This is a genomic window from Candidatus Poribacteria bacterium (assembly GCA_028820845.1).
Classification (GTDB): Bacteria; Poribacteria; WGA-4E; order WGA-4E; family WGA-3G; genus WGA-3G.
The window spans coordinates 1-42,646 of the sequence record JAPPII010000066.1; the positions used below are offsets into that span (position 1 = coordinate 1).

Genomic DNA, 42,646 nt, shown 5'->3' on the forward strand with positions numbered 1-42,646 from the left:
GTTCACCGCACTCTTTCAACCAATTTTTCAAATCCCAAAACTACTTATTGCGAAATTGAATGCCTTCTGATGTCTCGCCATTTTCAGAATATGTTTAAACGAAATTATATCGTCCATTAGGTCGCCAGCGATGGAAAGCGACTGTACCCAATCCCGTAGTCCACTGGTGTGATGCAAGAGATGCCGAATTGTGATTGTATTTCCAAAGTTCGGGAGGTCGGGTAGGTGTGTCCGAATGTCGTCATCTATCGACAGCTTCCCTTGATGAGATAAAGTGACGATGGCAAACGCTGCAAATTGCTTGGATACTGAAGCAATGTCGAAGATGGTCGTTGGAGTAATCGGGATGTCATATTCCAAGTTCGCCATCCCGTATCCATGTTTATAGATGACTTCACCGTCTCTGATGACCGCCACGGCAGCACCAGGGGAATCTGATCGGTTCCATTCCGCGAACAGCTGATCAATTTTTGCCGCAAGTGTCTTGTGTGTTGTCATTGCTATCTCCTTTTGGTGAAAGGTTTGGCATCATTTTCGCATCACCTATTTAGAGTCGATAAAACTCCCGCGCGTTTTCAGACAAGATTTTACGTGCCAGCGATTGCGGTAACTGTGCAGGGAAAGCCTCTTCTGGAGAATCATAGTGCCAGTGAGGATAGTCGCTTGAAAACATCAACATATCTTCCGAGTCAAGCTGCCCGACAATCTGAAGTAATTCTGCTGCTGTCGGTGGTGCATCAATCGGTTGAAGCGTCATACGGATATGTTCTCGGATATACGCCGATGGCGGTCGTTTCACCCACGGGGTCAACCCGCGCAAACCGCGCCACTCTTTATCGAATCGCCACATCAGCGACGGCATCCATGTAACCCCCGTCTCTATGAGTGCGACGCGTAAATCAGGAAACTTATCAAAAGCACCCTCCGACACAAGACTCAATACCTGTGCCTGAAACACCTGCGACATACCAACGTATTCCTCTAAATACGTTGAGGGCCACCCTACAGATGTCGGCGGTAGTCCCGGTGCCCCACCATAATGGATGCCAACAACGAGACCATAGCGCACAGCCGCTGCGTAGATAGGGTGATAGCGTCTATTGCCATAAGGTGCTTGTGATCGGGCAGGTAGCATAATCTGTACAAATCCCGGATGTTCACCTAAACGCTCAATTTCTCGGACGGCGAGTTCAGGATTCTGACTTGGAACAATCAAGGACCCACGTAAACGCGGTTCAGGGTCAAGCCAGTGCTCAATCTGCCAGTCATTGACTGCCGAAGCGAGTGCGGCTGCAAGGTCTTCGTTGTGTACGCTCTGCACCCGAAACCCACACGTCAGTATACCGTATTCAACCCCCCAGAAATCGAGGGCATGCTGGCGTAAAAGTGCTAAATCTGATCCGGGACGATCTTCTATCGGATGTGTAATCTCTGGACGCGTGGAGGTCGGAACACCGTCCGGGTAGTCATTCGCATCCGGTCCAGGAAAGCCGGATTCTTCGCAATAGTCGCACCAGTAGTCGGGTAGGTACGGGTAGAGCATTTCGAGGGACGGGAGTCGGTTGTGGAGATCGCAATCGATGATAGGTATTCCAGTCTGAACGAAACTCGGTTTGGAATTCTCTGTATCCATATATTTTTCCTTTTAGGTTGTATCGTTGGTTTTTTATCTGCCGCCATAAGTGTGCCAGAATAGGATGTGTTCGTCTTCACATTCCTGTGCTTTTATGTAGTGGACAAGTCCTGCCAACGTTTTGCCGGTGTAGGTATTCTCAAGCGTAATACCCTCTTCTTCAGCCATCAGTGCTACCGCACGCATACCTGCTTCCGTTGGGATGGCGTATCCCTTTCCGAAATCGTCGTGCCAGAGTTCAATGCGTCGTGGATTGATGTAATCGACATCCACCGCACCGATGAGCCGTAAGGTCCGCTTGACCATACGGGAGATTGCCCACGAATTCGCGACGACCCGGTCGGCGACACGAATACCGACAATTTGGGTTCGCAATCCGGTAAGTCTCACACCGACTATTAAGCCCGCAATGGTGCCACAAGTCCCCACCGGCACGAAGATAAACCGCGGCTCTGGCATAATGCCTTCCTCAATCTGTGATTTCAACTCCGAAACGGCTTTCACGTAGCCAACGGAACCGAGTGGAGAAGAACCTCCCGCTGCGATAAAATAACGTTCCTCTCCGATTCCAAGCACCGTCTTCATCTGTTCATACCCGTAACGGGCAAACATGGTATGCATGTGTTGTACCTCGTGAACCCGGTCTGCTTGCTCACAGATTGTACGGTAGTTTGTTTCAGAATACTCGGTAGGCGGTTGTTTAAAAAGCAAACATTCCACGCGGAAGCCAGATGCTTTGCCGTAAACAGTTGTCGCTCGGACGTGATTAGAGCCTGTTGGACCGATTGTAAAGAGTGTTTTCCTTTCAGTTCCCTTCGAGTGTGCTTGTGCCGCTGCGAACATATACTCCAGTTTGCGCACTTTATTGCCACCACCCAGTAGACCGCTTAGGTCATCACGTTTTATCCAGAGCGATTCGAGCCCAAGAGATCGCTCAAGATTTGAAAGACGCTGCACAGGGGTTGGAAAATTTCCAAGCGAAAGGTATGGAATTGATTCAATCATTTTTTACGTAAAGGACGAAAGTAAATAGATACAAAAACGCTTTGCCTTTGCTGGTGAAGTGTCCTAACCTCACTCCGCAATGCCGCTCTCAATTATTTGACCTGCCACGTGTCTACCGAGTGCAGCAACAGTCAGCGTTGGTGGTATTCCAATAGAGGTCGGAAAGAGACTTGCATCGGCAACAAATAAGCCTGGTACTGCATGGGATTCTCCTGAAAGTTTAACAACGGCTTTATGCCTGTCCTCTCCCATCCGAAGTGTGCCTTGCGGGTGACTTGATGCCATCATAATATCGTTTGGTGCGATGCCGCGTTGACGAACAATTTCAAGATCCTTCTCTGTTTTGATTGGGAGGTGTTCTGTGTAGGGCATAACAATCTCTCTGGCACCTGCAGCGAAGAGTAGTGTGGCAGCATTAATTGCCCCTTCCACCAATACCCGTTTATCTGAGCGCTGCAGACGATATGAGATATTTGGGGTGCCCTTGTGATTTATGGATACCCGTCCCGTTGTTCTATCGTGTAGGAGGACAAGAAGCGCAGCGATATGTTGGTAGTGTTCCATCAGTTCTTGATGGCTTCTACCGAATCCCGGCAGGCTTGCTGCAACGATCATCTGGGACCCGAAAGCAGGCATGAGCAGGTAACCGCTATCTGGTGAACGTCTCAGGTCAAGAAACTCGTCAATATAGTAACTTTGCGGGATACCAAGATGTCCATCGATCGTTTCATTGAAGACTCCACCTACAAAGATGGCAGGATGCAGATGGAGGTTTCTTCCGACCTGTCGGTTCGTATTCGGTAACCCGCTTTTTAACCAGAGTTGTGGTGAGTTGATAGCACCTGCCGCTAACACCACTGCCCTGCTTTCAACGTAAAGTGTACCTGATGGCAGCTGCGCCGAAACACCGACGGCTCTCTTATGTCTTACATGGATTTTCTCTGCTACGCAGTTACTGTACAGTCGTGCCCCCGCTGCAAGTGCCAAAGGGATATATGTAACCGCCATGCTCTGTTTGCCTGTTCTTGTCGGTTCAGTCTGAATAGATTTGGAATCAGGACATCCAAAGAGACACCTCGCGCCACACATAACGCAAGCACCGCGATTATGCCTTTGCAATCCACCGCGCCACCTCATCCGATCACACCCGCGGCGGATAACGGCATTTAAGCGATTTACATCTGTTTCTTGCATCTGTGTAACACCGAGCGTCTGCTCCACCTGATCAAAGTAGGGCCATATCTCTCGAACGCCCCATCTGTCCAGTAGGACTTGCGGGGGACGGACCGCATAGCAGAGGTTATGTACTGTTGAACCGCCGACACCTCTCCCTTGTGAAATAACAATCGCACCGTCGCGTGTAGACCGTAGACCGCTATCCCAGAAAAGACGACGGAGCATTTCCGGTTCATAAGTGCCAAAGGTGGTTGGATCATGATGTTCTCCCGCCTCTAAAATGATTACCGAGAGTCCCGCCTCGGCGAGTTCCTTCGCAACAACCGCACCACCAGCACCGGAGCCGATAACGCATACGTCGGCAACCTCTTTCTCCTCTATTTTCTTTTTACGCTGTGAAAAGCGAGCAGCGTTAAGGACACTGGAAATCCGGGATTGAGATTTATTCATAATACTGAAAACTGACGACTGACAACCGATAACTAATTAATAGACATCATTTCATATCTATGATAGCATATCTACACGCGTCTATCAACCCACTAAGTTTCAAGCGGCAAAGGAGAGTAACCATGGAATTTGTTCAGTTGACAGAGGCACACCGTCAAGAATTTGAGGAAAACGGCTATCTCATCGTGCGTTCCGCAATTGATAGCGACATGATTGATCGCTTGACAGGAACCGGGGATCGACTCATGGCGTCATTTGAATACCACGGCTATTACGCGCATCGGCGGTACGGGCTGGTGCAGGAACCCGCCTTCGCTGACCTTGCGACACAGTCAAGGGCTGTCCCATTAATCCTTCAACTGCTCGGTACAAATATCCATATTACCAACACCGCGCTTATCTACAAACATCCACAGGCACCCGAGAAACCCGACAACCGCAATTGGCATCGGGATGTTGGTGTACATTTGGACGTTGGACATCAAGGGTGCCCGCGCGTTGGATTGAAGGTCGGCTACTGCTTAACAGATTTCAGTGTGCCGAACTCAGGGGCGACATGGTTTATCCGAAAAAGCCATAAGTTGAAAGAACCCCTGCGTATCCCTGAAGGCGAAGTGGATCCGCCGGTGTATGATGAACCACTACTCCGAGCAGGCGATGCGTTTCTGTTTGAGAGTCGTATCTACCATGCCGCAGGGCTGAATTTCAGAAAGAACATCTCTAAGGTCGTCATTTACGGATACCACTATCGCTGGATTAAACCCGATTATTATCTCCGGTATTATAATGATACACTACAACCAGAAGCAAAGTTGGTGGAGAGTTTAGACGACCTCGGCAGACAGTTTCTTGGAGCATCCACAGATACGCAGGGTAGGCTTGACCCAAATGGTGTTCATTGGGCTGGCGCAGAATGGGCAAGGTCGCACAATCTGGATTTGGAACAGGCTCCACAGACTGTGGCAATCTGATACATATAACGGAGGAACGAGAATGAAAGAAGTCAAAGTAGGCATCGTTGGGTGTGGTGGCATCGCCGGAGGTAAACATCTTCCCGGTCATAAGAGTGTCGAAGGTGTTTCGATTATCGCAGCATGCGATATTGACGAAGCACGCGCAAAAGCGTTCGCCAAACAGCACGACATCCCACACGTTTTCAGTGATTACGAAGAATTGGCTGCAATGGATGAATTGGATGCGGTGAGCGTTTGCACACCGAATAACTTCCATGCCGGTCCGACGATTGCCGCCTTGAACGCTGGAAAACACGTTATCTGTGAAAAGCCGATTGCCGCCAATGCCATAGACGGGCAGGCGATGGTAGACGCACAGAAAGTTAGTGGCAAAGTGCTGCAGATTGGGTTACAATCGCGATTCCGCGCTGAAGCACGCACGTTGCGAAAACTCTACGATGAAGGGTTCTTTGGCGACATCTACTATGCCCGAGCAATGTCGGTACGACGGCGTGGAGTCCCCGCCTCACCATCGTTTCTCAGTAAAGCCATCGCAGGCGGTGGTCCGCTCATTGATATCGGCGTGCATATCCTTGATGTCTTGCTTTGGATGATTGGTTGTCCGAAACCGATTGAAGCCTTCGGCATGGCAACCAAAAAATTTGGGCATAGAAAGAATGTTATCAACCCGTGGGGTAAATGGAATCCTGAAGAATTCGAGGTCGAGGATTTTGCAATGGGCACAATCCATTTTGAAGGCGGGTTGACAATAACCTTAGAAACCGCATGGGCATCACATATTGAGAACATCGGCGGCACTTTTTTCATGGGGGATTTAGCCGGTGCGACATACGAACCGCTTCAGATTTACCGCGATAAAAAGGATGAGATGGTGAATTACAAGCCGAAACTTCTCACAGGTTTGCCGAGTGAATTTGAATCGTTCCACAAAGCAGTTCGGGAGGGCTTACCGTCTCCAGTGCCAGCAGAGGAGGTGCTGAACGTCGCAAAAATCTTCGATGCGATCTATGAATCCGCTCGGATAGGACGTTCCGTCCCTATTTTATAGCGTCGGTCTACTTAACCAGACACTTGTAGGCGCGTTTCCAGAGCGTGCCTATTCTTGTGTCGGTTTCTGATAACTTGCCCGCACAACCGTTTTGATACCACCGCGGATGTTGAAATCACCCATAACTTCCGCCTTCCGTGGATGACACGCTTCCACAAAATCTTCAAGCACCTTATTCACTACATGTTCGTGAAAAATACCGATATCCCGAAAAAAAAGAAAGTACTCTTTCAACGATTTCAATTCTACACAGTCCCGGTCCGGCACGTAAGTGATGCAGAGCGTCGCGAAATCCGGCAACCCCGTTTTAGGACATACCGCAGTAAACTCTAAATTGGTAATCTCGATTGTGTAATCTCGGACGCTGTATTGATTTTCCCATGTTTCGATTGCGGGTGTTTTCAGTTGGCGGATATGGGTTTGTAAGTCATCATAGCCGGTTGACTGGCTCATTCTTCAAATCTCCACGTTTTTAATTGCGGGTATTGCTCTACACGGGGGCATGCGCTGATGATACACTGGCGAGGGCGAGGCGATCTTTTTCCGCATAGTCTTTGAGAAGTTCGTATGTGCAATAGGCGGGTTCCGCATTGATGAGGGCGCGAACAGGGTCTGCCTGTGTGTCTCCGATCTCAAAAAGTAGCTTTCCATTCGGTGCGAGGTATTGCGGAGCTTCCGTAATTAATCGCCGAATCACAGTAAGGCCGTCGTCGCCTGCAAAGAGGGCAATCTCAGGTTCATAGTCTCGGACATCAGGACTGAGGCTACCCCGTTCTACGTTTTTAATATAGGGCGGATTGCAAACGATCCAATCGAATTGTCGCTCTTCAGGGAGGGCTATCATCTTTATCGGTTCAAACAGGTCCCCGGACATAAACGTAATCTGTGATGAGCACGCATGTGTTTCGGCGTTTTGTTGTGCGACCGCAAGGGCGGGTTCGGATATATCGGTCGCAACAATGTCCCACGCTGACGCGTGTACTGCAAGGCTCGTAGCAATAACGCCGCTACCTGTCCCGATTTCAAGCACCCGCTGCGGTGTATCCGTTTTTATTGCGAGGATTGTTTCAACGAGTTGTTCCGTCTCGGGTCTCGGAATCAAGACCCGTTCATCGACGTAAAAATCTAAAGATAGGAACTCTTTTCGATTCGTTAGATAGCTGACAGGTGTATGCTCAATTCGCCTTTGGATCAGTTTGCGAAAAGGTGTGAGGTGTTCTTGGAAGACAGGCATGTCGAAGTCAAGGTAGAGTTGTAAGCGACCTTTATTTAATAGGTGTCCGAGCAGAACTTCGGCATCTAACCTTGGCGTTGGGATACTGTGCTGTTCAAAATATCCAGCTGTCCAGTCGAGTAACTCCACCACGCGCCATATCTTATTGGGCATGATTTAAGATTCCTTGGTCGGCGTGGATTAAGTCTCTTTCAACTTCTCTGCTTGGTCAGCCGTTGTCAACCGATCAATAAATTCCTGTATGTCCCCGTCTAAGACGGAATCTAATTGATAGGTACTGAATTGGATTCGATGATCCGTGACGCGAGATTGCGGGAAGTTGTAAGTGCGAATCTTTTCGCTCCTGTCCCCGCTTCCGACCATTGACCGACGTGTCTCCGATCTTTCACTGTTGAGTTCAGCCTGTTTTTGTTCTTGGAGGCGGGCACGGAGAATCTTCATCGCTTTGGAGCGGTTTTTGTGCTGAGATTTTTCATCTTGGCACGTTACGACCAACCCCGTTGGGATGTGTGTAATCCGGATAGCCGAGTCGGTTGTGTTAACGCTCTGCCCACCGGGACCCGAGGAACGATAGGTGTCGATTCGCAATTCGGTTGCTTCATCAATTTCCAAATCGAGGGCTTCTGCTTCTGGGAGGACGGCTACAGTCACAGCGGAGGTGTGGATACGACCACTCGCTTCCGTTGCCGGAATTCGTTGGACCCGGTGAATGCCACCCTCATATTTCAATTGGCTGTATGCCTCTGCGCCTTCAATTGAGAAGATGATCTCTTTAAATCCTTTTAACCCTGTCGCATTTGAATTGAGAATCTCAAGTTTCCAGTTTTGACGCTCGGCGTATCGGGTGTACATCCGAAATAACTCAGCCGCAAAAAGGCTCGCCTCTTCCCCACCAGTCCCTGCCCGGATCTCGATGATAACGTTCTTTTCATCGTTCGGATCTTTCGGAATTAGGAGCAGCTTCAGCTCCTCTGTTAATTCTTCCTTTTGCGCAGTGAGGGTTTCCAACTCTTCCTCTGCTAACCCGACTATTTCCGTATCCGTTTCCGATTCCAGCATGAGCTGCGTCTCTTCGAGTGCCGCTTCTAACTGCTGATATTTCTGATAGGCGGACACGATAGGCGAGAGTTCCGCGTGCGTTTTGGATAACTCCATTAACCGCTGTTGATTGGAAACTTGTGCTGGGTCTCCGAGTGCTCTTTCAACTTCGGCGTATTTAGTTTCGATATCCTTAAGTTTTTCAAGCATTTTATCAAACCACTGTTGTTAGCTATTGAAAGTAGAAGATATTGCCTCTATTTTTCTAAAAACTACCCCGTGTCTGTTGTTGTAAGGACACGGAGACCTTTACTTATTCTACTCATTATCTTCAGTTAGCCCGTAGCGTCGACGGAAACTTTCAACGCGCCCGGCAGTGTCAATAAAACGAGCTTGCTGCCCGGTGTAGAATGGATGACATTTCCCACAGATATCCACTCGCATTGTCGACTGGATCGCGAGCGTTTTATGGGTCGCGCCACAGACGCATGTGATAACACATTCTACCATTTCGGGGTGAATTTCAGGTTTCATAGTATCCTTCCTTAATTTTGAGAATATCCGAATTACGGGTTGCTATTCGGCTAAAAACTTCTCAGTATTCTTATTAATGCGTTTTTTGAAGTACGCATCGGTAGGCGCGTAGCACACGCTTACCGTTTTAAACGAGCGTTGTTTCTCGCAGTAGCACTGCCATAACCTGCGTTATCGACCATCCCTTCGAGAAACTCGTCATTCGTACCAGTTTTACCAAGTTGTTCAACGAGCATTTCCAGAGATTCCGCGCTGTCCATCTGGCTTGTGAATCTCCGCAGCACCCAGACTTTATTAAGCACGTCGGGGGCTAACAAGAGTTCTTCACGGCGGGTTTTTGACCGTTCGATGTTAATCGACGGGAAAATCCGTCGATCCAGTAGGGAGCGTTCCAAGTGGATTTCCATGTTCGCTGTTCCCTTGAACTCTTCATAGATCGCTTCATCTCCGCGACTTTCAGTTCCTATGAGAACTGAGGCTATAATTGTAAGACTGCCGCCCTCTTCAAACTTTCGCGCCGCACCGCAGAATTGACGCGGCTTCACAAGTGCCATCGCATCTATGCCACCGGTCAACGTTTTGCCGCTATGCGGTGCTGTTAAATTGTAAGCACGCGCAAGGCGGGTCAGACTGTCTAAGAGGATGACGACATCTTTTCCGTACTCAGCCCATCGTTTCGCTTTCTCAACCGCCATTTCAGCGACTTGGATGTGGCGTTCCGGGTATTCATCGAAGGTCGAGCTAATTACCTCTCCTTTGACAGACCGTGCGACATCTGTGACTTCTTCTGGACGTTCATCAATCAACAGAAAGATGAGAGAGACTTCAGGATGATTCGATTCGATACCAGCGGCGATGTTCTTCAACAACGTGGTTTTACCGCTGTAAGGTGGAGCAACGATCAATCCACGCTGTCCTTTACCAACGGGTGCCATCAAATCCACCATACGGGTCGCGAATTCCGACGTATTGTGTTCCAGCTTCAATTGTTCCTGTGGATAAATAGGAGTGAGGTTATCGAAAAGAATTTTCTGCTTGACAGCTTCCGGTTTTTCGCCGTTGACTTTCTCAATCTGTAGCATGGCGAAATACCGTTCTGCTTTATTTTCCGTCTTCTTCGGCGGACGAATCACACCTTCAACGACGTGACCCGTCTGCAAATCAAATCGCCGGATTTGCGATGAGGATACGTAGATATCTTCATTGCTTTGCAGATAATTAGAGCGCGGTGAGCGGAGAAAACCGTAGTGTTGATCCCGGTCATCTAAGATTTCCAGAACACCACCCCCATAAAATTGGGTGTCTCCCTCAGATTTAGCCTCTATGATTTCGTTAATCAATTCCTCTTTCCGAGACCCGGTGTATTCAATCCCGAGTGTCAGTGCGAAGTCTTTGAGTTCCGAGAACTCCATTTCTTGGAGCTTGCCAATGTCCAAGCTCTCCATAATTTCTAATACTCCTCATTGTGCCCGGTTCCAAAATAATCATTCCACCGTAGGGTTCGTCTGACAACCTAGCGTGTTCTTTATTCCCACTTACATACGCCGTGTTTACGAAATGTCATTGTGACGTGAAGTCCGTGGCTAACGTGGGATTTGCAGAACATGTTAAAAATGGAAGCAGGGCTGATGCTATAGGATAATTAACTGTTGGTTTTTATCGCTTTCGGCACACGCTTAAAAACGCGTCTACCGGGTTTCCCTATACTTGTTTGGTAGTTCAGAGGTATAGGATTGACACAGGAAGACCAGGGTCCTCTACAGAGCAGGTAAGCTGACATGACACCTAATTTAATATATGAGAGATTGCTGCGACATACGCAGCGCAGCAAAATATCAGAATATACAGGGTATCGATGGAGTAGGTGCAGTGTTGCCCGCGGAAATGTCGCTCGTATGGCTGTTTCACAATGCATGCGAGTAGTTAGTTTTACCTGAAAATGCAACTTCTGGATTTTTCATATTGGGAAAACAGATTGAAGCCGGCATTGCACACAATGTACCACAGCCAGTAACTCGTTTTTCCTCAAAGCACGCTTTTCTCAGCAGCTTGCGCCGTTTATGAGGTAAAATTTGTGAATTGAAACGTGCTTCGCGCTTAGGAAGTTAAGAACTTTAATTATTAATTATACCGAATTGAATTAAAAAGGTCAAGTTTTTTTTCAAAGAAAAAACATTTTTCGGAATTATTCTGCTGAAGCGCGGTTGAAAAACCGCGCATTTTGCCTATTCTTCTTCGTCCCCCTTCAACCTTTTAAGGTGACGCCGGACATTCTGGTTATACTGGTTGTTCGCCAGATAGCCCTTCCAGAGGGCGACGGCATCGTCGTTATAGCCTTGTGAGACATAGTACTCACCAAGAGCAATCAGCGCAATGTCAGAAATCGGATTTTTCTCAATTGATGCTTTGAATTCGGCGACGGCAGTTTCTGTATCATCGTTAAGAAGTGCCAATTCGCCTCTGCCGTAAGGTATCAGCGCGTGATCGGGATATTCTACCGCCAGCTCATCAATCATCTTTTGGGCATCTTCTTCCCGATTCAGGTGATGCGTTGCGCGTGCAGCGAGGACCGTTGCATAGACAACTTGATTTTGAAGTTCTCGCTTTTCAGCATCATTTTCTGACTTACCGAGCAACCGTTTTGCTGTACGAGCGGCAGCTCTATACTTCGCACGGGCCTGGACGTAGTTGCCGTACTTATAAGTTAGGTCGCCGAGCGTTTTTGAACCGATATAGGAATCGCCCTTCTGATCAACGAGATCCTGAAATATCGCAGCAGTTTTCCGATCCTTCAGCCGATAGTGCAGGACTTCGGCGAGGCTTTGCATCGCGTCAATGTTCTGCGTATTCGCAGCAACTGAACGTTCAAGTACCTCGCGTTCCTTTTCAGGTTCACCTAATTTTTGGTAGACCAGCGAGATTAACCAATAGATTTCAGAATTCTTACCCCGCGCCAACCCGATGACGGAATTGTAAGTTTCCAGTGCCTGCTCGTAGGATTCGGAGGTATAGTGCGTACGTCCAGTGTTAATAACTGCTTCAATAACCCCACTATCTCGTTTTGCTGCTTGTTTCAATACCTCTTTCGCACGTTGGTGCATTCCAACTTTGCGATAGCAAATTGAGAGTCGCAGATAGGCATACGGGTCAATTTTTGCTTTTGCAGCTTCCGCCCGGGCAATCGCATCAAAGTATAACGCCCCCGCGTCCCGGTAGTTCTCGTCACCGTAGAAGAAACTCGCAATCATAAGCTCTGCGTCATAGTAACTGCCCTGTTCGTCACCGGCGATGCCCCCTTGTCCGCCGAAATTCCGCATCACTTCTGACGCACTGACACCAAATCCAGAGTCGGCGACTATAGTCTCAACGTTCCCCATCGCACGACTTCTCTCAACGCCCCCGCGCGGTCGGTCCCGTTCGCGCGTCGCTTGCTGTCGCGCGTAAGCTCTGCCTGCTTGGGTTGCGAGTGGATCATCTGGTTCTGGGATGCTGGCGTTGAGTGCGGTCAGTTCTTGCTTTGCTTTCTCAATTTCTTCTTCAGTGCCTTCGACCTTTCCATATCTTTTAACGAGTGATTGATAAGTGCGTTTCGCTTCTTCCTCGTCTTTAAGATTTTCTTTCTGGATTTGTCCTTTGCGGGCGATGGCTATTGCCGCACGTTCACTCCTCGGATTACGATTCGCAAAATTATCGTAAATCTCTACAGCCTGCTCAAAATTCTGCGCGTCCTCGTAGCTTTTGGCTAACATCAGTTGCGCATTATGGCTCAATTCCAATTGTGGGAATTTGTTAATAATTGTATCAAATTGTGCCTGAGCCGTTTCGTAGTCTTTTTGTCGGTAATAGTGCATACCGAGATTGTAGTGTGCTTCGGCTGCTTCATCGCTTTCTGGGGCTGCAGCGATGACCGCTTCGTAGGCTTTGATACCTTCTGCCGGTTGGCTCATCTGTTCAGTTAACAGTTCGCCTATGGCGAGTTGTGATTGGAGGGCTTCTGGTGTGCCTGGTTGAGTATCCACAACATTTTGATAGGCTTCAAGGGCACCGCGATAGTCTTTCTCTGCAGCGAGATTTTCTGCAGTGCGTAGGGCATTGCCCGTCACGCATCCGATTTGCACCCCGATTACTAAAATAACAGCAATAAGTAGATAAGACTTCATACTTTTAATAACAGCAAATTTCTGGAAGTTTGCGAGTTGTGCCAAGAATTTCACGGTTTTTCTCCTTTTTTCATATTCGCTTAGTTTGAAGGCACCTACCTGTATCGGCATTCTTATGCATTAGTGACACGATTTGGATGCACATTCATCAATAAATGCTAAAACCTCTTGACGGGTATAACCCTCTTTTTTAATGACCGCGTCACAATTGACTCTGTTCTTCGCGTCAGGTCCTTTGCCTGCTTCGAGGATGCAATTCGTCAACCAACTGGTACGGACTCCGTTGATGCCGGAGGTATAGTTTGTGTCGTATTCGCCTTTCACCAAACCGACGAGCTGGTCAACCTTATTCTGAGGATACCCTTCTGGACGCTGATAGGAAAGAGGTTCGGGTTCACCATCTTTGGGTATGTAGCGGATGCCGTTTTTGATTTCAATCGTACCTTCGTCTCCCTCAAGAATGAACCATTCCTCGAACCCAACGCGCGTGTTACCGAGGATAGTGATTGTGCCTTCAGCACCGTTATCCAATGTTACATCAGAGTAGGAATTAATTTCAACAAGTTTTGTGATAACATTTCCGTTGTCATCCTCGAATTTCATATCGGTTGTGCCGTAGACTTCAACCGGCAATGTCCCAGTCATCCACAAGAATATGTCTTGGATATGACTTCCAGAATCGTTAGGTTGACCACCACCAGAGAAGCGTGGATCTCCACGCCAGCCGTGTGCCCCCCATCGTTGTGCCATATAGACATCGAATTTCTGTAGATTTCCGATACGACCTTCCGAGATTGCGCGCCTCGCTGCCATATAGGTATCTTCGTAATGGCGTTGATACCCACCGACGAGGTGTAACCCACTCCCTATCGCAATTTTCGTTACAGCGATTGCATCGCCGACGACATTCGCCATCGGTTTTTCGACGATGACATGACATCCGGCACGCAGCGCATATTTTGTGTGAATATCGTGCAGGGAGTGCGGCGAGAACACACCGACAATATCTAAATCTTCATGATTCAGCATTTCGACGAATTCGTGTTCGCCGAGGTAACGTTTGAAACTATTCGCTTTATAGCCGTCAACGCGTTCTTTGAGCGCGTCTTCTAAAGCGTCTAAACTCGCTTCATGGGTGTCCACAGCAGCGACAATCTCTGCATCCGGACGTGTCGCGAAACCCAGTGTGTTACCGCGTCCAGCACCTCCGGGTCCAATCACACCGACTCTTAAAATATCGTTCTTGCTGGTTTCCATGTTTCTCACATCTCCGGATTATACATTGCACTTAAGGCTTTCCAAACAGCACACTTTAACGACTAAAAACACGAAAAAGTTTTTTTATTGGATCGTAGAACTGATCAACTACACGCTCTTTAAGCGGGATGATGGCGTTGTCCGTAATTGTGATATGCTCCGGGCATACCTTCGTGCAGCACTTTGTAATGTTACAATACCCAATACCATCTGAGTCCTTCAATTCTTCCAGTCGATTTTCGGTGTCAATCGGGTGCATCTCTAAGGAAGCAGCATAGACGAAGAACCGCGGTCCAATAAATTCGTCATGAAGATCGTGTTCCCGAAGAACATGGCACACATCTTGACAGAGGAAACACTCAATGCACTTCCGAAACTCTTGGACGTGGTCGATATCTTCCTGTTCCATTCGCCATGTACCATCTTCAGCGTCAGGCGGTCGCGGCGCAAAGGGTTTCATTTTCTCTTTAACCCTAAAGTTCCACGACACGTCTGTAACGAGATCTTTGATGAGCGGAAATGCCCGCATCGGTTCGACTGTAACGGGTTCCTCAAGGGGTAAGTCATTCAGGCGCGTCATACACATTAATTTCGGCTGCCCATTGACTTCGGCGGAGCAGGAACCGCATTTGCCTGCCTTACAATTCCATCGGACTGCCAGATCATTCGCTTGTTCAGCTTGGATGCGGTGGACAGCGTCTAAGACCACCATACCTTCGGAGACCTCAGTATCGTAATCGACAAATTGCGCACCCTCCGCATTGCCGCGCCAGATTCTAAAAGTTGCTTTCGCCATAATAGTTGTCGGTTGTCGGTTGTCGGTTATCGGTTACGTCTGCTGTGACGCGAGCATCCCCTGACAAGCATCAACTACTTCCTCCTTTTTCCGTTTAGGTTACTGTCATCAGAACCTCTTTAACCGACAACCAATAACAGATAACCAATGACCATCTACCCCATCTCGTCTATGATTTCCTTCAGGTCCGCCCGGAGTTCATCAACTGGATGTCGTCGGATCTCCATCGCTCCGTTGTCCGTTTTCTTGATGACAGTGTTGTATTTGCCGGCACCGGGTTCCTCTTTTTCAGGATAATCGTCCCGTGAATGCGCGCCTATGCTTGCCCTGCGCTCTAACGCCGCAAGGGCAATCGCTTCGGAAACCGTCAGGAGACAGTCTAGATCAAGAGCAGTATGCCATCCAGCATTATATTCACGATTGCCAATGGCGTGAACGTTCTCGGCTTTCCCACGCAAGTTTTGAATCTCTTCCAAAGCCTGTGTAAGACTCTCTTGACTTCGAGCGATGCCTACCAGATCCTGCATTTTTTCTTGCAGTTGTGCCTGGATGTCATAAGGACCCACCTTCTCTCCGCTACCATCGTCTGCAGGGTTTTCAAAAGGCTTGAGTGTATGCGCAGCGATTGTCTCAATTTCTGCTTCATCCAGTGAGACAGACGTATTTTCCATTGCAAATTGCGCTGCATATTCGCCAGCACGTTTGCCGAAAACGAGCAAGTCTGATAGTGAGTTACCACCGAGTCTATTTGCGCCGTGTAAACCGGCAGCACATTCGCCTGCAGCGAAGAGTCCGGGCACCGCTGTCATCTGTGAATTTGCATCAACACGGATACCACCCATGATGTAGTGTGTCGTTGGACCCACCTCCATCGGTTCCGACGTGATGTCAATTTCGGCGAGTTCCCTGAACTGGTGGTACATGCTCGGCAGTTTCCTACGGATGTGTTCTGGGGCGTTCGGAATTTTTTCCTTAATCCACGCTATATCCAAGAATACACCCCCGTGTGGGCTGCCTCGTCCCTCTTGCACTTCTCGAACAATACACCGGGCAACGTGATCACGTGTGAGGAGTTCCGGCGGACGACGCGCATCACGGTCACCTTGCGTATACAACCAGCCTTCTTCAGGAGTGTCTGCTGTCTGGTTTACATAGAGTTCGGGAATGTCGTCGAACATGAAGCGTTTGCCTTCGCTGTTTGTGAGAACACCGCCTTCACCACGCACTCCCTCTGTGACCAAGATACCTCGAACACTCGGGGGCCACACCATGCCCGTAGGATGAAACTGGACGAACTCCATGTCTATGAGTTCTGCGCCAGCGTGGTATGCCAGAGCGTGTCCATCCCCGGTATATTCCCAACTATTACTCGTGATTTTATATGCCTTTCCGACCCCACCGGTTGCTAAAACAACAGCTTTCGCAGAAAAAACCTTGAATCGTCCCTTTTCACGCTCGTAACCAAAGGCACCCGATACCCTGTCACCCGTTTTCAAGAGCGAAATAATGGTATTCTCCATGTGTACTTCAATGCCTTGGTGGATACCGTGGTCCTGTAAGGCACGAATCATTTCCAGTCCTGTCCGGTCACCGACGTGTGCGAGGCGTGGGTATTGATGGCCACCAAAGTTCCGCTGGAGGATGCCTCCATCTTGCGTCCGGTCGAAAAGCGCGCCCCACGCTTCAAGTTCCCGGACGCGATCGGGTGATTCCTGTGCATGGAGTTCTGCCATTCGGGCATCGGAGAGATACTGTCCACCACGCATTGTGTCAGCAAAATGAACCCGCCAACTGTCTCTTTCATCGACGTTTGCTAAAGCAGCAGCGACACCGCCTTCTGCCATCACAGTATGTGCCTTGCCGAGTAAGGATTTACATACAAGTCCAACTTTGAGATCATCCGTAGCGGCTTCAATGGCAGCGCGAAGTCCAGCACCACCGGCTCCGATTATTAGCACGTCATATTCGTGAGTTTCGTAAGATGCCAAATTAAAATTCCCTCACTTTCCCCAGCATGTAATTTATATTGTTTAAAATTGCTGTCTTTCCGCGGTAGAAGTATGCATTTTTTCTTAAATTTCGCTATGCTCTACCCAACCGAAAAACTGTTTAATTCCGAGAAATAATCCAGTGTGTTAACGCTAATTCTAGTGTCCATTCTTCTAATTTCAAGTATTGTTCTATTGAGGTGCCCCATATTTGCTTCTCAAGTCTTCCATTACTTTCATTGCAACTTCAGCACTTGCAATTCGATCACATATTTTCAGTGTCGTATTATGTCGTGCGTTAGCCTCTTGTGCTGCCTCAGAATTAGAAAGTAGAGATTCGTTCTCTTGATCAGCAGTTATTCGTATAGATAAATCGTATGGATTCGTGCCTTGCATTTTGGAGGCAACATCTAATGCGATATTAGCTCCGATTTCTTTGATTTCATTGATTAAGTTTTCATCGCGTAAAGATAGGAGTCGTGAAACCAAATTGTCTTGTTCAATTTTAGTTTTTATGTGATCCACTAAAATATCATCCAAAGTAACCATAGTTTATATCTCTCTGTAGGTTTAAAGCGTGAACGGACCCGGGGGACTACCGCTATTAACATTATGTGCGGAATTATATTTATTCAGATCCGTTGGGTTTTGTTTCGTTCTACCCAACCTACGTTTCTTAAATAGAACTTGCACAATTTAAAAAACACGAATTTTTGGATATTGATAAATAAGTTTGGATATCAGAAATAAGATTTGATGTCGCATATATCTTTTTCTCCGATTGCCGAAAATGCTCACTGAATGTTGGAACCACAGGGGTTTGAGAAGTAAATACTAAAAATCCAGAATCAGAAGTGCAGAGTATAGGGTTACGATATAAGAGTTCTTAATTTCTCGAAAAGTTTTTTCTCTTTGTCAAAGGTCAGGTTGCCCTTCTTTTTAGCATGATTTGCTAGATTAGTATCACCAACTTTTTCAGCAACGTAACTTAACACGTCAAAACTTTCAGCTCGCCAAGGGGCTGATTCAACAAGAAGATTCGCTGCAGATAAAGCTTCTTTCAAACGTCCATCTCGCTGAAGAAGTAATACCAATTCTTTACCTGAGTCCCATGAATCTTCGGAAGTTTTAATAACCTCACGGAATAGATCTTCCGCCTCGTTAATGTGTCCCATCCATTCAAGCACTCGTGCTGTCATGACAGGATACGGATATTTTTCACCGTCCTTTTCAAGAAAGTAATCAACAACCTCTCGGATGAGTATGGGTCTGCCTGACTGGTCGTCTTTTCCTATCATGTATCGTTCGGCGTAAATTTTGTATTTGATAAAGAATAGTCTTTTTTGGAGTGTCGCGTCAAAATTTGTTGAAAACTTATCCTCACTTACGGTTTTATCTATCATTTCCAGAGCAAAGTTAAAATGCTGACCTTCACTAATCTCCTCAACCTCCTCCAAAAAAGCGAGTTGTCGGTATGTGGGGTGAATTTTTTGATCGTTCATCATTGTTTGACAAGCATCGAGAATTTTATCACCACTAAGAGCAAATCGAAGGAATTGAATTTCAGAAATTCGTAAGGAAGGGAAAAGTGGGTTTAAAACCAATCCTTCCTTACGTTGTGTTTACATTTCATTACCGAACTCGTCTGAAAGTCAGTATCTATCAGTATTTGCGCTTATAGCTCGAATGAATCTCACAAAACTACGAAACCCTTGCTATGACTGGATTCAGAGCCAGAATGTAAACACTACCTAATGAGGCCATACTGTTTTTCTGCCAGACTCATTGCCTGAGGTAAATAGCGATTCCGCAGATGATCTCTCTGTATTCTTAAAACTGCAGCTGCCTCTTCAATGCTATGGACATCCCTACGGATTGCAAGGCGGCGCATTGCAACTGTCTGAGCTTCTTCAATTTCTCCACAATCCATTAACGAAATTGTATAGTTGCCCAGGAGATCTATATCATCTGGGAAATAAGTGAGTCCTTGTTCACATACCCTTTTAGCATCAAGGGATTTGTGGGCTAGGTTCAACGCTTGTGAATAATTTACGTAAAACACATCAGGCTTTTCTTGTAAAGGATTTAAGGTTGAATAGATTTCTAAGGCTTCATCGAGTCTGTCCTTTATGTTTTGTAGGCAGTAAGCGTAGTTGGCAGCAAAAGAATGACCGAAATGCCAGGTTGTTGAACCTGTTATTAAATTGGGAATGTAGCCGGGACGCAACAAAACTTCGGCTTCTGTATATCGGCCGAGCCCCATGAGGTTCTCTGCTTCCTCTAAATAGGGTTCGATGTCTTTTAGATTAAGAAGAACTACCCCTTTACCTTTGACACCTGCATTTGCGATAACTTGCTTCTGAGATGCATGACCTTTTCCAAGTGGATGTCGTTTGTAACGCTCAGAAATTACGCATCTATCCAAGGCAAATTTTTGTTTCTCAGCAACCACCAACAAATCTTGTTCAAGTTCTTCGTATGTCGTGTAGCGATCTTCTGGTTCTTTAGCTAAACACCGATTTATCACGTTCTCAAGCCCGAGTGTTGTCTGGCGAAACAAACCTCCAAGTTTAGGGGGCGAAACATGGAGATGTTGGTAGGCAATTTCCTGAAAACTGGTCCCGGTAAATGGAGGGCTGCCAGTTTCTAACTCAAACATTACACAGCCCAAAGCATAAATATCTGCTCGATGATCCACCAGTGCCGCATTTCTAATTTGTTCAGGGGCCGCATAGGTCACTGTTCCTAAGAAACTCCCTTGTTGTGTGCGATCTTTTCTATCTACGATAGATATATCTTTTCCTCTGCTTGCGACAACGAAAGCCCTTTGAAGTGGACGTGCCAATCCCCAGTCTGAAAGGTAAGCAAGCAATTCCTGGTCAAAGAGTATATTTGATGGCTTAAGGTCACGATGAATAATGCCAAGTTTCGTTTGTGCCCACTGTAGCGAACGCGTAATACGGACAATCGTTTCAAATTTCTGGGCGGGATTAAGCGTTGAAAGTGTCTTAGTGAGGTCGCCACCTTCCATCCATGTAGCCAAAATACAAGGAAACTCGTTTAGCCGGACGATGCGAATAGCCTCTACAACAGCGTCACATACGGAGGCAGATAACCACACATCTAATTCTTCGTGGAAGCGTTCAAAAGAATCTTGATCCCCAAGCAAATCGGGGCGAATACATTTAAGGGCATAAGTTTCAAGATTGGACAGACTCTTGAGTTGAAAACATATACCCATACCTCCAGGATGACTTGCAAGAATCTCAAATTCTGAACTTTGAACATTCAGGCATGCTGCAACTTCTGGCAGATTAATCCGAGAACCGGGATTCAAATAATCAAAACGGAACATGTATTCTCCATACATACTGATATGCTCATTTTCAGAATTGTAAGTAAACAGGACAGCTTAGGTCAAGAATAAGTGTTAACGGTAAATTTAACCTGCATTTTTATTGACTTTGTGACAGCAGTAACATACACTTTTTACATGAGCCAACAGAACTTATGCACATTGTCTCCATAAGCAAGATATATCATTAAAGCAGTCTATATTTTAGTTATTTAACCTCCTAAATTTCCCTTATCAGCGGACTTTAAGAGGAAATGTGTAAGTCATATTAGAATGTAATCCAGTCCTGACCTATCGCCGGTGCTATAAAACGGACGTATACATCGGAAAAACCGACCCAACAGAGACTCATCCATGCCCAGAGCATGTGTCGCTCGTTTAAACAGCTAACACAATTATACGCTCGCCGACGGATTGGTGCTTTCGAGAGTAGATCAATGACCCCACCGACCAAGTGACGCAAAGAGTGGCATCCGAAGGTGTACCCGCCTAAAAGGACGACATTCACTGCCAAGATGATGGTGCCTACGCCGATACCGAAAATTTTTCCACCGTTCCCGTCGTCAAACCAGAGGGCTTTCCATACGTCGTAAGCAAGGATCCCCACAAAGATGATTGCAATGTAAAGGAAGTATCGGTGGATGTTCTGTATAATCAATGGAAATGAATGTTCACCCCGATAGCCTTTACGCGGTTCTGACACTGTGCAAGAGGGCGGATCCGCCCAAAATGCCTTGTAATACGCACCCCGGTAGTAGTAACAGGTAAAACGAAACCCAAGCGGTGCCCACAAAATGAGGATAGCCGGTGTAATAAGACTTGGCATCCAGTCTGGCATCATGCCAAGCCAACTGTGATCAACGCTATGGGCAACTTTTTCTGTGCCGAAAAGCAGCGGTGAGTAGAAAGGCGATAGATAGGGGCCGTGAAAAAAGTGAGTCCCTTCAAAAACTCGAAAGGTTGCGTAGACGATGAATGCTCCCAATCCAACAAATACGGCTAACGGTTGCAGCCACCATGTATCTTTACGTTGGGTTTGGAAAGCGCGACTGTCCGTCAACGTGAGTTCTGGGTGTGTCATAGACGATTTTTCCTTATCTTCAATGGAAATTAAAAAACGAGTCTGGAGATTTTTATAATCAAACAGGTTTGGTTATTCTGTAATATTTTTTCTGATTTTACAAAGCACAGAAACCTTAACGCTTCAAATGGACCAGGGCGAAGGATATTCACAGCGTGAAAGTCTTTACCTGAATGATTCAGTCCTTTTTATTCGCTTCGGCTCCGAGATGGGATGGGGGCAGATATTTCCAACCAAGTGCTTTAAATTTTTTTTGTTCCGCCTTCAGATAATCGTGGAGTTCTTGCGCAGATTTAAATTGAGCAGCAAATTCTTCTTTCATGCGATAGCATTCTTCCAAGACAGGATCCATACGTATATCCGGTTTTTCCTTCATCTGAATCACCTCAATGAGTTCTATAGGTGTGCAGAGGGTTGTCGGTTGGAAGCCAGCGACGTGACAAACTTCGTTTATCAAATTCCGCTTGGTTTCATTCACAATATGCTTGTAATTCCAGGAAACCAAGTATTCAATGTTATTCACCGCGGCAAGGGCAATATGTTGTGCATCCGGGCGCGAACGTTGTGGTACAGCACCAGCGTCTATCAGGTTTTCCTCAAGTATAATAGCATCCAATGACACATCTAATACTGGTAGATCCGCCAACACTTCAAGCCTCCGCTGGGCTGCTATTACATCACCGCGACTGACCTCGTTGAGGACTATATCTGAAATCACAAATTCAAAATTCTCTGCGTATTCTGTCCACAGTTGTTGAGTTGCTTGCTGCCGGGAGGCTAACGTCGTATCATGGCTGGGACGGGCGACTAAGTAACTGACTACAGTTGTTTCGACATAGACTTTCGGTTTCGGTACACTATATTGTATCATACAATAAGACTTTTGTCAAATTAACAAGAAGATTGATAAGCACAAATAAACGGTTTATCATAATCTTCAGCGTCAAAACTCCGTCCTTTAGGTAGGAGATGTAGACGTTGTTTTCCTTGAAACAAGTGATTGAATCTGCTATAATACGCATTGTAATCGGCATAGGTTGTAGTTGATGCTATGGTAGATACGCTAAACAAGTGAGACAACTACGTAAAAGCCTTACAACTCTATACTTGTAAAAAATCTGCTTGACATACACAGTAGGGAAAGACAGGTCATGCTGAATCCCATTTGAAAATGTGTATCAAACTTTTCGTAAGGACACGTTTGTGTCGCAGTCGGGATAGCGTCTGTTGCAGTAGGCTACGTAAGTCTTTGACTGGAAGCAGTGGTCGTTGATAGCACGAATGCTTCTGTAAAACTTTTGCAGAAGCCTCGCCCTTTAGGACGGGGTCTATCACAGGACTAATGTATGCGTCAATGGTTCCCAACCCAGCAGACGTTTTGCTTTCGAGAGATTAATCTCCCTCTGTTCATGGTCGCCAGCAATGAAAAACGCATCAAAGCCTTCGTGTTCAACCGAAATAGCGGCGAGATAGGCGCGCGCCAGGTCTTCTTCATCCGTCCACCAGATATGCACTGAGGAATCTTTCGGTTGGGGGTAACGCTCAAGCCACTGCTCGCGTGTAGAGGGTCCTGTAATCCGTAGCGCAATCAGTGACATACCGTGTTCACGCGCAAAGTATTCGCAGACCTGCTCCCCAAATCCCTTCGTGAGTCCATAGACCCCCGGATTATCACGCGGCACAACATCTTCATAAGGGAAATTGTTGCGTGTCCGTTCATGGACAGTAAAGGTGCTTGTGTAGACTGCATGCCGAATGCCCATTTCTTTCGCAGCGTGTAGTACGATATGCAGCCCCTTTGCGTTCACCTCATAGTTTGCGACAATATCACTGAAATCGGCGACAGAGGACCGATCGCTCGTCGGTTGTAGCATTACCATATAGACAAACGTGTCTATCCCTTCCAGTGCCTTCTGAACAACGTCGGGGTCGGTAACAGAGCCTTGGATATATTCTACAGAGTTGTCTTTTGGCGGATTAAGGTCAAGCACTCGAAAATTGTGATCACTTTTCATGTAAGGGAGTGTCATCGTTCCAACATGTCCGGAACCGCCTATCAGTAAGACGTTCATGCTTAGTCTCCTATTTTGAACGTGCGATAAATCGCACTACTACAAGCGGATCCGTTCGTAGTAGGGCAATTCATTGCCCGTCAACTACCGAAATATTTATTGAAACCTTATAAAGATTATGCTACAGAAACTTTAGTACTACTCTTGATACGCATACGCCCGGTGCTGAATCCGCAAATCAAAATCGTCCTTTGGATCCCACGTCGGCATGTCTGATGGCACTTCGTAAGCAAACTGCTCTGTATCCGAAGGGTAGGGATTCGTACGGCGTTCGTGAAGGGCGCGTTGATAGAGTTTACAGCGTTGCGTCAGGAATTCCGATTGCCACCACTTATACGTCTCATTCCATCGCGGGGTACGCTGATCAAAATAAATAACCCGGCGGAGGGTCTCGCTTGTGTTGATTTTACTACCGTGCAAGACCTTCGTATGATGGAGCAGAATATCGCCGGGTTCGACCTCTGCTGGCACTGCATCCGCACGTTCAAAATTGACTTCACCTTTATCAATAATCTCTTGTGCCTCTTCAATCCCCCAGAGATGGCTCTTCGGGATGACCCAGACACATCCGTTATCAACAGTGGACGCATCTATGTAGATATCGATGTTGAAAATCGGATGATTCTCGCGAATTGCATTGCCATCCCTATGCCACCGCACAGAGGAGCCGTGTTTCGGCAGTTTGAAAACCAGGGATTCATAGCACGGTATAAAATCCGGTCCAACGATCCGATGGAGCAGATCCCCGATGAAAGGATGTGCTAACAATCGCAGGGAGAATTCGTTCGGATGCGAGTGCAAATAGGTTAAGTAATACGGAATACCTTCCGGTCCACGGTGGCACCATGGGTCTGCCGGTCCACCCGCCAAAATCTCGTCAATGAGCCTTTGACTTTCGTGTTGTATAACGGCAAGTTCATCGGGTTGGATGACACCTTTCAAGATAAGATAGCCGTTATCGTTGAAGAATTGAATTTCGTTATCAGTAATTTTTTCCATTTTTTATCTATGTGCCTCCTGAATCCAATCAAGCCGTCGGAATCGGACTATCAGCAATCGCGGTGTGCCACGCCGAGACGAATGCTTTCACAGATTGGTATCGCAACGCTTTATCTGTGTTTGTCGCCTTTTTCGCGACCTGCCACATAGCCTCGTTCCCTTTCCAGTCATTCTGGGAATCGCTACTATTCGCAAGCAGCACAAACGCCGTCCGACCTAACATAAAAACATTTGTTCTTTCGTCAATTCGCTCGCCTTTCTGAAACTCCTCTGGTGCCATAAAACGGCTTGAACCGTACAAGCGTCCCCGGTCATTTACGAAAGGTGCTGGATGGTAGTGATCGAAGTCGTACAGATGTATCTGTTTTTTCCCAAAGTCATAAATAATGCAGCCATCATAAAAATCTTCAGCGATGAAACCTCTCTTTTCAATAAGGAGGTGAACATCATAAATGACATTAAGTGCTGCGATAATCTCATCCGCTGGCAGTGCGCAAAACCTATCACGTGGATGGATTTCCCCGTCACGCAGTTCTCTTTCAGGACGCAAACCTTCGCCATCTACCCAGTTGTAGACCAGCGTGAACCCGTCGGGAGTGGTGAAAGTGTTGTGCAATTCAGGGAGTGCCTCGTGCTGGACAGCGGCGTGGAAACGAACGGCTTGCTTGAGCCATGTAAGGGTTTGAGGTGTATTACCGTGTTTAACGAACCAACGTTGGTTATCCACCGCTGCTTGGAACGATTGACATCTTGAGTCATGCTCTGGAAACCGAAACTTAACTTCACCAATCTGCTTTAAATAGTCATGGATATTTGTGTCAATCTCCGCAATATCCAGAAGTGGATGTTGGGTGGGCATTCAGTTGTCCTCAGGTATGGCAAAACGACTTCTTAATCATTTTGCAAGGTAAAAATAGCGGATACTAAAATATCTGCTTGCATGCTTTATCAAAATAGTATATCATATATCTGGACAAAATTTAACCTCATTTTCAAGAAAACCCAAAATTCGCCTTTATGTAACATAGCGTGCTATAGCAGATACAGGACCCCTTTTATGCGACATAACCTCTTCGTTCCGAACAAAATGCCTTATGCCAAAGGAAAAAACCGCCCGAATGTACCGTGTATCCTATGTGCCATCGTCGAAAAAAATGAAAAAGTTCAACGGCTTGAGGTACATCGAACTGATCGCTTTACAATTTCGCTGAATCTCTACCCTTACAGTCCAGGGCATCTCTTAATCTTTCCGAATCGGCATATTCTGGATGTCCGAGAATTAAGCCAAGAAGAGGTCCAAGAGCTTCACGAACTCCAATGCCTCTGTTTTGAGGTGTTGACGTGTGCCTATCAGCCACGGGGCTACAACGTAGGTTATAATATGGGAGATGCCTCCGGTGCCAGCATCGCGCATTTGCATCTACACGTTGTCCCTCGATATCCGCGTGAATTAGGGTTCATGGATGTTATAAGCGGTGCCCGTATTATCATTGAAGATCCGAACGCGACGCAGGAAAAACTCGTAGAAATATTTCAGGAACTGACAACTATTCAAGAAAGGAAACCAGAATGAGCAATCTCGCTTATGATTTGTTAGCCGAAACTTTAGAGAAACAGGGAATACAGGTCGAGGCAGTCAAAGCCCAACTCAAACAACAACACATTGAAACCCCCTCATGGGGTTATGGTAATTCCGGCACCCGATTCGGTGTGTTTGAACAACCCGGTGCAGCCCGAAACGCTGCGGAACGTCTGGAAGATGCTGCCACCGTCCACCGTTTCACCGGTATCGCCCCTACTGTCGCACTCCACATTCCGTGGGATAAAACAGATGATTGGGGGGCATTGAAGCAATACGCCGCTGAAGTCGGTATCGGTATCGGTGCGATTAACCCAAACGTCTTCCAAGATCAAGCGTATAAACTCGGAAGTGTCTGCAACCCGGATGCCGTTGTCCGCCAACTTGCAACCGATCACATGCTTGAGTGTGTTGAGATCATGGAAAAAACTGGGTCTGATCTGCTCAGTTTGTGGTTCGCAGATGGCACGAACTTCCCAGGTCAGTCAAACTTCAGGAAACGCAAAGGCTGGATGCAGGCCGCTTTAGCCGAGGTCTACGATGCACTTCCAGAAAACACTCGGATGCTCATCGAATATAAATTCTTTGAACCCGCATTCTACCACACCGACCTCCCTGATTGGGGGACCGCCTACCTCATGGCGACCAAACTCGGTGAGAAAGCGCAAGTCCTCATCGACTTAGGACACCACCCACAAGGCACAAATATTGAGTTTATTGTCGCTTACTTAATAGACGAGGGAAAACTCGGTGGATTCCACTTCAACTGTCGGAAGTACGCAGACGACGACCTGACCGTCGGCTCTATCAATCCACAGGAACTCTTCCTGATTTACACCGAACTCGTTGCCGCAGAACTCGATCCGGAGACGGAAACCGACATCGCCTATATGATTGATCAGAGCCATAATCTGAAACCGAAGGTCGAGGCGAGCATACAATCCGTCTGCAATCTGCAGAAGGCGTACGCAAAGGCACTTCTTGTTGACAGAGACGCTCTCGCAGCGGCTCAGGACGATGCAGACCTTGTTGAAGCGGAATCTATCCTCCAACGTGCCTATGAACTGGATGTGAACCCGCTACTGGAGCAGGTCCGCTTGGAGGTGGGACGCGATCCACACCCGTTGGCAGCTTACCGGAAAAGCGGTTATTATGAGAAAATTAGTGCTGCTCGCGTCGGGGGCGAAAGCCAGGGCTGGGCATAGGTGTCCTTGACAGCACTAACGACTTGTAGGCGAACGACTTGTAGGCGCGTTTTCATGAGGTCTCAATAAATATTTCGGTAATCGACGGGCAATGAATTGCCCTACTACAAACGAGTTTGTTCGTAGTAGTGCGATTCATCGCACGTTTTCTGACTCCAAGTGTATCCAACTTTTTACTACATCAAGCCCCGTCAGCAAAATTGATAAGAAATATGACCAAAATTAAAATCGGAATTATCGGTTCAGGGGGGATGGCACGCCACCATCTCACGCGATTCGCCGCTATGGAAGCCGCCGACCTTGTGGCAATCGCTTCCAGAAACGAACAGACAGGCACGCAACTCGCCACAGCGCATAAGGCAGCCTTCATTCCCGAATGGAGGCATCTTATTGAACGCGAAAATATAGATGGGATCGTTATCTGCACGCACAACGACAGCCACGGTGAGATTGCCCTCGCGGCGTTACAAGCAGACAAACACGTCTTTGTAGAATATCCGCTTACCAGTGATGTCAGTGAGGGAGAAGCGGCGTTGAAACTTGCCGAGAAGCGCGGGCGTGTGCTACGGGTCTCGCATCCAGAGGCGGTCTCCAACACCCACAAAGCACTCAAGGAGAAAATAAGTGAACTCGGCGACTTACTTCTCACTTCCTTTGTACGCCTCACACCCGGTCGCGGTGCCCGTCCTGAAATTCTCTTCAACTTACCCGTATCAGGAACGCCTGCCCACTTCTTCATCTATCATATCTATCCGATTGTAGATTTCTTTGGGGGTGCTGCGTCTGTCAAGAAGAGTGCTGTCTACGAAGGGTTAAGGGAGGATGGGCGATACGATAGGTTTGTCAACACACTTACTGTTGAGTTCAAACGTGGCGGTATTGGACAATGGACATGGGCAGGCGGGGTCGCTATTAACGCTGCCGAAGAGCACGAGCGATACGTTCTCACCGAAGGCACAATCAGCGATGCGGGTGGCGAATGGCACTGCACGTCCCCTGCTGGTGTGACACCGCTCTCAATACCAGATTCACCACAACCGACACTACAAGAGTTGTGGTTCTCCGAAATCCGGGATGCTGCACATCAACCGCCTTGTTTGGCGGACGCAGCAGTGGCACTTGAGGCGATCCGCATCAGCCTTGCGTCTGGGTAAGCTATGCCAAGGTCCGTTGAAACCACTCAACCGACTTGGCGATAACCGCTTGCTCCGATGCAACAGTGTTAAAAGTGTGGTCCCCCTGATCAATGATTTCAAGTTCCGTCGGTGCCTCACGCCCACGCATCAATTCGTAGTACCGTTTCCCGTGAGAGACCGGCACGACATCATCAGCACTCCCGTGGATGACGAGGAGCGCGCCCCTAAACGCCTGAAGGGTGGCAGAAGGCGATATTTTGGGAAGTTCCTCGTAGAACGCCTTCCCGACGATGTTTGGGTTTAAGAGTGCTATCTCCTCTGGGGTGGGAGTGTTTTTGGCTCTCTCCAAAATTTCATTCTTTCGATCTGGCGGATCGTCCGAGAGCGGTGCCCACATCACCGTTGACTTCACGCGGGCATCTTGACCAGAGACAAACGCTGCAACACATCCACCCATACTCAATCCGAGAATGCCAATTCGTTCAGCGTCTACACCCGGCATAGCAGTGAGTACATCAATTGACTTGATGGCATCCGAAACCTCACCACCGATAGTCATCTCTGAAAAATCGCCTTCGCTGTCCCCGGAACCCCGAAAGTCGAAACGTAGCACGTAAAATCCGATAGCCGCAAGTTCCCGTGCCGTCTTAACAAATATTCTATGCGGTTCAACCTTCGTGCCGGTGAAGCCGTGGAAGAAAGCAACTGCTGGACACGGCGCGTCACAACCTGTTGGTGAATGCAGTATCCCGTTTATCTGTTGGTCTTGATTGTAAAATACGATCGGTCTTTCCATTTTTGCTCCTTTTACCTTGACATTAAAACTTATTTATGGTAAACTTATCATATAATAACTTTTTATTTTCGTATGGTAAACGTTTATGGCGTTGAAATCAATCGGCTTGCAGATACCAAATCTATTGCGGGACTTATGTGAAACAGGAATCGTTTTCCTGTATCCTGCGAAATGCCGCGTTTGTGAGGCATTTCTTGAGGTTACGTCCATCCCTTATATCTGTGCCGACTGCTGGCACGATGTTCAATTCCTTGAACCGCCTTGGTGCGATATATGCGGCACACCCGATGTGAGAGGACTCTGTGATGAATGCGCCACTGCCCCACCGCGCTATGGCAAATTAAGGTCTATTGCATTCTACCAGACAACACTCCAAGACGCAATACATCTTTTTAAATTTGAAAAAAAGCAGGTATTTGCGGAACACCTGATTCATCTGATAAACGCACATATACCTATTGACTGTTGTATTGCAGACTATGACTTTATTCTACCTGTGCCGATTCATAAGAAACGGCTCCGAGAACGCGGCTTCAATCAGGCAACGCTACTTGCTAAAGGCATTGCGCAAACGGAAGGCGTGCCGATTCTCACAGACACATTAGTTCGACACCGCCATACAGTCGCGCAAAGCAGTTTGGGTATGGAGGCTCGCCAACACAATATTACGGGTGCTTTTGAAGTCCCGAACCCAGAGGTTATTCGGGACAAACGCATCTTAATCGTCGACGATGTTTTCACAACGGGTGCCACCATTCGTGAAGCCGTCAACGAGTTATGGAAAGCCGATCCCGCTGAGGTCGATGTGCTAACATTGGCGAGGACTTTAAATGCGTGATTTACACAGATAAGTCTGTGGTGACGCTGTTGGCATTGCCGGTTTCATGGCAAAATCATGAAACTTTTTCATTATGTATTACGTTTTATACGATGTTCACGTTGCAGTGAGGTTTGTAGACACGCTTTTACCTTAAAGCACACACTTTATGCCTAAAAGTTGTGCCTTAGAAACTACTTATCACTGGAATAATCCCTTAAACCTATAGTTCGGAGGTTAAACCTTTGCACTTAAATAGCATCAAAATTCGCGGTTTCAAGAGTTTCGCCGAAGAAGTTGAATTGGTCCTCGAACCCGGTATCACGACCATTGTCGGACCCAACGGTTGTGGAAAGAGCAACGTTTCCGATGCAATTCGGTGGGTACTTGGGGAACAGAGTGCTCGCTCTCTTCGGTGTGCTTCTATGCGTGACCTACTTTTCAACGGCGGTGCCAACTTCGCACCGGCACAGCGGACAGAGGTAGCATTATGTTTTTCAAATAATGGTTCAGGAAACGCGGATACCTTACCCCAGGATGCTCCTGCTAAAGTCGCCTTCGCATCTCCAGAAATTGAGGTCTCTCGACATCTCACCCGCGAGGGTGAAAGCCGCTATCTCATCAATCAAAATCCTTGTCGCCTCCGCGACATCAGCGAACTCTTCATGGATACTGGCATTGGTGTTGATGCGTATTCCGTCATGGAGCAGAGCAAGATTGACTTGATTCTGAACGTCCGCCCCGAAGATCGCCGATTTCTATTCGATGAGGTCGCTGGCATTACGAAATATAAACACCGAAAAAAGACCGCACTCCGAAAACTCGAACAGACCGAACAAAATCTCGTTCGTATCAACGATGTCATTCAGGAATTGCAACGCGAGACGGAATCACTCAAGGAACAGGCTGAGCAGGCGCGGCATTACAACGCACAACAAGCGCAGTTGAAGCAATTTGAATTAGACCTCGCGCATAGGGAATATGATAAACTCCGCACGGATTATCTCCAGGCACAAACCGACTTAGATGAGATTTTAAGTGCCACCACCGATGCCTCTGAACAGCTGAAAGCCGCTGAGGAGCATATTGAGAACGCCACACATCGACAGTCCGAATTAGATATAGCCATACGGACAGGACAGACCGGGCTTCGCGAGATTGAAACGAAAATTGAACAGATTGAGCGTCAGATTGTCCTTCACAAAGAGAGGCAGCTCAATATCCAACAGCAACGACAACGGGCACTCCAGGCTCTTGAGACTTTAAAGGCACAGCACACGGGCGTTCTCAACCAGCAAAAACAGCGAACCCAAGAACATCAAAAACTCGAAGCGTCTTTCAAGATAGAGGAGAGTCGCTTGGCAGCACGTCAGCAGCTGCTGAGGCAGCTGGCTGAACGTATCAATGCTTCTAAGGAATCTGTACGGGAAGCACAAACCGTTTTAGGTGAGGCGACAACTGAATTAGCGATGTGTGAACGCAAACGCTTGACGATCGAACATGAGTTGACCAGTAGAGAGGGCAACCTCAACCGCCTCAAAGAAAACGCTGACGTGTTGACAGCTGAACTCAAGACCGCTACTGACACCCACACTGAAGTTCAGCGGGCTGAAACACAATTAAAGGCGGAACTCGTTCAGATTGAGACCAAGCGGGATCAGGTCGAGATGGAGCTCGGCGAAAATCAGGACGCACTCCGTAAAGTTGAGGCTGAAATCAGCGGTTTACAGAATACACTCGGGAGTAGCGTCTCTCGATTGAAATCGCTCCAAGAATTGCAGTCCGCTTATGAAGGCTATTACATCGGCGTTCGGGCGATAATGCAAGCGAAAAACCACTATCCCGATCAATTTCGTGGGGTCTGTGGTGTTGTTGCCGAACTGCTCACGATGGACACCGAGTATGAAGTCGCCATAGAGGTCGCTCTGGGGAGTGCTGTCCAGAATGTTATCACTGAGACTGCTGAAGATGCCCAAAAAGGGGTCGCTTTCCTTAAGAAACATCGAGCCGGTAGGGTGACATTCCTCCCACTCGATATTTTGCGCAGACGCAGATTTCAGGATGATAAACTGCTTAATCAACCCGGTGTTATCGGTATTGCCGAAGAATTAATTGATTACGACCGTAAATATGAAGTTGCTATGCAGCATCTATTGGGGAATACCCTCGTTATCGAAGATTTAGATGCTGCGATCGCACTCACCCGTCGATTCCGTCCAACCGCACGTCTCGTCACCTTAGATGGGGAACTCATTAATACTTCAGGTGCCATCACCGGTGGTCACACAAATCAGCAAAAAGGTGGCCTACTGAGTCGCGCGCGTGAACTTGAGGAACTCGAAGACAAGATTGGGCGGTTGACCCAGACAAACAATAGGAAAACTCAGACGCGTAAAGCTTATGCGGCAAAAATAGCGAACTTGCAAAAAACTCGGCAGACACTCATTGCTCGGTGGCAAGATAAACGCGTTGAAAAAGCATCCTTAACTAAGGATATGGAGCAAGCGAATCTGCAGGTTACCCGGCTTAAGCAACAACTCTCAGAAGTCGAATCTGAAAACCGGATGTTGAGCCAAGCGATGGCAGTTTCACGCGAAGAACAAGAGACGCTTGCGGCTGACATCGCAAAACTCACCCAAAAGACCAAGCGGACGCAACGCTGGATTGAGCGCATGTCCGAGCAGATTGAGAGTGAGGACCGGAAACGCGCTGAAGTCGCGGATACCTGTCAGGAGATGGAAGTCTTCTTGGCGGGACAGCGTCAGCGGTTGCAAGGCTTGGCATCTGAAATTCAGTCGCTTGACGAGACGCAACAGCGGACAACAAAGGAGATGGCGGAACAGCAAGCACTTATCGACTCCGATGAACAGACCCGGATTGATCTCAGCGAACAGGTTGCCACAGCGCAACGCGAATTCCTCCGTTTGGAGGGAGATCGTGCTGAGGCTGAAGCGCACGTTGAGCAACTTACTGAAGAGCGCGAAACCCTTCTCCAAGAGGTAACCCTCCTGCAAAAGGAGATGCGCGCAACCCGCAGAAAGTTTGAGCAACAGAACCGCGCACGCCATAAACTTGAAGTCACAACCACACAATTGGAGATGCGCATAAAGTCTGTCTCAACCCGCATCCACGATAAATATCAGGTCTCCATTGATTCACTACCCCCACTAATGAATGATGAACAGGCGATGGACGAAATTGATCTCTTGGATAACATTGAAAAGTTGAAAGCAGAACTCACAGCAATGGGTGCCGTGAATCTCAAGGCGATTGAGGCGTATGAGGAACACAAGAAACGTCACGATTTTCTTGACGCGCAACGCGAGGATCTCCAGCAGTCCATTCAATCCACCTATCAGGCAATTCAGAAGATTAACCAGACCTCAAGAGAGGTATTTCTTGAGACCTTTGAGAAGGTACAGACCAACTTCCAAGAGGTGTTTACACAACTCTTCGGCGGTGGTGAAACCGAGTTGTTGCTAACGGATCCGTCCAATGTGCTTGATTCAGGCATTGATATTATTGCGCGTCCACCGGGCAAACGTCCACAGAGCATCACGCAGCTTTCGGGTGGAGAACGTTCACTCGTCGCAATTGGATTGCTCTTTGCCGTCTTCAAAATCAAGCCGAGTCCTTTCTGTGTGCTTGATGAAGTGGATGCTGCCCTTGACGAAGCAAATGTACTCCGATTTGCCAATCTCATTCGAGCCTACACTGAGAATACACAGTTTGTGATTATCACGCACAACCGTCGCACGATGGAAATCGCTGATGCGATGTACGGCGTGACGATGGAGCAAGCCGGTATCTCAAAGATTGTCTCTGCCAAGTTTGCCGAGTAATCGCTCTACATCGGGGTTACAAACCCCTCCTACAGGGTATGGACAAACTGAATCGGAATCACCTCACAATTCTGCCGCTTTCTAAACGCCGACACAAAATGACGGTGGCAGATGTCTATGCCCTGGATGCTGAGACCCCACCCCCTGATAATCCGAGACTCTCTGTTGTTGCTGATCGAATTGCGAAGGCACACCGCGATGGAAGGCAAGTCATCTGGATGATGGGGGCGCATGTTATGCGGCGCGGCAACTCCCGATTCATCATCGACTTGATGGAACGCGGTATCCTCACACACCTTGCTACCAACGGCGCGTGTGCCATTCACGATTTTGAACTCGCACACATCGGTGCTACGCTTGAGGATGTCGAAGACTACATCTATGACGGTAAATTCGGCAATTGGGAGGAGACCGGACGCTACCTGAACGAAGCGATTGTTCGTGGGTATCAAGATAAAATCGGGTTTGGGGAAGCAATCGGTAGGTTAATCGAGGAAGGCGAGATGGACATCGCTTTTCCGTACCGCGATGTGAGTATGTTCGCCGCTGCCTATCGACTCGGTGTACCTTTCACCGTTCACAAAGGCATCGGGTTTGACATTATTGATCAACACCCTGCTGCCGATTACGCCGCAATGGGATGGACAACGGGTGAGGATTTTCTCCGTTTTGCCCAAAGCGTGTCGCAATTGGAAGATGGCGTTTTTCTTAATTTAGGCTCCGCTGTCATGGGACCCGAAGTCTATCTCAAAAGCCTCTCCATGGCACGAAACATCGCCTTTCAACGCCGTGAGGAGATTCGGCATTTCACGACCGCAAACTTCGATATTATCGACTTCCCCGACTTCCGAGATGAAGGGTCGCCTACCGATGCGCATTACTACCACCGTCCCAAAAAGACCATTCTCATCCGCACTGTCAAAGATGGGGGTGAGGGTTACCACATCTCCGGCGATTTCTCAGTGACCGTCCCACAGTTATACCGTCTGGTGATCGCGTCTCTGTAGAGAGTCGTGTTTGTTAGATGGTTGCTACCCCATTTAAAAAGACAATTCTCTTGTGGCATTTTGGAATAAACTTTCCAGAGATTTCAATCTTAATTCTCGCGTGAAAAAACTTGACACATTTTTCTAAACATTTAAAATTATAAGAAATGTTTGGGTTCTAAACGCGTACTTTCAAATAGGTTACTAAGGAAATCAGAATCTAAGGAGAAAATGAGCCATGAAAACGAAATTGTCCCTCTTTGTTCTGCTTTTAGTCGGTTTCGTAATTCCTATCACGGTGATTCAGTCCGCAGGAGCTGAGGACCCAAGAGTAAAAATGGGACTTGTCGCACTTTGGACCTTTGACAAAAACACCGTTCAAGGGAAAGACGTTGAAGATGTTTTCGGGAAAAATAGCGGAACCATTACTGGTAAACCCGCCCAAATCGACGGGTTTAGCAGTGAAGCTCTCAATTTTGACGGTGTTGTTGATTTGGTACGAATGGGTGAGGACATCTTCTTCCCTTCTGTGACGATGGAGGCGGTTATTAAGCCCACCCTTGGTACACGAAATCCGATCTATGACAAATACAACTACGGCATTCAACTGCTTGATAACAATAATGTTGGCATCTGGATTCGAGCGGACACGGCAAACGCCGCAAAACATTGGCCCTCCGCTTATACACCGTTTCCTACGGATGGCGAGTGGCATCACGTCGTTGGGGTTGTTGAGAACAAAAAGTCTGTCCGAATCTACCTCGATGGTGAATTAAAAAAGATGACTCCAGCACCTGATCAAATCAGTATCGCCTATGGTGCAGCACACAAGCCGACCATCGCCTACACACAACACTTGGGCGGTATCTGGTACGCCGGTGGCATTGACGAAGTTGCCATTTTTGAAGGCGCGTTAAGTGATGCCGATGTGAGAAAATTGCATACACTGGCGTTGGCAATTGAACCGACGGGAAAACTGGCGATAGCTTGGGGTGAACTCAAGACTAAAAATTAAGGTGCCACAGAGAAAGTGAATCGCAAGTTTCCTTGAGGAAGGACGCACTTAAGGAGTCATTACTTACGTTGTAAATAAATTGCCTTTCTCCCATCTATGCTAATAAACGCTGCTTCGATGGCCGACTTCGAGAACAGTGATCTCTCTTGTTTGCCGATTGAAGGTATAGATTACTCGGTAATCATTGACACGTAAACTGAACTTTCCTCTATGTCGTCCTCGGAGAGCTCTGTGGCGATGTTTATCTCAGTTTTCGCATAATACTTTTAGCCTGTCAAGAATTTGCTGTTCAATCGTCGCATCTAAACGGGCAAAGTCACCTTCCGCTTTTGGCATAATTTCCAGACGATACATTACCACTTCAGCCCTAATTCTTTTGCAACTCCCTTGATCGGGATTAATTCAGCGGTTCCTGCTTCAACCTCTGCAACGCTTCGCTCCAACCTTTCAGCTACCTCTGGGCGCAACTCCAACCCTTCATCGGGGTCATAGTCATAATCTTCAAGAAACTGTTCTAACTCCAGATAATAGACGAAAAAATCAAGGAATTCTGATTTCAATTGTTCCGCTGCGGCAGCCGTTGGTGCCACCTTCTGCAACTTAACAATCCGCTCCCGTGCAGCAAAAAGTCCCCAATTCGCAAAGGTCTCCATCAACGCACGGAACCCCTCATCGGATAACGCCGATACCTGTATTTCTGGTTGCGGATCGGTGAGTAAAGGCTTGTCGCTCATCCGTCGCGCGATACGTCCTATAGGCGAGGTTTTGCGTGCGGCTTCCACAACTGCCACGCGTCGCTGTAGGGGAGCAAATCTATCAGAGGCACGCAGTATTGAAAGCAGGTCTTCTTCACGTTCCTCTAACTCAAATGCCAGCCCGCAATAGCCTTCATAAAATTCACGGAACTCAGCTTCCAGTGCATCCCGATCCGCGTTCTCAGCAAGCAAAGACACAAGTCGTTCCCGCGCCTCAAAGAGCGCACGGTCTACCATTGGTGTCAGCCAAGTGCTAAATTGCGCGTGGCTCATACCTGTTATATCGTGTTTCATTGGATTCTCCTTCTAACCGACCGATGCAATCTCCAAGTTGTCTTTCCAATGTTTCTGTAGCATCCGCTTCAGTAATTGGTGCTGCTGCGCGTCCAGTCGTGGATCCGCTTTGATTAATGATTCTGCCTCTTTTTTTGCGGCTTCCAAAAGTGAGGCGTCCTGGATAATATTCGCAATCTTGAAATTCGGAATACCCGATTGGCGGGTGCCGAAGAACTCACCCGGTCCGCGGATATTCAAGTCTGCCTCCGCAATCTGAAAGCCGTTGTTCGTCCGAATCATCGCTTGAATCCGCTGATAGGAATCATCGCCTCTCGGCGAAGCGACAAGATAACACGCCGATTGATGCTTACCACGTCCAACGCGCCCGCGCAGTTGATGCAACTGTGAGAGTCCAAACCGCTCGGCATTCTCAATCGCCATCAACGTCGCGTTCGGCACATCAATACCCACCTCGATTACCGTTGTTGAGACGAGGATATCGATGTGTCTGTCCTTGAATCTTGCCATGACCTCCTGTTTCTCAATGGATTTCATCTGTCCATGCAGCAAACCCACACGTAAGTCTGGAAACACGTCGTTCTGGAGATGCGATGCCATTTCTGTTGCGGCTTTGAGTTCTTCCAGTTTTTCCGACTCTTCAACGAGCGGGTAAACAACATAAGCTTGCCTGCCACGCTGGATCTCTTTCCGAAGCGTCGTATATAACTTTTCCCGATCATTCTCCTTTATCCAACGCGTCCGAATCTGCTGTCTACCGGGTGGCATTTCATCGATGACAGATACATTTAAATCCCCGTAGAGCGTCAAGGCGAGTGTTCTCGGAATTGGTGTCGCTGTCATGACGAGGACATCGGGCGCCGGGGCAGCTGTATCAAGATGCTTCTGTGCTTCAGTCGCAGATTGCGCTTTGTTACGGAGCGTTGCGCGTTGCATCACACCGAATCGGTGTTGTTCGTCGATGATAACGAGTCCAAGTTTATGGAAATCTACGCCTTCTTGTATCAAAGCCTGTGTCCCGACGATGAGGTCTGCAGTGCCGTTAGCAATCGCCGCCAGTGCTTCTTCACGCTCCGCTTTGGGGAGGTCGCTTTTCAGAAGTACAACGTTTATTTTTCGTTTATCCTGTTGCTCTGTTTCTATGGACACATCGCGATGCATATCCTTGAACATATCAGAGAGGTTGTAATAGTGCTGCTCGGCGAGGATTTCAGTCGGCACCATCAGGGCACCTTGGTACCCATTTTCGATAGCACACAGGAGTGCCATCGCTGCGACAACAGTTTTCCCCGAGCCGACATCCCCTTGGATGAGTCGATTCATCACCTTTTTTTGCTGCATATCGTTCAGGATTTCTCTGAAAACCCGTTTTTGGGCACCCGTCAACTCGTAAGGCAGCGAAGCCGTGAAATCCGATAATAGAGAGGGCGAGGTGTTTCCCGAATCCATTCCAACCCGAAATGCAATACCCGCTTCCAAGGTCTTTCGCTCTTTTTTCATCTCCATTCCGGCACTCAGAAGGAAAAATTCTTCAAAAGCCAACCGTTTTTGTGCAGCTTCTTGGTGTGCCTCTGATGTTGGAAAATGGATCTCGTTGATGGCGAGTTGTCGGTCGATTAAACCTTGTCGTTTGCGGAGTTCGAGCGGTAGGATTTCAGGAATCTCTTGCCCGTATGCGTCAAGAGCCGTCCGCATCCATGTACGCAACATTTTTGCCGTCAGTTTCGCCGTGAGTGCATATTTCGGCACAATCCGTTTCGTGTGAATCAGGTTGTCTTCCTCGAATAATTCAAACTCGTAGTCAGTCGCTTGGATTTCGTTATAACGGCGCGAGAACTTACCACTGACGACCACTTCAGTATCCACGGGCAGTAGGGACTTCATAATACCGATACGCCGACCGAAATTAACGAGGACGGCTACCCCGGTCCCATCGTAAATTGAGATCTTACCGATGCGTTTGCCCTTCGCTGTCGGAGACGACGTGTGGTTAACGACCTTACCGTGAATCGTCTCCGGTTCGTCATCTTCAGTTCTTCCGACCCTATAAATCTCCACTGTCTTGGAACGGTCGATGTAGTCACGGGGGTAGTATGCCAGCAGTTCGCCAACGGTTTGGAGGTTAAGTTCTGACAGAAGCATTGCCGCACGGCGGGGGCCGATCCCTTTGAGATACTGCAGCGATTCGGATAAGAAATCGAGCAAGCTCAGATCTGTTGAAACGGGAATATCTGAGATTGGGACGGATGCCGTCGGTTTTTCTGTAGCGGTGTTTTGGGTTTGTGTGGGAGGAACCTCTGCGTCTTGGAAGAGTGGTAGTGTCTCTTTGCGTGCCCTCTGCGTTGTGCGTTCCGTTGTTGGTTCCTGCTTGGGAGACGCGCTGTCCGATCGGTTCACTTTCTCTTGAAAGAGCGGCAGCGACGCTGTTTGTGCCTTTTTTCTCCTTGTGGGATGGGTTTCTAACCTCGAATGGGTTTGTTGCTTGTGTCCGAGTGCCGTGTCAATACGTTTTGTTGCTTCTTCAAGCGTGCGTTGTCGTTCAATTGGCGAAGCACTTGTGTAATTTTTAAAGAGGTCGGCTAAGTTATGCAGGACCTCTTTTTCAGTTACTGCTAAGTCAAGGGCATCTCCATTTTTTACCCACAACTGGACATAACTTCCTAACCCGTTGACAACGACATCGTCTTGGCACCCTTTTCGGCGTTCTTGTTGGAAGGGACGGCGGATGGTGTTAAGAATTGTTGTGAAATTATTCATATCATATTAGACGCAAATTCAGCAAAAACGTTGAACGTTTGTAGCAAAATAGGGTTGACGCAACATCGTAAATCGCCTATAATCTTCTTCAGTTGACGGACTCGCGATATTTGGCATGTAATTCTTTCCAGTTCATGAAAAGGAGCGACACTATGCTATCTCCATATTTGACGGATGTCCAACAGAAAGAGTGGCAGAAAGAGGGGTTTCTGATTATTAAAAACGTCCTCTCGCCTGAAGAGATTCAAACGCTTTTAGGAGCTGTAGATTCTGTGATTGAAACCTACGTCCAAGAGACCCCGAGCTTACAAGGCAATAATCGGTTCGGAAAAGGGGCTTATACAATCATCCGCGCAATTGAGCGGACGGATGCGCTTGACCCACTCACTGACCATCCACGCACCTTCGGTACGATCCTCTCGTTGATGGGGCCCTATCTTCAGATTATGGGAACGCAGATCTACGTCCGACACCCAGATGTAGATGCTTTGATGGGGTTTCATACAGATGCTGGACCCTCGCTCCAACGGATTCATCCGCATGAAGACAGTTTACCCCTGCAATTTAAAATCCAGTTTTTCTTAACCGATTTGACTGAACCCAACCAAGGAAATTTTATGTGTGTACCCGGTAGCCATAAGGTCCCGTTCCCTGAAAGTAGGTTTGAGAAAGGCGAATATCCTGAAGGGGCTATTCAAGTCCTTGCAGAAGCAGGAGATGCCGTCATCTTTCCTTGGGCTATGTGGCACGGGGTCGGACCGAATCGGACGGAACGTATCCGCAAAAGCGTCACCTTCCGTTATGGACAGATGTGGAGCCGTCCTTACGATTACGATAAACTGCCCGCCGATGTACTCACACGAATGACACCACGCCGCCGCAGATTGTTTGGCGATATGGGTGAGGACCATCATCCAACCGATTACTTCAAACCCCACGATCAACTTGAAATGATTTACGGGGACGACTGGCATGTACCGCTCCCGTGAGGGCACCTCTTGTGAGTGTGTTCGGAAACTCACTATGATAGTGGTTGAATACTGAGACTGGCCTAATGCACTCGGATGATGCGGCGTCCTGTGAAAGTTTGACCAAACATATCAGTTGTACGGACGTAGATAACATGCGTTCCTTTTCGGACATTCACTGGGAGTTTCGTTTGCCAGATATGCGTTGATTTTACAATTCCGCTAAGTGCTTGCCCCCTTTGTGGCAGTTCACCCTCTTCCTTTAACTGAGACTTCAGGGTTTCTCGAAGCGCGGTATGCAATCTCCGCTCAAGGTGGTTCGTATCGTCCCGTGCCTTGAGTGCTTTATAGTAGGGATCTTCCTGAGGCGTATAGGTCATTGGTCTCCATTCCCCAACTTCGCCCAAACGAATTTCAACTGTTGAGCGTTTGGTGCCGCCAAAAACGTTAACGATGACATCTGTTTCGCCAGTTTCTGTTGACGCAACTTCCCAGGGTGCCCAGATATTCATCTGATAATCCACTGGACGACGGGCGGCTTTAAATCGAATTGAATACTGATTTCCACTGAATGTGAAGATGCCGTATCCGTTAGGTGCACCATCTCGCATGGTTGTGTGTGGAATCCCGATTTCATCAAGCGTGCCCCGCCACCAAGACCCTGATGTGGTTGCATGATTGTGGTGATGATGTGAATCGTTTCCGTGCCAACCGTGCTCCGGTCCGACGAAGTCATCCCGTTGGAAGTGCGTGTGTGCTGACAGGGATAACGTATAGGGTCGATCGCCGAGCAGATTCATCAATTGCTTCACATCACGCATCTCGGTCAACGGGATATGTAGGGATACAACAACAAGCTGATCTTTCGGCACAAAAGCAAGGTCGTTTCGCACGAATGTCAACTGCTGTTCTCCCACCTCACTCAAGTAGCGAGGGTTGTCTTCTTCATCGCGGTGAAAATACACATTGTCGATGTTGATGAAATGGATAGGTCCCCAGTCAAACGAATAGCACGCGGGCCCATAAACACGTTCAAATGTCTCATCGGCGTACCGATCATCCGTAGCAAGAAAGTTCATATCGTGATTACCGTGGACGTTGTACCACGGTATCCCAACGGTAGCCATCACTTCGTTAAGTGGGTGAAATAAATCTAAATCGTCGCCTACCAAATCACCAAGACTGATTCCGAACACCGCATCGATTCCAATAACTTCCTCAATCACATCATGTGCTAACCACTCAATCTCTTGCATATTATAGGGCTGTGTATCCCCGAAAACGAGTACCTTGAAGGTATCCGCTTCAGACTGTTCAGTGAGCGGAAAATCAACTGATTCTGGTAGTGGACCCGTCGGTGCAATGCCGGCATACTTCAGTCCTTTGGGTGAACCGTGCGGTTTGTGAATGTAATAAAATTTTGGGAGACGATTTGCATCAACCGGTGTCATAAACCCACGGGGCTTAATCACAAAAAGGATGGTGTCATCACTGACTGAAAGCGAGTATTGCCCGTTAGCATCGGTTTGGACAACATCCTGTCCATTGGAGACGCGAACCCCAGGCAGCCCCTTCTCGTTATCATCCTTCACTTGGTTTCTATTTGTATCCAGAAATACAGTACCCGTTGCGGTTAAATTTGCTGCTACACTGTTTCCAATTGCGTAAAAAATCAAAATGGCGATTAAAGCCACAA

34 protein-coding genes and 2 pseudogenes are annotated in these 42,646 nt (G+C 47.7%); 10 read left to right on the plus strand and 26 right to left on the minus strand.

Going from position 1 to position 42,646, the window contains the following annotated elements; all coding sequences use genetic code 11:
- Positions 1–27: 27 nt before the first annotated feature.
- The 4 genes from OXN25_13295 to OXN25_13310 form a co-directional block, all read right to left on the minus strand.
- Positions 28–498, minus strand: coding sequence for a serine hydrolase (locus OXN25_13295; protein ID MDE0425833.1), 471 nt, complete (start codon positions 496–498; stop codon positions 28–30).
- A 49-nt stretch (positions 499–547) separates the two neighbouring features.
- Positions 548–1,633 (minus strand): amidohydrolase family protein, encoded by a 1,086-nt coding sequence (locus OXN25_13300; GenBank protein MDE0425834.1) that lies wholly within the window; start codon positions 1,631–1,633, stop codon positions 548–550.
- 33 nt (positions 1,634–1,666) lie between these two features.
- Positions 1,667–2,638, minus strand: coding sequence for a pyridoxal-phosphate dependent enzyme (locus OXN25_13305; protein MDE0425835.1), 972 nt, complete (start codon positions 2,636–2,638; stop codon positions 1,667–1,669).
- A 69-nt stretch (positions 2,639–2,707) separates the two neighbouring features.
- Entirely contained in the window at positions 2,708–4,264 is a 1,557-nt protein-coding gene (locus tag OXN25_13310) for a GMC family oxidoreductase (GenBank protein ID MDE0425836.1), read from the minus strand.
- A 122-nt stretch (positions 4,265–4,386) separates the two neighbouring features.
- On the opposite strand from OXN25_13310, the gene OXN25_13315 reads away from it, so the two are divergent.
- Together OXN25_13315 and OXN25_13320 are read left to right on the plus strand one after the other, a co-directional pair.
- The gene (locus OXN25_13315) at positions 4,387–5,235 is read left to right on the plus strand and encodes a phytanoyl-CoA dioxygenase family protein (protein MDE0425837.1); all 849 of its coding nucleotides are present in this window, start codon (positions 4,387–4,389) and stop codon (positions 5,233–5,235) included.
- Between the two features lie 22 nt (positions 5,236–5,257).
- Positions 5,258–6,286 (plus strand): Gfo/Idh/MocA family oxidoreductase, encoded by a 1,029-nt coding sequence (locus tag OXN25_13320; GenBank protein MDE0425838.1) that lies wholly within the window; start codon positions 5,258–5,260, stop codon positions 6,284–6,286.
- 48 nt (positions 6,287–6,334) lie between these two features.
- On the opposite strand, the gene queF is transcribed toward OXN25_13320, so the two are convergent.
- The 17 genes and pseudogenes from queF to OXN25_13405 form a co-directional block, all read right to left on the minus strand.
- Positions 6,335–6,739, minus strand: a complete 405-nt coding sequence (gene queF / locus OXN25_13325) for a preQ(1) synthase (protein ID MDE0425839.1) — start codon at positions 6,737–6,739, stop codon at positions 6,335–6,337.
- Between the two features lie 37 nt (positions 6,740–6,776).
- Positions 6,777–7,673: a peptide chain release factor N(5)-glutamine methyltransferase gene (gene prmC, locus OXN25_13330; GenBank protein MDE0425840.1), complete on the minus strand. Its 897-nt coding sequence runs from the start codon at positions 7,671–7,673 to the stop codon at positions 6,777–6,779.
- A 27-nt stretch (positions 7,674–7,700) separates the two neighbouring features.
- Positions 7,701–8,768: a peptide chain release factor 1 gene (prfA, locus tag OXN25_13335; protein ID MDE0425841.1), complete on the minus strand. Its 1,068-nt coding sequence runs from the start codon at positions 8,766–8,768 to the stop codon at positions 7,701–7,703.
- A gap of 108 nt (positions 8,769–8,876) precedes the next feature.
- Positions 8,877–9,092: a 50S ribosomal protein L31 gene (rpmE, locus tag OXN25_13340; protein MDE0425842.1), complete on the minus strand. Its 216-nt coding sequence runs from the start codon at positions 9,090–9,092 to the stop codon at positions 8,877–8,879.
- A gap of 119 nt (positions 9,093–9,211) precedes the next feature.
- Positions 9,212–10,528 (minus strand): annotated as a pseudogene (gene rho / locus OXN25_13345) (transcription termination factor Rho).
- A gap of 789 nt (positions 10,529–11,317) precedes the next feature.
- Complete coding sequence (locus tag OXN25_13350; protein MDE0425843.1) at positions 11,318–13,306, minus strand: tetratricopeptide repeat protein; 1,989 nt, start codon at positions 13,304–13,306, stop codon at positions 11,318–11,320.
- A gap of 66 nt (positions 13,307–13,372) precedes the next feature.
- Positions 13,373–14,509, minus strand: coding sequence for a Gfo/Idh/MocA family oxidoreductase (locus OXN25_13355; protein MDE0425844.1), 1,137 nt, complete (start codon positions 14,507–14,509; stop codon positions 13,373–13,375).
- A gap of 55 nt (positions 14,510–14,564) precedes the next feature.
- On the minus strand, positions 14,565–15,305 hold the full coding sequence (locus OXN25_13360; GenBank protein MDE0425845.1) for a succinate dehydrogenase/fumarate reductase iron-sulfur subunit: 741 nt from the start codon (positions 15,303–15,305) through the stop codon (positions 14,565–14,567).
- Between the two features lie 155 nt (positions 15,306–15,460).
- On the minus strand, positions 15,461–17,293 hold the full coding sequence (locus OXN25_13365; protein MDE0425846.1) for a fumarate reductase/succinate dehydrogenase flavoprotein subunit: 1,833 nt from the start codon (positions 17,291–17,293) through the stop codon (positions 15,461–15,463).
- A 192-nt stretch (positions 17,294–17,485) separates the two neighbouring features.
- A complete protein-coding gene (locus tag OXN25_13370; protein MDE0425847.1) occupies positions 17,486–17,842 on the minus strand; it encodes a hypothetical protein in 357 nt (118 codons plus the stop codon).
- A gap of 320 nt (positions 17,843–18,162) precedes the next feature.
- On the minus strand, positions 18,163–18,897 hold the full coding sequence (locus OXN25_13375; GenBank protein MDE0425848.1) for a hypothetical protein: 735 nt from the start codon (positions 18,895–18,897) through the stop codon (positions 18,163–18,165).
- A 143-nt stretch (positions 18,898–19,040) separates the two neighbouring features.
- Positions 19,041–20,648 carry a serine/threonine-protein kinase gene (locus tag OXN25_13380; protein ID MDE0425849.1) on the minus strand — a complete coding sequence of 536 codons (1,608 nt, stop codon included), beginning with the start codon at positions 20,646–20,648 and terminating at the stop codon, positions 19,041–19,043.
- A gap of 268 nt (positions 20,649–20,916) precedes the next feature.
- Complete coding sequence (locus OXN25_13385; protein MDE0425850.1) at positions 20,917–21,729, minus strand: succinate dehydrogenase; 813 nt, start codon at positions 21,727–21,729, stop codon at positions 20,917–20,919.
- 178 nt (positions 21,730–21,907) lie between these two features.
- Complete coding sequence (locus OXN25_13390; GenBank protein ID MDE0425851.1) at positions 21,908–22,600, minus strand: type II toxin-antitoxin system VapC family toxin; 693 nt, start codon at positions 22,598–22,600, stop codon at positions 21,908–21,910.
- 460 nt (positions 22,601–23,060) lie between these two features.
- Positions 23,061–23,801 (minus strand): NAD(P)-dependent oxidoreductase, encoded by a 741-nt coding sequence (locus tag OXN25_13395; protein ID MDE0425852.1) that lies wholly within the window; start codon positions 23,799–23,801, stop codon positions 23,061–23,063.
- Positions 23,802–23,939: 138 nt separating this feature from the next.
- The gene (locus OXN25_13400; protein ID MDE0425853.1) at positions 23,940–24,800 is read right to left on the minus strand and encodes a phytanoyl-CoA dioxygenase family protein; all 861 of its coding nucleotides are present in this window, start codon (positions 24,798–24,800) and stop codon (positions 23,940–23,942) included.
- A 28-nt stretch (positions 24,801–24,828) separates the two neighbouring features.
- Positions 24,829–25,659 carry a serine/threonine protein kinase gene (locus OXN25_13405; GenBank protein ID MDE0425854.1) on the minus strand — a complete coding sequence of 277 codons (831 nt, stop codon included), beginning with the start codon at positions 25,657–25,659 and terminating at the stop codon, positions 24,829–24,831.
- 198 nt (positions 25,660–25,857) lie between these two features.
- Between OXN25_13405 and OXN25_13410 the strand changes: the two genes are divergently transcribed.
- From OXN25_13410 to OXN25_13420, 3 genes are all read left to right on the plus strand, one after another.
- The gene (locus tag OXN25_13410) at positions 25,858–26,373 is read left to right on the plus strand and encodes an HIT domain-containing protein (GenBank protein MDE0425855.1); all 516 of its coding nucleotides are present in this window, start codon (positions 25,858–25,860) and stop codon (positions 26,371–26,373) included.
- On the plus strand, positions 26,370–27,584 hold the full coding sequence (gene rhaI / locus OXN25_13415; GenBank protein ID MDE0425856.1) for an L-rhamnose isomerase: 1,215 nt from the start codon (positions 26,370–26,372) through the stop codon (positions 27,582–27,584). Before OXN25_13410 ends, rhaI begins: the two co-directional genes overlap by 4 nt.
- A 212-nt stretch (positions 27,585–27,796) precedes the next feature.
- Positions 27,797–28,738, plus strand: coding sequence for a Gfo/Idh/MocA family oxidoreductase (locus OXN25_13420; protein MDE0425857.1), 942 nt, complete (start codon positions 27,797–27,799; stop codon positions 28,736–28,738).
- A gap of 1 nt (position 28,739) precedes the next feature.
- Here OXN25_13420 and OXN25_13425 read toward each other — a convergent pair whose 3' ends face one another.
- The gene (locus OXN25_13425) at positions 28,740–29,516 is read right to left on the minus strand and encodes an alpha/beta fold hydrolase (GenBank protein ID MDE0425858.1); all 777 of its coding nucleotides are present in this window, start codon (positions 29,514–29,516) and stop codon (positions 28,740–28,742) included.
- Between the two features lie 85 nt (positions 29,517–29,601).
- Between OXN25_13425 and OXN25_13430 the strand changes: the two genes are divergently transcribed.
- The 4 genes from OXN25_13430 to OXN25_13445 all read left to right on the plus strand — a co-directional run bounded on the left by OXN25_13430 (position 29,602) and on the right by OXN25_13445 (position 36,176).
- On the plus strand, positions 29,602–30,354 hold the full coding sequence (locus tag OXN25_13430; GenBank protein ID MDE0425859.1) for a ComF family protein: 753 nt from the start codon (positions 29,602–29,604) through the stop codon (positions 30,352–30,354).
- Positions 30,355–30,578: 224 nt separating this feature from the next.
- Entirely contained in the window at positions 30,579–34,175 is a 3,597-nt protein-coding gene (gene smc / locus OXN25_13435; GenBank protein MDE0425860.1) for a chromosome segregation protein SMC, read from the plus strand.
- Between the two features lie 38 nt (positions 34,176–34,213).
- The gene (locus tag OXN25_13440) at positions 34,214–35,182 is read left to right on the plus strand and encodes a hypothetical protein (GenBank protein ID MDE0425861.1); all 969 of its coding nucleotides are present in this window, start codon (positions 34,214–34,216) and stop codon (positions 35,180–35,182) included.
- A 217-nt stretch (positions 35,183–35,399) separates the two neighbouring features.
- Entirely contained in the window at positions 35,400–36,176 is a 777-nt protein-coding gene (locus OXN25_13445) for a LamG domain-containing protein (protein ID MDE0425862.1), read from the plus strand.
- Between the two features lie 99 nt (positions 36,177–36,275).
- Here the strand turns inward: OXN25_13445 and OXN25_13450 are convergent.
- The 3 genes and pseudogenes from OXN25_13450 to recG all read right to left on the minus strand — a co-directional run bounded on the left by OXN25_13450 (position 36,276) and on the right by recG (position 39,982).
- Positions 36,276–36,377: pseudogene (locus OXN25_13450) on the minus strand (type II toxin-antitoxin system RelE/ParE family toxin).
- A 152-nt stretch (positions 36,378–36,529) separates the two neighbouring features.
- Positions 36,530–37,225, minus strand: coding sequence for a hypothetical protein (locus OXN25_13455; GenBank protein ID MDE0425863.1), 696 nt, complete (start codon positions 37,223–37,225; stop codon positions 36,530–36,532).
- A 12-nt stretch (positions 37,226–37,237) separates the two neighbouring features.
- Positions 37,238–39,982, minus strand: a complete 2,745-nt coding sequence (gene recG, locus OXN25_13460; GenBank protein ID MDE0425864.1) for an ATP-dependent DNA helicase RecG — start codon at positions 39,980–39,982, stop codon at positions 37,238–37,240.
- 152 nt (positions 39,983–40,134) lie between these two features.
- On the opposite strand from recG, the gene OXN25_13465 reads away from it, so the two are divergent.
- A complete protein-coding gene (locus OXN25_13465; GenBank protein MDE0425865.1) occupies positions 40,135–40,971 on the plus strand; it encodes a phytanoyl-CoA dioxygenase family protein in 837 nt (278 codons plus the stop codon).
- A gap of 62 nt (positions 40,972–41,033) precedes the next feature.
- On the opposite strand, the gene OXN25_13470 is transcribed toward OXN25_13465, so the two are convergent.
- Positions 41,034–42,646, minus strand: a 1,613-nt coding sequence (locus OXN25_13470) for a calcineurin-like phosphoesterase family protein (GenBank protein MDE0425866.1), incomplete at its 5' end; no start/stop codon positions are given.

Coding starts and splice junctions, on each gene's coding strand:
- queF (MDE0425839.1), bottom strand. CDS start 6,739: ATGAGCCAGTCAACCGGCTATGATGACTTACAAACCCATATCCGCCAA.
- OXN25_13305 (MDE0425835.1), bottom strand. CDS start 2,638: ATGATTGAATCAATTCCATACCTTTCGCTTGGAAATTTTCCAACCCCT.
- rpmE (MDE0425842.1), bottom strand. CDS start 9,092: ATGAAACCTGAAATTCACCCCGAAATGGTAGAATGTGTTATCACATGC.
- rhaI (MDE0425856.1), top strand. CDS start 26,370: ATGAGCAATCTCGCTTATGATTTGTTAGCCGAAACTTTAGAGAAACAG.
- OXN25_13455 (MDE0425863.1), bottom strand. CDS start 37,225: ATGAAACACGATATAACAGGTATGAGCCACGCGCAATTTAGCACTTGG.
- prfA (MDE0425841.1), bottom strand. CDS start 8,768: ATGCTTGAAAAACTTAAGGATATCGAAACTAAATACGCCGAAGTTGAA.
- OXN25_13400 (MDE0425853.1), bottom strand. CDS start 24,800: ATGGAAAAAATTACTGATAACGAAATTCAATTCTTCAACGATAACGGC.
- OXN25_13300 (MDE0425834.1), bottom strand. CDS start 1,633: ATGGATACAGAGAATTCCAAACCGAGTTTCGTTCAGACTGGAATACCT.
- OXN25_13310 (MDE0425836.1), bottom strand. CDS start 4,264: ATGAATAAATCTCAATCCCGGATTTCCAGTGTCCTTAACGCTGCTCGC.
- OXN25_13360 (MDE0425845.1), bottom strand. CDS start 15,305: ATGGCGAAAGCAACTTTTAGAATCTGGCGCGGCAATGCGGAGGGTGCG.
- OXN25_13390 (MDE0425851.1), bottom strand. CDS start 22,600: ATGATACAATATAGTGTACCGAAACCGAAAGTCTATGTCGAAACAACT.
- OXN25_13465 (MDE0425865.1), top strand. CDS start 40,135: ATGCTATCTCCATATTTGACGGATGTCCAACAGAAAGAGTGGCAGAAA.
- OXN25_13395 (MDE0425852.1), bottom strand. CDS start 23,801: ATGAACGTCTTACTGATAGGCGGTTCCGGACATGTTGGAACGATGACA.
- OXN25_13385 (MDE0425850.1), bottom strand. CDS start 21,729: ATGACACACCCAGAACTCACGTTGACGGACAGTCGCGCTTTCCAAACC.
- OXN25_13430 (MDE0425859.1), top strand. CDS start 29,602: ATGGCGTTGAAATCAATCGGCTTGCAGATACCAAATCTATTGCGGGAC.
- OXN25_13420 (MDE0425857.1), top strand. CDS start 27,797: ATGACCAAAATTAAAATCGGAATTATCGGTTCAGGGGGGATGGCACGC.
- OXN25_13320 (MDE0425838.1), top strand. CDS start 5,258: ATGAAAGAAGTCAAAGTAGGCATCGTTGGGTGTGGTGGCATCGCCGGA.
- OXN25_13425 (MDE0425858.1), bottom strand. CDS start 29,516: ATGGAAAGACCGATCGTATTTTACAATCAAGACCAACAGATAAACGGG.
- OXN25_13370 (MDE0425847.1), bottom strand. CDS start 17,842: ATGGTTACTTTGGATGATATTTTAGTGGATCACATAAAAACTAAAATT.
- OXN25_13405 (MDE0425854.1), bottom strand. CDS start 25,659: ATGCCCACCCAACATCCACTTCTGGATATTGCGGAGATTGACACAAAT.
- OXN25_13355 (MDE0425844.1), bottom strand. CDS start 14,509: ATGGAAACCAGCAAGAACGATATTTTAAGAGTCGGTGTGATTGGACCC.
- OXN25_13295 (MDE0425833.1), bottom strand. CDS start 498: ATGACAACACACAAGACACTTGCGGCAAAAATTGATCAGCTGTTCGCG.
- OXN25_13380 (MDE0425849.1), bottom strand. CDS start 20,648: ATGTTCCGTTTTGATTATTTGAATCCCGGTTCTCGGATTAATCTGCCA.
- OXN25_13315 (MDE0425837.1), top strand. CDS start 4,387: ATGGAATTTGTTCAGTTGACAGAGGCACACCGTCAAGAATTTGAGGAA.
- prmC (MDE0425840.1), bottom strand. CDS start 7,673: ATGCCCAATAAGATATGGCGCGTGGTGGAGTTACTCGACTGGACAGCT.
- OXN25_13445 (MDE0425862.1), top strand. CDS start 35,400: ATGAAAACGAAATTGTCCCTCTTTGTTCTGCTTTTAGTCGGTTTCGTA.
- recG (MDE0425864.1), bottom strand. CDS start 39,982: ATGAATAATTTCACAACAATTCTTAACACCATCCGCCGTCCCTTCCAA.
- OXN25_13440 (MDE0425861.1), top strand. CDS start 34,214: ATGGACAAACTGAATCGGAATCACCTCACAATTCTGCCGCTTTCTAAA.
- OXN25_13410 (MDE0425855.1), top strand. CDS start 25,858: ATGCGACATAACCTCTTCGTTCCGAACAAAATGCCTTATGCCAAAGGA.